Annotated in this window: 56 protein-coding genes and 1 riboswitch (2 of these 57 only partly in view); of the genes, 15 read left to right on the top strand and 41 right to left on the bottom strand. The window is 65.6% G+C overall.

Annotated features, from left to right (window positions below; all coding sequences use genetic code 11):
- Positions 1–957: the start of a DNA polymerase I gene (gene polA, locus AC07WS_RS26085; protein WP_494731864.1), read on the bottom strand. 1818 nt of this gene lie to the left of the window's left edge; only the first 957 of its 2775 coding nucleotides appear in the window; its start codon is at positions 955–957; the stop codon falls past the left edge of the window.
- Positions 958–1200: 243 nt separating this feature from the next.
- On the opposite strand from polA, the gene AC07WS_RS26080 reads away from it, so the two are divergent.
- The 3 genes from AC07WS_RS26080 to AC07WS_RS26070 all read left to right on the top strand — a co-directional run bounded on the left by AC07WS_RS26080 (position 1201) and on the right by AC07WS_RS26070 (position 3416).
- The gene (locus AC07WS_RS26080) at positions 1201–1605 is read left to right on the top strand and encodes a hypothetical protein (protein ID WP_494731863.1); all 405 of its coding nucleotides are present in this window, start codon (positions 1201–1203) and stop codon (positions 1603–1605) included.
- Between the two features lie 81 nt (positions 1606–1686).
- Positions 1687–2646 (top strand): homoserine kinase, encoded by a 960-nt coding sequence (locus tag AC07WS_RS26075; protein ID WP_494731862.1) that lies wholly within the window; start codon positions 1687–1689, stop codon positions 2644–2646.
- Positions 2643–3416 (top strand): BPSS1780 family membrane protein, encoded by a 774-nt coding sequence (locus AC07WS_RS26070; protein WP_494731861.1) that lies wholly within the window; start codon positions 2643–2645, stop codon positions 3414–3416. The genes AC07WS_RS26075 and AC07WS_RS26070 overlap by 4 nt, the downstream gene beginning before the upstream one ends.
- A 37-nt stretch (positions 3417–3453) precedes the next feature.
- Here AC07WS_RS26070 and AC07WS_RS26065 read toward each other — a convergent pair whose 3' ends face one another.
- The 11 genes from AC07WS_RS26065 to thiC all read right to left on the bottom strand — a co-directional run bounded on the left by AC07WS_RS26065 (position 3454) and on the right by thiC (position 15785).
- On the bottom strand, positions 3454–5757 hold the full coding sequence (locus AC07WS_RS26065) for a UvrD-helicase domain-containing protein (protein ID WP_494731860.1): 2304 nt from the start codon (positions 5755–5757) through the stop codon (positions 3454–3456).
- A gap of 137 nt (positions 5758–5894) precedes the next feature.
- Complete coding sequence (locus AC07WS_RS26060) at positions 5895–8159, bottom strand: M56 family metallopeptidase (RefSeq protein ID WP_494731859.1); 2265 nt, start codon at positions 8157–8159, stop codon at positions 5895–5897.
- 132 nt (positions 8160–8291) lie between these two features.
- Entirely contained in the window at positions 8292–8474 is a 183-nt protein-coding gene (locus AC07WS_RS26055) for a hypothetical protein (RefSeq protein ID WP_494731858.1), read from the bottom strand.
- A 128-nt stretch (positions 8475–8602) separates the two neighbouring features.
- Positions 8603–9709: an S-(hydroxymethyl)glutathione dehydrogenase/class III alcohol dehydrogenase gene (locus tag AC07WS_RS26050; protein WP_494731857.1), complete on the bottom strand. Its 1107-nt coding sequence runs from the start codon at positions 9707–9709 to the stop codon at positions 8603–8605.
- Positions 9710–9808: 99 nt separating this feature from the next.
- Complete coding sequence (locus AC07WS_RS26045) at positions 9809–10264, bottom strand: response regulator (RefSeq protein ID WP_494731856.1); 456 nt, start codon at positions 10262–10264, stop codon at positions 9809–9811.
- A 256-nt stretch (positions 10265–10520) separates the two neighbouring features.
- A complete protein-coding gene (locus AC07WS_RS26040; RefSeq protein ID WP_494731855.1) occupies positions 10521–11150 on the bottom strand; it encodes an ANTAR domain-containing response regulator in 630 nt (209 codons plus the stop codon).
- A 70-nt stretch (positions 11151–11220) separates the two neighbouring features.
- The gene (thiE, locus tag AC07WS_RS26035) at positions 11221–11865 is read right to left on the bottom strand and encodes a thiamine phosphate synthase (RefSeq protein ID WP_494731854.1); all 645 of its coding nucleotides are present in this window, start codon (positions 11863–11865) and stop codon (positions 11221–11223) included.
- 23 nt (positions 11866–11888) lie between these two features.
- Entirely contained in the window at positions 11889–12761 is an 873-nt protein-coding gene (thiD, locus tag AC07WS_RS26030) for a bifunctional hydroxymethylpyrimidine kinase/phosphomethylpyrimidine kinase (RefSeq protein WP_494731853.1), read from the bottom strand.
- Positions 12758–13549 (bottom strand): thiazole synthase, encoded by a 792-nt coding sequence (locus tag AC07WS_RS26025; RefSeq protein WP_494731852.1) that lies wholly within the window; start codon positions 13547–13549, stop codon positions 12758–12760. Before AC07WS_RS26025 ends, thiD begins: the two co-directional genes overlap by 4 nt.
- 108 nt (positions 13550–13657) lie before the next feature.
- Positions 13658–13861 (bottom strand): sulfur carrier protein ThiS, encoded by a 204-nt coding sequence (thiS, locus tag AC07WS_RS26020; protein WP_494731851.1) that lies wholly within the window; start codon positions 13859–13861, stop codon positions 13658–13660.
- Between the two features lie 7 nt (positions 13862–13868).
- Positions 13869–15785 carry a phosphomethylpyrimidine synthase ThiC gene (gene thiC, locus AC07WS_RS26015; protein ID WP_494731850.1) on the bottom strand — a complete coding sequence of 639 codons (1917 nt, stop codon included), beginning with the start codon at positions 15783–15785 and terminating at the stop codon, positions 13869–13871.
- Between the two features lie 65 nt (positions 15786–15850).
- Positions 15851–15951: riboswitch (TPP riboswitch) on the bottom strand.
- Positions 15952–16190: 239 nt separating this feature from the next.
- Here thiC and AC07WS_RS26010 point away from each other — a divergent pair.
- A complete protein-coding gene (locus AC07WS_RS26010) occupies positions 16191–17417 on the top strand; it encodes a DUF4382 domain-containing protein (protein WP_494731849.1) in 1227 nt (408 codons plus the stop codon).
- A 22-nt stretch (positions 17418–17439) separates the two neighbouring features.
- Here AC07WS_RS26010 and AC07WS_RS26005 read toward each other — a convergent pair whose 3' ends face one another.
- Positions 17440–18312 carry a sterol desaturase family protein gene (locus AC07WS_RS26005; RefSeq protein ID WP_494731848.1) on the bottom strand — a complete coding sequence of 291 codons (873 nt, stop codon included), beginning with the start codon at positions 18310–18312 and terminating at the stop codon, positions 17440–17442.
- A gap of 120 nt (positions 18313–18432) precedes the next feature.
- Between AC07WS_RS26005 and AC07WS_RS26000 the strand changes: the two genes are divergently transcribed.
- Complete coding sequence (locus AC07WS_RS26000; RefSeq protein ID WP_494731847.1) at positions 18433–18987, top strand: TetR/AcrR family transcriptional regulator; 555 nt, start codon at positions 18433–18435, stop codon at positions 18985–18987.
- Here AC07WS_RS26000 and AC07WS_RS25995 read toward each other — a convergent pair.
- Both AC07WS_RS25995 and AC07WS_RS25990 read right to left on the bottom strand, forming a co-directional pair.
- A complete protein-coding gene (locus AC07WS_RS25995; protein ID WP_494731846.1) occupies positions 18984–19799 on the bottom strand; it encodes a crotonase/enoyl-CoA hydratase family protein in 816 nt (271 codons plus the stop codon). The genes AC07WS_RS26000 and AC07WS_RS25995 overlap by 4 nt on opposite strands.
- A gap of 75 nt (positions 19800–19874) precedes the next feature.
- Positions 19875–21422 carry a M20/M25/M40 family metallo-hydrolase gene (locus tag AC07WS_RS25990; RefSeq protein WP_494731845.1) on the bottom strand — a complete coding sequence of 516 codons (1548 nt, stop codon included), beginning with the start codon at positions 21420–21422 and terminating at the stop codon, positions 19875–19877.
- A 187-nt stretch (positions 21423–21609) separates the two neighbouring features.
- Here AC07WS_RS25990 and AC07WS_RS25985 point away from each other — a divergent pair, with 187 nt between their 5' ends.
- Positions 21610–24405: a valine--tRNA ligase gene (locus AC07WS_RS25985; protein ID WP_494731844.1), complete on the top strand. Its 2796-nt coding sequence runs from the start codon at positions 21610–21612 to the stop codon at positions 24403–24405.
- Positions 24406–24635: 230 nt separating this feature from the next.
- Here the strand turns inward: AC07WS_RS25985 and AC07WS_RS25980 are convergent, their stop codons facing one another.
- Entirely contained in the window at positions 24636–25061 is a 426-nt protein-coding gene (locus AC07WS_RS25980; RefSeq protein WP_494731843.1) for an Lrp/AsnC family transcriptional regulator, read from the bottom strand.
- Between the two features lie 123 nt (positions 25062–25184).
- Between AC07WS_RS25980 and AC07WS_RS25975 the strand changes: the two genes are divergently transcribed.
- On the top strand, positions 25185–26789 hold the full coding sequence (locus AC07WS_RS25975; protein WP_494731842.1) for a phytoene desaturase family protein: 1605 nt from the start codon (positions 25185–25187) through the stop codon (positions 26787–26789).
- Here the strand turns inward: AC07WS_RS25975 and AC07WS_RS25970 are convergent, their stop codons facing one another.
- Genes AC07WS_RS25970 through AC07WS_RS25960 form a run of 3 tightly spaced genes read right to left on the bottom strand, consistent with a single transcriptional unit; the run spans position 26790 to position 29375 of the window.
- A complete protein-coding gene (locus AC07WS_RS25970; RefSeq protein ID WP_494731875.1) occupies positions 26790–27758 on the bottom strand; it encodes a threo-3-hydroxy-L-aspartate ammonia-lyase in 969 nt (322 codons plus the stop codon).
- 11 nt (positions 27759–27769) lie between these two features.
- Positions 27770–28759, bottom strand: a complete 990-nt coding sequence (locus AC07WS_RS25965; RefSeq protein WP_494731841.1) for an ornithine cyclodeaminase family protein — start codon at positions 28757–28759, stop codon at positions 27770–27772.
- Positions 28740–29375, bottom strand: a complete 636-nt coding sequence (locus tag AC07WS_RS25960; protein ID WP_494731840.1) for a helix-turn-helix transcriptional regulator — start codon at positions 29373–29375, stop codon at positions 28740–28742. The genes AC07WS_RS25965 and AC07WS_RS25960 overlap by 20 nt, the downstream gene beginning before the upstream one ends.
- Positions 29376–29483: 108 nt before the next feature.
- Between AC07WS_RS25960 and AC07WS_RS25955 the strand changes: the two genes are divergently transcribed.
- On the top strand, positions 29484–29924 hold the full coding sequence (locus AC07WS_RS25955) for a DUF2147 domain-containing protein (protein ID WP_494731839.1): 441 nt from the start codon (positions 29484–29486) through the stop codon (positions 29922–29924).
- A gap of 147 nt (positions 29925–30071) precedes the next feature.
- Here the strand turns inward: AC07WS_RS25955 and AC07WS_RS25950 are convergent, their stop codons facing one another.
- Complete coding sequence (locus tag AC07WS_RS25950) at positions 30072–30923, bottom strand: spondin domain-containing protein (RefSeq protein ID WP_494731838.1); 852 nt, start codon at positions 30921–30923, stop codon at positions 30072–30074.
- Positions 30924–31082: 159 nt separating this feature from the next.
- Between AC07WS_RS25950 and AC07WS_RS25945 the strand changes: the two genes are divergently transcribed.
- Positions 31083–31454 carry a YbaN family protein gene (locus AC07WS_RS25945; RefSeq protein ID WP_494731837.1) on the top strand — a complete coding sequence of 124 codons (372 nt, stop codon included), beginning with the start codon at positions 31083–31085 and terminating at the stop codon, positions 31452–31454.
- On the opposite strand, the gene AC07WS_RS25940 is transcribed toward AC07WS_RS25945, so the two are convergent.
- From AC07WS_RS25940 to tyrS, 12 genes are all read right to left on the bottom strand, one after another.
- Positions 31455–31910, bottom strand: a complete 456-nt coding sequence (locus AC07WS_RS25940) for a YaiI/YqxD family protein (RefSeq protein ID WP_494731836.1) — start codon at positions 31908–31910, stop codon at positions 31455–31457.
- On the bottom strand, positions 31910–32965 hold the full coding sequence (ruvB, locus tag AC07WS_RS25935; protein ID WP_494731835.1) for a Holliday junction branch migration DNA helicase RuvB: 1056 nt from the start codon (positions 32963–32965) through the stop codon (positions 31910–31912). The genes AC07WS_RS25940 and ruvB overlap by 1 nt, the downstream gene beginning before the upstream one ends.
- Before the next feature lie 176 nt (positions 32966–33141).
- The gene (locus AC07WS_RS25930; protein ID WP_494731834.1) at positions 33142–33855 is read right to left on the bottom strand and encodes a phosphoribosyltransferase; all 714 of its coding nucleotides are present in this window, start codon (positions 33853–33855) and stop codon (positions 33142–33144) included.
- Between the two features lie 68 nt (positions 33856–33923).
- Positions 33924–34502: a Holliday junction branch migration protein RuvA gene (gene ruvA, locus AC07WS_RS25925; RefSeq protein WP_070271126.1), complete on the bottom strand. Its 579-nt coding sequence runs from the start codon at positions 34500–34502 to the stop codon at positions 33924–33926.
- Positions 34503–34529: 27 nt separating this feature from the next.
- A complete protein-coding gene (gene ruvC, locus AC07WS_RS25920) occupies positions 34530–35096 on the bottom strand; it encodes a crossover junction endodeoxyribonuclease RuvC (RefSeq protein ID WP_494731833.1) in 567 nt (188 codons plus the stop codon).
- 205 nt (positions 35097–35301) lie between these two features.
- Positions 35302–36888 carry a bifunctional phosphoribosylaminoimidazolecarboxamide formyltransferase/IMP cyclohydrolase gene (gene purH, locus AC07WS_RS25915; protein ID WP_494731832.1) on the bottom strand — a complete coding sequence of 529 codons (1587 nt, stop codon included), beginning with the start codon at positions 36886–36888 and terminating at the stop codon, positions 35302–35304.
- 104 nt (positions 36889–36992) lie between these two features.
- Complete coding sequence (locus AC07WS_RS25910) at positions 36993–37226, bottom strand: helix-turn-helix domain-containing protein (RefSeq protein ID WP_008445162.1); 234 nt, start codon at positions 37224–37226, stop codon at positions 36993–36995.
- A gap of 107 nt (positions 37227–37333) precedes the next feature.
- The gene (gene dusB, locus AC07WS_RS25905; RefSeq protein WP_494731831.1) at positions 37334–38350 is read right to left on the bottom strand and encodes a tRNA dihydrouridine synthase DusB; all 1017 of its coding nucleotides are present in this window, start codon (positions 38348–38350) and stop codon (positions 37334–37336) included.
- 104 nt (positions 38351–38454) lie between these two features.
- Positions 38455–39105, bottom strand: a complete 651-nt coding sequence (locus AC07WS_RS25900; RefSeq protein ID WP_494731830.1) for a histidine phosphatase family protein — start codon at positions 39103–39105, stop codon at positions 38455–38457.
- Positions 39102–39770 (bottom strand): YbhB/YbcL family Raf kinase inhibitor-like protein, encoded by a 669-nt coding sequence (locus tag AC07WS_RS25895; RefSeq protein ID WP_494731829.1) that lies wholly within the window; start codon positions 39768–39770, stop codon positions 39102–39104. Before AC07WS_RS25895 ends, AC07WS_RS25900 begins: the two co-directional genes overlap by 4 nt.
- 20 nt (positions 39771–39790) lie before the next feature.
- On the bottom strand, positions 39791–40237 hold the full coding sequence (gene dtd, locus AC07WS_RS25890) for a D-aminoacyl-tRNA deacylase (RefSeq protein ID WP_494731828.1): 447 nt from the start codon (positions 40235–40237) through the stop codon (positions 39791–39793).
- A complete protein-coding gene (gene tyrS, locus AC07WS_RS25885; protein WP_494731827.1) occupies positions 40234–41487 on the bottom strand; it encodes a tyrosine--tRNA ligase in 1254 nt (417 codons plus the stop codon). Before tyrS ends, dtd begins: the two co-directional genes overlap by 4 nt.
- Positions 41488–41644: 157 nt before the next feature.
- On the opposite strand from tyrS, the gene AC07WS_RS25880 reads away from it, so the two are divergent.
- Entirely contained in the window at positions 41645–43027 is a 1383-nt protein-coding gene (locus tag AC07WS_RS25880) for a M23 family metallopeptidase (RefSeq protein ID WP_494731826.1), read from the top strand.
- A 103-nt stretch (positions 43028–43130) separates the two neighbouring features.
- The gene (locus tag AC07WS_RS25875; protein WP_494731825.1) at positions 43131–44225 is read left to right on the top strand and encodes an anhydro-N-acetylmuramic acid kinase; all 1095 of its coding nucleotides are present in this window, start codon (positions 43131–43133) and stop codon (positions 44223–44225) included.
- 70 nt (positions 44226–44295) lie between these two features.
- Here the strand turns inward: AC07WS_RS25875 and erpA are convergent, their stop codons facing one another.
- From erpA to AC07WS_RS25845, 6 genes are all read right to left on the bottom strand, one after another.
- Entirely contained in the window at positions 44296–44658 is a 363-nt protein-coding gene (gene erpA / locus AC07WS_RS25870; RefSeq protein ID WP_161098401.1) for an iron-sulfur cluster insertion protein ErpA, read from the bottom strand.
- Between the two features lie 51 nt (positions 44659–44709).
- Positions 44710–45081, bottom strand: coding sequence for a bactofilin family protein (locus AC07WS_RS25865; RefSeq protein ID WP_494731824.1), 372 nt, complete (start codon positions 45079–45081; stop codon positions 44710–44712).
- Positions 45082–45150: 69 nt separating this feature from the next.
- Positions 45151–46188: an N-acetyl-gamma-glutamyl-phosphate reductase gene (gene argC / locus AC07WS_RS25860; protein WP_494731823.1), complete on the bottom strand. Its 1038-nt coding sequence runs from the start codon at positions 46186–46188 to the stop codon at positions 45151–45153.
- A gap of 159 nt (positions 46189–46347) precedes the next feature.
- Positions 46348–46740, bottom strand: a complete 393-nt coding sequence (rpsI, locus tag AC07WS_RS25855; protein WP_008445137.1) for a 30S ribosomal protein S9 — start codon at positions 46738–46740, stop codon at positions 46348–46350.
- Between the two features lie 9 nt (positions 46741–46749).
- A complete protein-coding gene (rplM, locus tag AC07WS_RS25850; RefSeq protein ID WP_008445136.1) occupies positions 46750–47178 on the bottom strand; it encodes a 50S ribosomal protein L13 in 429 nt (142 codons plus the stop codon).
- A gap of 129 nt (positions 47179–47307) precedes the next feature.
- Positions 47308–49506, bottom strand: a complete 2199-nt coding sequence (locus tag AC07WS_RS25845; RefSeq protein WP_494731822.1) for an NHL repeat-containing protein — start codon at positions 49504–49506, stop codon at positions 47308–47310.
- A gap of 130 nt (positions 49507–49636) precedes the next feature.
- Here AC07WS_RS25845 and AC07WS_RS25840 point away from each other — a divergent pair, with 130 nt between their 5' ends.
- Positions 49637–50062: an OsmC family protein gene (locus AC07WS_RS25840; RefSeq protein WP_494731821.1), complete on the top strand. Its 426-nt coding sequence runs from the start codon at positions 49637–49639 to the stop codon at positions 50060–50062.
- Here AC07WS_RS25840 and AC07WS_RS25835 read toward each other — a convergent pair.
- From AC07WS_RS25835 to AC07WS_RS25825, 3 genes are read right to left on the bottom strand one after another with little or no spacing between them, the layout of a single operon-like run.
- Positions 50046–50843, bottom strand: coding sequence for an alpha/beta fold hydrolase (locus AC07WS_RS25835; RefSeq protein WP_494731820.1), 798 nt, complete (start codon positions 50841–50843; stop codon positions 50046–50048). The genes AC07WS_RS25840 and AC07WS_RS25835 overlap by 17 nt on opposite strands.
- A 19-nt stretch (positions 50844–50862) precedes the next feature.
- Positions 50863–51504 (bottom strand): 2-polyprenyl-3-methyl-6-methoxy-1,4-benzoquinone monooxygenase, encoded by a 642-nt coding sequence (coq7, locus tag AC07WS_RS25830; RefSeq protein ID WP_494731819.1) that lies wholly within the window; start codon positions 51502–51504, stop codon positions 50863–50865.
- Positions 51505–51551: 47 nt separating this feature from the next.
- Positions 51552–51986, bottom strand: coding sequence for a hypothetical protein (locus tag AC07WS_RS25825; RefSeq protein WP_494731818.1), 435 nt, complete (start codon positions 51984–51986; stop codon positions 51552–51554).
- Between the two features lie 111 nt (positions 51987–52097).
- Between AC07WS_RS25825 and AC07WS_RS25820 the strand changes: the two genes are divergently transcribed.
- The 3 genes from AC07WS_RS25820 to AC07WS_RS25810 all read left to right on the top strand — a co-directional run.
- Positions 52098–52877 carry an ABC transporter ATP-binding protein gene (locus tag AC07WS_RS25820; RefSeq protein ID WP_494731817.1) on the top strand — a complete coding sequence of 260 codons (780 nt, stop codon included), beginning with the start codon at positions 52098–52100 and terminating at the stop codon, positions 52875–52877.
- Positions 52878–52880: 3 nt separating this feature from the next.
- On the top strand, positions 52881–54077 hold the full coding sequence (locus tag AC07WS_RS25815; protein ID WP_494731816.1) for an ABC transporter permease: 1197 nt from the start codon (positions 52881–52883) through the stop codon (positions 54075–54077).
- A gap of 196 nt (positions 54078–54273) precedes the next feature.
- On the top strand, positions 54274–54649 hold the beginning of the coding sequence (locus AC07WS_RS25810; protein WP_494731815.1) for an ABC transporter ATP-binding protein. 518 nt of this gene lie beyond the right edge of the window; only the first 376 of its 894 coding nucleotides appear in the window; it begins with the start codon at positions 54274–54276; its stop codon lies beyond the right edge, outside the window.

Here is a 54649-nt window from a genome sequence, read left to right as displayed (position 1 = left end):
TTCGCCGAACATGTCCAGGTTGGCGGAGACGGCGCCGCCGGCGGCCGGCGCCGCTGCGGCCGCAGCAGCCTTGCCCGGCGCGCCGACCGGGGCCGACGGCGTGCCCAGCTCGCGCAGCAGCGTCTTGAAGCCGTATTTGCCGAAGAAGGCCAGCAGCGTGTCCTTGTCCTCGCCGCGCGCCACCAGCGATTCGGCGATCGTCGCCATGTGTTCGGACAGGTCGCAATCCAGCTTCACGGTGATCAGCTCGCGGCCCTTCGGCAGCCATTCCAGCGCGCTGCGCAGGTTCTCGCCGACCGCGCCGGTGATCTTGTCCGCGTTGGCGATCACGCCGTCCAGCGAGTCGTAGGCGGTGAGCCACTTGAGCGCGGTCTTCGGCCCGCACTTGGACACGCCCGGCACGTTGTCGACGGTGTCGCCGATCAGGGTCAGGTAGTCGATGATGCGGTTGGGCGGCACGCCGAACTTGGCCAGCACGCCCGCCTCGTCCATTTTCTCGTTGGTCATGGTGTTGATCAGCATGACCTTGTCGTTGACCAGCTGCGCCAGGTCCTTGTCGCCGGTGGACACCACCACGTTCATGCCGGCCTGCGCCGCCTGCACCGACAGCGTGCCGATCACGTCGTCCGCCTCCACGCCCTCGACCATCAGGATGGGCCAGCCCATGGCCTTGACCGCTTCGTGGATGGGTTCGATCTGCAGGCGCAGGTCGTCCGGCATCGAGGCGCGCGTGGCCTTGTACTCGGGATACATATCGTCGCGGAAGGTCTTGCCCTTGGCGTCGAACACGCAGGCGATGTAGGCGGCCGGGTAGTCGGCGCGCAAACGGCGCAGCATGTTAACCATGCCGTGCATGGCGCCGGTCGGATAGCCGTCCGGGCTGCGCAGGTCGGGCAGCGCGTGGAAGGCGCGATAGAGGTAACTGGAACCGTCAACTAACAGCAGGGTATTTTGCATAGACACTAGATATGGGTGAGGGCGGCGCGCAACAATGTCGGCCAGGCCATGAATGGCGCATTATCGCAGGTTTTGGCCGGATTTCGCCCACCGGCACAGCCTTTTCAAAATAACAATACCCCACCGCGAGTGTTGGGAAATCGGCTTTTAAAAACAGTGAAGCGTGTCTGTTTGTTACAATGGATCATACATAAAAATTTGACGGTTTTTCACAGCCGTATTTCACCTCTAAGGCGATTCATCATGACGCGCACCTCTACCCTCTGGCCTGCCCTCCTCCTGACGCTCAGCGCCCACACGGCGTTCGCCCAGTCGACCCCGAGCCAGGCGCCGCCAAAACTGGAAAAGATAGAGGAAGTGGCGGACGATCCGATCACGGTGACGGCCAAGCCGGCGCCGGAACACAAGATCACCGAAAAACGCGACAACAGCGGCCAAGTGGTGGAAGCGACCGTCAAAAGCGGCCCGAGCACCTACACGCTGAAGCCGAACCGCCCGGCCGGCACCGCCCTACCCGGCGATGCGATGGGGGGCGCCAACCGCGGCCCGCAATGGACGGTGATGGAATTCGACCTCGGCAAGAAGAAGAAAAAGACCACGGAAGAAGACGGCTCGACGGACACCACCGCGCCACCTGCCGTGAAATAACACGCGCGCCCGCCCTGCGCGGGCGTCCCCCGGCCCCGCCCCGACGGCGGCGCCGCTCACCGAACCTCATCAAGTTTTCTCATGGCAGTGTTTACTCCGGTCAGCCTGAATGACCTTACCCCGTGGATCGATCAGTTTCCCCTGGGCCAGCCATTGGCGCTCAAAGGCATCGCCAGCGGCATTGAAAACAGCAACTTCTTCCTGACGACGGAGCGCGGCGAGTTCGTGCTGACGATCTTCGAGAACCTGTCGTTCGAGCAGTTGCCGTTCTACCTCAAGCTGATGCACCACCTGGCCGACCGCGGCGTGCTGGTGCCGGCGCCGATCGCCAACGACCAGGGCGAGCTGATCGTCGCCCTGCACGGCAAGCCGGCGTCCATCGTCACCAAGCTGGACGGCAAGTCGCAGATGGACCCGCAGCCGGTGCACTGCGCCGCCGTCGGCGCCATGCTGGCGCGCATGCACCTGGCGGCGGTCGACTATCCGCTGGTGCAGCCCAATCTGCGCGGCCTGGACTGGTGGAACCAGACCACGCCGCAAGTGCTGCCCTTCCTCGACGACAGCTGCGCCCACCTGCTGCGCGCCGAGATGCACTTCCAGGAAGCGTTTGCCGGCTGCGACACCTACCACCTGCTGCAGCGCGGCCCGGTGCACGCCGACCTGTTCCGCAACAACGTCATGTTCGACGGCGAGCGCCTGACCGGCTTCTTCGACTTCTACTTCGCCGGCTGCGACACCTGGCTGTTCGACGTGGCCGTCACCGTCAACGACTGGTGCATCAATCTCGACACCGGCGTGCTGGACCGGGCCCGCGTGCGCGCCATGCTGGACGCCTACCATGCCGTGCGTCCGTTCACCGACGCCGAGCAGACCGCCTGGCAGCCGATGCTGCGGGCGGCGGCGCTGCGCTTCTGGCTGTCGCGCCTGTACGACTTCCACCAGCCGCGCGAAGCGGAGATGCTGACGCCGCACGATCCAACCCACTTCGAGCGCATCCTGCGCGAGCGCATCGCCACACCGGCGCCGGGACTGCGCGGATGAGCCAACTTCCCGCACGCACCGGCTGGCACTGGGTCAAGCAAGCCATGCAGCTGTTCCGCAAGCAGCCGGGCGCGCTGATGGCGCTGTTCTTCTGCTGCATGTTCCTGTCGCTGTTCTCGCTGGTGGTGCCCTTCCTGGGCTCGGTGGCGCCGACCCTGCTGGCGCCGATGTTCACCATCGCCCTGCTGCAGGCCTGCGCCGACATCGACCACGACAAGCGCGCCCTGCCGAACCTGGTGTTCAGCGGCTTCCGCAAGCCGGTGCGCAAGCCGCTGCTGGGGCTGGGCGTGCTGTACCTGCTGGTGATGCTGCTCGCGCTGGCGGTGCTGAGCTGGCTGGACGACGGCGTCATGATCAAGATGGCCACGCGCCAGATCCCGATGGACAAGGACTTGCTGGAGAATTCGCGCGGCGCGCTGTTCGTCTCGTCGGGCATCTACATGGTGGGCTGGATGCTGAGCAGCCTGGCCGCGCCGCTGATCTACTGGCAGAAGATGACCTTGGCCAAGGCGCTGTTCTTCAGCGTGCTGACGGTCTGCCGCGAGATCAGGGCCTTCCTGACGGCGGCCGTGGTGCTGTTCCTGATGTTCCAGCTCGGCAGCGCGATTCCGGTGCTGCTGCTCGATTCGGCGCAGCTGGAGGTGATGGTGATCTTCACCATCTTCCTGATGATGGTGGTGCTGATGCACTGCACCCTGTACGCCTGCTACCGCCAGGTCTTCGGCACGCCCGAGGCCAGCGCGCCGCCGGCGCCGCCGCCGGCGGCATAAGCCTGTCGTTCCCGCTTCCGCGGGAACGACGTTCGAGCTAGCGGCCCAGCCGCTCCAGCTTGGCGATGCTCAGGTCCAGCACCTTCATGCCGTGGCTGCCGAAGTTGATCTGGGCGCGGGCGTTGTTGCCGCTGCCCTCGATGTTGACGATCACCCCCTCGCCGAACTTGCCGTGCGCGACGGACTCGCCGATGCGCCAGCCGCTGCCCGGCGACTTCTGCGCGATCTTCTGCGCGATCGCGTTGTCCGAGCCGACCAGCGGCGTCTCGTCCCAGGCCGACTTCTTGTTGGCGAACCAGTGCGACTGCACCTTGGGCGAGAGCCACTTCAGCGCCTCCTCCGGCAGCTCGTCGAAGAAGCGCGACTTCATGTTGTAGCGGGTCTGGCCGTGCAGCATGCGCGTCTGCGCGAAGCACATGTACAGGCGCTGGCGCGCGCGCGTGATCGCCACGTACATCAGGCGGCGCTCCTCCTCCACGCCGTCGTGCTCGCGCGAGCTGCTCTCGTGCGGGAACAGGCCCTCCTCCAGCCCGGTGATGAAGACGTTGTTGAACTCCAGCCCCTTGGCCGAGTGCACCGTCATCATCTGCACGGCTTCCTGGCCGGCGGTGGCCTGGTTGTCGCCGGCCTCGAGCGAGGCGTGCGACAGGAAGGCCGACAGCGGCGACATCACGGTCGGCAGCGCGGCATCGGCGTCGAGGATCTCGAAGCCGTCCTCGTTGACGATGGGCGCGCCGGCCTGGGCCTGCGCCTGCGGGCCCAGGTGCGCGGGCGCGCCCTGGCCGTAGCCTTCCTCGGAGACGAACTGCGTGGCCGCGCTGACCATCTGCTCCAAGTTCTCGATGCGGTCGGCGCCTTCCTTCTCGGTCTGGTAGTGGGTCAGCAGGCCGGACGCCTCCAGCACCACGCGCACCAGTTCGGGCAGGGCCATCTGCTGCGTTTCAAAGCGCGCGCCCTCGATCAGCTTGACGAAGCCGCCCAGCGACGAGCCGGCCTTGCCCGCCACGTAGGGCACGGCCGCGTACAGCGAAATATGGTGCTGGTCGGCCGCCGCCTGCAGGGCTTCGATCGAGCGCAGGCCGATGCCGCGCGTTGGGAAGTTCACCACGCGCAGGAAGGCCGAATCGTTGTGCGGATTGTCCATCAGCTGCAGGTAGGCGATCGCGTGCTTGACCTCGGCGCGCTGGAAGTAGCGCAGGCCACCGTACACGTGGTAGGGAATGCCGGCCGAGAACAGCGCGTGCTCGATCACGCGCGACTGCGCGTTGGAGCGGTACAGCACGGCGATCTCGCTGCGGGCGGCGCCGTCGGCGATCAGGTTCTTGGTTTCCTCGATGATCCACTGCGCCTCGGCCAGGTCGGAGCTGGCCTCGTACACGCGCACCTGTTCGCCGTGGCCGGCGTCGGTGCGCAGGTTCTTGCCCAGGCGCTTGCTGTTGTTGGCGATCAGCACGTTGGCGGCGTCCAGGATGTGGCCGTGGGAGCGGTAGTTCTGCTCCAGCTTGATCAGGTTCTGCACCTTGAACTCGCGCTCGAAGGCGCTCATGTTGCCGACGTTGGCGCCGCGGAAGGCGTAAATGCTCTGGTCGTCGTCGCCGACGGCGAACAGCGCGCTGCCGCCGTCGCGCTCGCCGTGGCCGGCCAGCAGCTTGAGCCACTTGTATTGCAGGTCGTTGGTGTCCTGGAACTCGTCGACCAGGATGTGCTTGAAGCGCTGCTGGTAGTGCTCGCGCAGCGGCTGGTTACGGCTGAGCAGCTCGTAGGTGCGCAGCAGCAGCTCGGCGAAGTCGACCACGCCCTCGCGCTGGCACTGGTCGTCGTACAGCTGGTAGAGCTCGCACTTCTTGCGCTCGTCGGCGTTGTAGGGTTCGATCTTGTCGGCGCGCAGGCCCTGGTCCTTGGCGCCGTTGATGAAGTACATCACCTCTTTGGGCGGGAACTTCTCGTCGTCGATATTGTTGGCCTTGATCAGGCGCTTGATGGCCGACAGCTGGTCCTGGCTGTCGAGGATCTGGAAGGTCTGCGGCAGCGCGGCGTCGCGGTGATGGGTGCGCAGCAGGCGGTTGCACAGGCCGTGGAAGGTACCGATCCACATGCCGCGCGTATTGATCGGCAACATCGCCGACAAACGCGTCATCATTTCCTTGGCGGCCTTGTTGGTGAAGGTCACGGCCAGGATGCCGGACGGCGACACCTGTCCCGTCTGGATCAGCCAAGCGATGCGGGTGGTCAGGACGCGGGTTTTGCCGGAGCCGGCGCCCGCCAGGATCAGGGCGCTTTGAGCCGGCAGGGTCACGGCGGCGAGTTGTTCGTCGTTGAGGTTATGAAGAAGATTGTGCATCCCGTGATTATACCGGTACTGGCTGCATACACAGTACTTCCACCTTGGGGGTCAAGTCTGACATTCAGACACGAGCTCTGCCGTAGCAAAGTCGCTACGGCAGAGCTCGTGTCCGAATGTCAGACTTGACCCCAATTTTATGCGGACGGGGCCGGCACCGCTTTGCCGGCTTTGACGGCTTCCTTGATCAGCTCTTTCATGGTGCGCTCGGCTTCGCGGCTGGCCTTGGCTTGTTCGCGGCCCAGCTCGCCCATGGCCTGGCCCAACTCGGCCATCGGCTTGCCCGCTTCCGACATCCGCTTGCTCAGCGCTTGCATCGGCTCTTGCAGGGATTGGATCTTCGCCAGCTTCGGCGACAATTCACGCTGGTATTGCGCGATCTGACTCTGCAAGGGCGCCATTTCCGCTTGCAGCGCGGCTTGACGTTCGTGGAAGCGGCGCAGTTTTTCCGGCGTCGGATCGTCGCCCAGTTCGCGCGCGGCCCGCTCGATGCGGCGGCCGATCGCTTCCTGTTGACGGGCCACTCGTTCAACCAGACGCTGCTGGCCGTCCATGGCCTTCATCGCTTTGCTGTCGGCGTCCAGGCCCAGCTTGTCCATTTCCCGGCCCAGCGCATCCATGACTTTGCCTTGCGCATCCATCTTCTTGCTCTGCGCATCCATCTTCTCGCCGATGCGGTTGACGGCGGCCCAGGCCTCGTCGGCCTTGGCGATGGCGACCGGGTCCTGGATCAGATAGGCCTTGTCGCCGTCGCGGAACCAGATGAAATCGCCCTTGACGTTGCGGCGTGCCGCCTCGATCTTCGACAGGTCCTGGTGCGCTGCCGAGACGGTGATGTTCTCCTTGTTGGCGTGGACCAGCGCGTAGCCGCTACGCTGGCCGTCGCGGCCTGGCGTAGTGTAGCGGTCGAAGTGGTAGCTTTGCATGCCCGCCGCCGGAGGCGCTGGTGGTGCAGGTGGCGCAGCCGGTGCAGCGGGAGCGGCCGGTGCAGCAGGGGCGGCCGCTGCAGGCGGTGCGGCGGGGGCCGCAGGGGCGGCCGGCGCAGCGGGGGCCGGCGGCGCGGGCGGCGCGGCGGGAGCTGCCGGCATCGCGGCAGCCGCCACCAACAGGCGGAGCGGCTTGGCCGGCGCGGCTGGCACCGTCAACTCGGCGACGGCGGCCGGCTCGGCGGGCGCTGCGGGTGCGGCCGACTCCGTCAGCTCGGCGGCGGCGGCCGGCTCGGCAGGCGCTGCAGGTTCGGCCGGCTCCGCCGGTGCGGGCGCTTGCGCCGGCTCGGCCTGGGCGGCTTCGTCCATCTGGCTGACTTGTCCGGCCGGTGCGACGGCGGCGCTGGCCGGCGCGGGCGGCGCGGCGTGGGCATAGAACACCGCGCTGGCCGCAAACAAACCCATCAGGGGCAAGGCCATTTTCCAGCTGACCGGTTCTACATCGGGACGCAGCAGGCGTTTGATACGAGACATGAGATTTCCTCCGTGAGCCGCGTGGGCTAGTTGTGTGGTGTCGAACTGAAACCGATCCAGTTCCGACAGGGCCTGCGCCAGCCTCTGGGGCTGGCCGAGCATGTCCACCGCGAGGTCGTCGGCGATTTGTTCCCGCTCGATCCGTATCCTGCGTGACAGGGCCCAAACACTAGGGTGATAGAACAGCACGATCTCGATCGCGCTTTGAATCAGGTTGACCAGGTAGTCGTGCCGTTTGATGTGCGCCAGCTCGTGCGCCAGCAAGGCTTCCAGCAGCTCGGGCGGCATGCCGCTGATGAGCGCGGTCGGCACCAGCACGATGGGACGCCAGCAGCCGGCCGTAATCGGGCTGTCCAGCAGGTCGGCCACGCCCAGGCGCACATGACGTTCGATGTCGAAGCGGCGCGCCAGTTCGGACAGGCGCCGCTGCCAGTAGTGATTGACGGTGTATTCGCCGGCGCGGGTGCGCTCGGCCACCCAGCGCAGGCCCAGCGCGAGACGCAGCGACATCAGCGCGGCGCCGGCCAGCCACAGGCCAACCACCCACGGCAGTTGGCGGCGCAAGACGGTTTCAAAGGTGGAGAGCGTGCCCTCGCCGAACAAGGCCGGCACGACGGCGGCAGCGGCGCCCTGGTCCGCAGCAGCGCCACCGTGACCGGCCGCATCAGCAGCGCCGGCGCTCTGCCCCGCCAGCATGCGCAGGATAGGCCGCGTATCCGCGCCGCCGCCGACGTCCGACAGCTGGATCAGGATGCTGGCCAGCGGCAGCGCCGCGCACAGCAGCATGCCGGCGCAGGCCACGGCGTAGCGGGTCTGCGGGCGGGCGCCGCGCAGCGCGAACATCGCCAGCGCCACGGCCCAGCCGATCAGCAGGCCTTGCCAGATGAAGTGCAACAGCGCCCAGCCGACGGCGGGCACCAGGGCGGCCAGGACGCCGTTCATGCGCGCCCCGCCTGCCGTGTATTCGTATGACTGCGTATCGCTTCCATGCCGCACTCCCCAGTTGATGGATGTAGAATAAATTATCTAGATCGCGATGTCTAGAACTTTTTTTCTACATGCATCGCACCGGGATCAGTGGGCGCGCTTGGCGCTGATGGTGACCACTGGCATCTTGACGCCGTCCACCACCGCCATCTTGACCGAGCCGGCGTCGATGGCCGGGGTGGCGCGCCCTTCGGCGCTGGCGTAGCCGGTGGCGCACAGGATGACGGCGCTGGCGACGAAGATCAGTTCCATGTTTTTCAGTACGTTCATGATGTTGCTCCTTCAGTGGTGGGCCTTGCTTCCATGACTCCACTGTAGTCAAACACCTCGCCGAACGCCTGCGGATTGCGACGGAATGCAGCTTTGGCGGAGCCAGCCGCAATCCGCCGCGACGGACGTCAGTAGATCACCACCGAGCGGATCGATTCGCCGCTCTTCATCAGGTCGAAGCCCTCGTTGATGCGCTCGAGCGGCAGGCGGTGGGTGATCAGGTCGTCGATATTGAGCTTGCCCTCCATGTACCAGTCGACGATCTTCGGCACGTCGGTGCGCCCGCGCGCGCCGCCGAACGCGGAACCCTTCCACACCCGGCCCGTGACCAGCTGGAATGGACGGGTGGAGATCTCCTGCCCCGCCGCCGCCACGCCGATGATGATGGACTGGCCCCAGCCCTTGTGGCAGCACTCGAGCGCCTGGCGCATGGTGGTGGTGTTGCCGATGCACTCGAAGCTGTAGTCGGCGCCGCCGTCGGTCAGCTGGACGATGGCGTCGACCACGTTCTCCACCTGCTTGGGATTGATGAAGTGGGTCATGCCGAACTTGCGCGCCATCTCCTGGCGGGCCGGGTTGATGTCGACCCCGATGATCTTGTCGGCGCCCACCATCCTGGCCGCCTGGATCACGTTCAGGCCGATGCCGCCCAGGCCGAACACCACCACGTTGGCGCCCGCCTCGACCTTGGCCGTGAACAGCACCGCGCCCACGCCGGTGGTGACGCCGCAACCGATGTAGCACACCTTGTCGAACGGCGCGTCCTCGCGGATCTTGGCCAGCGCGATCTCCGGCACCACGATGTAGTTGGAGAAGGTCGACGTGCCCATGTAGTGGTAGATCGGCTTGCCGTCGATGGAGAAGCGGCTGGTGGCGTCCGGCATCAGGCCGCGGCCCTGGGTAGCCCGGATCGACTGGCACAGGTTGGTCTTCTGCGACAGGCAGAATTTGCACTGGCGGCATTCGGGCGTGTACAGCGGGATGACGTGGTCGTCCTTCCTGAGCGACTTGACGCCGGGGCCGACGTCGACCACCACGCCGGCGCCCTCATGGCCGAGGATGGCCGGGAAGATGCCTTCCGGATCGGCGCCGGACAGGGTGTAGTAGTCGGTGTGGCAGATGCCGGTGGCCTTGATCTCGACCAGCACCTCGCCTTCGCGCGGGCCGCCCAGTTCCACTTCCTCGATCGTCAGCGGTTTGCCCGCCTGCCATGCGATAGCTGCTTTGGTTTTCATTGTTCGTCCTGTGGCTGCGTTGTTCGGGAGACCGGAACGGAGGGCCGTTCCGGTGGTTCGCCATGATAGCAAGCCGGGGACGTTCTGTGGCGCGGGCGATTACTGCGGTTCGGCCGGCATCGCCGCGCCTATGCCCAGCAGCTCGGACACGGTGCGCCACAGCTGGCGCGGCGAGGTCCACGGCTTGGGCAGGAAGGCGCCGCCGGCCGTGTGCCGCTCGGGATGGCGCGCCGAGTACACCAGCACGCGCACGTGGGGATGGCGCTGTTGCAGCTGGGTCAGCAGGCTGGCGCCGTCGCCGTCGGGCAGGTCGGGATCGAGCACCACCAGCGCGAAGCGGCGCTCCAGCAGCATCAGCTCGGCCGCGGCCAGCGAGGCCACGTGGGTGACCTGGGTTTCCGGCACCAGCAGCATCGACAGCACCAGCGCGGTATCGGGATCGGCGTCCACATGCAGCACGCGCGGCGCCTCCGCAAACACCGAGAAACCGATCGCGGCGCCGACGTCCTGCTCGCTGAAGGGACGGTAGGTATCCTGGGAATATTCGTTCGTCATAAGTGTCTCCGCACACAAAACTGATAGGGATGCGGTGCCGGCAGCATGGGCTGTTGGAGCAACGCGGGGGTCGGCGGAGTTGGGCCGAAGAATGTATGACGGTCGCAGGGGACAGGCGGCCGAAGAGGCGGCAGGCGCAGGTTGGAGGCCCCGCCGCACTACTACGAAGCGGGCAGGACTGGCCTGCCGCTATAGACACAGTCTACATGAAGGGTGCCACAAAGCAAGAAGATGCCGATAAAAAAACCAGCGGCGTTTACTTTTTCAGACGCTGGTTGAAGGCGGCGTGCAAGCCGTTCAACATTTCCTCGGCGGCCAGCAGCTGGTCGGCCACCTCGTTGACCTTGCGGCGGTTGGAGCGGGCGTGGTCGCGCAGCACCTCGAAGGCGGTGTTGCGGTCGGTCTGGAATTTGCACATCAGCAGGCCGACCGCCAGGCTGGTCTCGCGGCCGGCGGCCAGCGCGGCGTTCAGGTTGAGCTCGGTGCGCCGCAGCTGGCGGATTTCGTCCGCGCGCGCCAGGCCGGCGGCGAAGGCCGGCATCAGGTGCTTCTCGTCGACCGGCTTGACCAGGAAGCCGACCGCGCCGTAGGACGCGGCCTGCTTGCCGGCGTCGGCGTCGCCGCGGCCGGACAGGAACATGAACGGCACCGAGCTGGTCGCGTGCAGCTGCTTGGCCAGCTCCAGTCCGTTCATGCCGGGCATGTGGATGTCGAGCAGGGCCAGGTCCGGTTCGCGCTGGGCGATCTGCTGCAGGGCCTGTTCGGCCGACGAGGCCTTGAGGATGTCGTAGCCGGCGTGGCCCAGCACCTCGCCCAGGAAATCGAGCAGCAATGGGTCGTCGTCGACGATCAGGATCAGACGCTTCTGGCTGGAAGGGACATTCATGTGGCGGCCACCTTAGGCTTAAGCTAACGCTCCAATTATAAGGCGGAAATCCACCCATCCCCCAAGCGTTTTATGTGCCCGTTTTTTCACCAGCGTACAGCCGCAGGAACGCGGCCACGGCGGCGCCGACGTCGTCGGCCAGATAGACGCTGCTGATGGCCGCCACCATGGACGCCCCGCGCGCGGCCAGTGGCGCGGCGTTGTCCGGCGTCATGCCGCCGATCACCACGGTCGGCACCTGGATCGCCGCGCGCGCCTCGTCGAGGATCTCCATCTTGGTAGTGACTGCGTATTTCTTCACGCGCGACGGGTAGAAGCCGCCGAAGGCCACATAGCTGGCGCCGGCCGCCTGCGCCTGCAGCGCGCGCGGCAGGTCGCCGTAGCAGGAGGCGCCGATGATCTTGTCCGGACCCAGCCGGGCGCGCACCTGCGCCACCTCGGCGTCGGTGCCGCCCAGGTGGACGCCGTCGGCGCCGGTCTGCTCGCACAGGTCGACGTGATCGTTGACGATGAAGGGCACGCCGTAGCGCCGGCACAACGCCAGCAGCGCGCCGGCTTGATCCAGACGCTGGCCGGGGCCGGCCTCCTTGTGGCGGTACTGCAGCAGCGCCACGCCGGGCTGCGCGCCCTGCGCGGCGGCGAGCGCCCGTTCGCTCAGTTCCAGCAGCCGGCCGGTGTCGTCCCAGTTGGGCGTAACCAAATAAAGTCCTTGCATGATGTGCTCTCGATGATGGGCGGTTAAATCAGGGGTAGGCGGTGCGGGATGCGCTGGCCTGCGGCCACCGTGTAGGCGCCGCGCAGCGCGCGATAGCAGTACTGTTGCGCCAGCTCCAGCGCGCGTTCCATCGACATGCCCAGCGCCAGCTGGCCGGCGGCGGCCGAGGCCAGCGTGCAGCCGCTGCCGTGGAATTCGCCGCCCAGGCGCGGCCAGGTCCAGTCGCGCGAGTCGCCCTGCGGGCCGGGATCGGACAGGCGCTGCAGCGGCGCCGCGCCGGGGCCGAACCAGCGGTTGACCACCTCGTCGCCGCCATCGTGGCCGCCGGTGATCAGCACATGGCGGCAGCCGCGCGCGCGCAGCGCCTGCGCCTGCGCGGAAGGTTCGCCGGCGCCGGTCAGCGCCAGCGCCTCCGGGCCGTTGGGCGTGAGCAGCGTGACCAGCGGCAGCAGCGGCGCCAGCGCCTGCACCGCGTCGCCGCGCGAGAGCAGGTCGCCGTGGCCGCTGGCCAGCACCGGGTCCAGCACCACCGGCAGCTCAGGCTGGCGGCGGCGCAGGCGGCTGATGATCTCGGCGATGGCCAGCGCGTTGGCGGCGCTGCCGGGGATGCCGATCTTCACCGCGCGCACCGTCATCTTGTCGACCAGCGCCTGGGCCTGGCGCAGCACCATGGCGCCGTCGACCGGCTGCACGCCGTAGACGCGGTCGTTGTCCTGCACCGTCAGCGCGGTGGCCACGGTGAGCGCGTGCGCGCCCTGCCCGGCCACCGCCTGCAGGTCGGCGGCGATACCGGCGCCGCCGGACGGATCGAGGCCGGCGAACACCAGCACGCAGGGGCGCGCCACCAGTTGCGCCATCAGCTGCGCCGCCACTTGCGAGGACAGGCGCTCGCTCATGCCAGCCGGCCCGCCATCGGCGAGGACGGCGAGGCGGCAAACTTGCGGGCGATGCGGCCGGCCAGGTAGGCCTCACGGCCGGCCTGCACGCCCAGCTTCATGGCGCGCGCCATGCGCACCGGATCGCGGGCGCCGGCGATGGCCGTGTTCATCAGCACGCCGTCGCAGCCCAGTTCCATGGCGATGGCCGCGTCCGAGGCCGTGCCGACGCCGGCGTCGACCAGCACCGGCACCCTGGCCTGCTCGATGATCAGCGACAGGTTCCACGGATTGAGGATGCCCATGCCGGAGCCGATCAGCGAGGCCAGCGGCATCACCGCCACGCAGCCGATGTCCTCCAGCAGCTTGGCCTGGATCGGATCGTCGCTGCAGTAGACCATGACGTCAAAGCCGTCCTTGACCAGCGCCTCGGCGGCGAGCAGGGTTTCCGGCATGTGGGGGAACAGGGTCTTCTCGTCGCCCAGCACCTCCAGCTTGACCAGCTTGTGGCCGTTGAGCAGCTCGCGCGCCATCTGCAGCGTGTAGACCGCGTCCTTGGCGGTGTAGCAGCCGGCCGTGTTGGGCAGGATGGTGTACTGCGACGGCGGCAGCACGTCCAGCAGGCTCGGCGCCTTGGGGTCCTGGCCGATGTTGACGCGGCGGATGGCCACGGTGATGATCTCCGCCTCGGCGGCGTCGGTCGCCTCGCGGGTTTGTTGAAGGTCCTTGTACTTGCCGCTGCCCACCAGCAGCCGCGACTTGTAGCTCTTGCCCGCGATGGTCAGCAGGTCTTGGGATGATGCGTTCATGTTGCTCTCCTTGTGGGGTCAAGTCTGACATTCGGACACGAGCTCTGCCGTAAGCGGGCGCTTACGGCAGAGCTCGTGTCCGAATGTCAGACTTGACCCCAATTTAATTTAGCCGCCGCCGATGGCGCGCACGATGTCGACCCGGTCCTGCGGCTGCAGTTCGCGCTGCGGCCACTGCTGGCGCGGCACCACCGCGCGGTTGACCGCCAGCGCCAGCGCCTGCCCGCTCAGCGACAGGGCGTCGATCAGCTGGTCCAGCGTCTGCCGCGGCGGCACCCGGTACGGGGCGCCGTTCAATTCGATGTCGATCATGCCGGCCTCACAGCTTGCGGTACAGCTCGGCGCCGTTCTTGATGAACTCCACCGCCTTGACCTGCATGCCCTGCTCCAGCGCCGCGCCGTCCGACACGCCGTTGGCCGCGGCGAATTCGCGCACTTCCTGCGTGATCTTCATCGAGCAGAAATGCGGGCCGCACATCGAGCAGAAGTGCGCCACCTTGGCCGAGTCCTTGGGCAGCGTCTCGTCGTGGAATTCGCGCGCCTTGTCCGGGTCGAGGCCGATGTTGAACTGGTCGTCCCAGCGGAATTCGAAGCGCGCCTTCGACAGCGCGTTGTCGCGGATCTGCGCGCCCGGATGGCCCTTGGCCAGGTCGGCCGCGTGGGCGGCGATCTTGTAGGTGATGATGCCGTCCTTGACGTCGTTCTTGTCCGGCAGCCCCAGGTGTTCTTTCGGCGTGACGTAGCACAGCATGGCCGTGCCGTACCAGCCGATCTGCGCGGCGCCGATGCCCGAGGTGATGTGGTCGTAGCCGGGCGCGATGTCGGTGGTCAACGGCCCCAGCGTGTAGAACGGCGCCTCGTGGCACTGCTCCAGCTGCAGGTCCATGTTCTCCTTGATCAGCTGCATCGGCACGTGGCCCGGACCCTCGATCATCACCTGCACGTCGTGCTTCCAGGCGATCTGGGTCAGCTCGCCCAGGGTCTTCAGCTCGCCCAGCTGGGCCTCGTCGTTGGCGTCGTAGATCGAGCCGGGCCGCAGGCCGTCGCCCAGCGAGAACGAGACGTCGTAGGCCTTCATGATCTGGCAGATCTCTTCGAAGTGCGTGTACAGGAACGATTCCTTGTGGTGCGCCAGGCACCACTTGGCCATGATGGAGCCGCCGCGCGAGACGATGCCGGTCAGGCGCTTGGCCGTCATCGGCACGTAGCGCAGCAGCACGCCGGCGTGGATGGTGAAGTAGTCGACGCCCTGCTCGGCCTGCTCGATCAGGGTGTCGCGGAAGATTTCCCAGGTCAGGTCCTCGGCCTTGCCGTTGACCTTTTCCAGCGCCTGGTAGATCGGCACCGTGCCGATCGGCACCGGGCTGTTGCGGATGATCCATTCGCGCGTTTCGTGGATGTGCTTGCCGGTGGACAGGTCCATGACGTTGTCGCCGCCCCAGCGGATGGCCCAGGTCATCTTCTCGACTTCCTCGCCGATCGACGAGGTGACGGCGGAGTTGCCGATGTTGGCGTTGATCTTGACCAGGAAGTTGCGGCCGATGATCATCGGCTCGATTTCCGGGTGGTTGATGTTGGCCGGGATGATGGCGCGGCCGCGGGCGATTTCCTCGCGCACGAACTCCGGCGTGATCTCGGCCGGGATGCTGGCGCCGAACGATTGCCCCGGATGCTGGCGGCCCATCAGGTCGGCCAGGCGCTGGCCCATGGGGCCGGATTTCTTCAGGTTTTCCAGGTACTCCTGGCGGCGCAGGTTCTCGCGGATGGCGACGAATTCCATCTCGGGCGTGACGATGCCCTGGCGCGCGTAGTGCATCTGCGTGACGTTCCTGCCTTCGCGCGCGCGGCGCGGCTTGCGGTGCAGGTTGAAGCGCAGTTCGGCCAGCGCCGGGTCCGCCAGGCGCGCCTGGCCGTATTCGGAGGTCGGGCCGTCCAGTTCCTCGGTGTCGTCGCGCTCCAGGATCCACGGCAGGCGCGGGGTCGCGGCCAGGCCGGAGCGGATGTCGATCACCGCGTCCGGATCGGTGTACGGGCCGGAGGTGTCGTAGACGTAGATCGGCGGATTGGCTTCGAAGCCGAACGAGGCCGGCGTGTCGGCCTGGGTGATCTCGCGCATCGGCACGCGGATGTCGGGACGGCCGCCCTCGACGTAGACCTTGCGCGAGTTCGGTAATGGCTTGACGGCTGCCTCGTCCACCGTGGCGGTGGCGGACAGGAATTTGGGATTGGCGTTCATTTGGCTCCTTCGTTAGCTACAGGAGCCAGCAAAGGAGGTTGGACCGCGCCTCCCATCAGATTTGGCGGCGATGTCCTAAGCTTCCCTTCGCTGGCATTATCCAGATCAGGTTCGGAGGGTATTTCTCACCCGCGCATCGCAATGCGCAGGACCCCTAGCGTGTGCCACCTTGCGGCAGCGGGGCCGATTATACGCTCGGCCGCGCCGCCCGGACAATGTCCGCGTGAAAAAAACCACAATACCTGGTATGGCGTGTATAACGAGCCGATGTGTAACAATTGTAAGAGCTGCGCGCTATGTGAGGCATCACACATAATAGTTTCTGAAAGGAACTCACAATATCCCCACAGCGACACCACCGTCGCCACAACAAGCGCCCCACGCGCGATTTTCGGGAGAATCATCATGAAGCCAGCACACCCATCCATCTACCTGGCCGCCGTCGCGGCCCTCGCGGCAGCCGGGCTGAGCGCCTGCGGCGGCGGCGGGGGCGGGGGCGGGGGCGACAGCACGCCGCCCAGCACTCTGGGCACGCTGTCGGTGTCGATGACGGACGCGCCGTCGTGCGGTTTCGACGCCGTCAACGTCACCGTCAACAAGGTGCGCGTCAACCAGAGCAGCACCGCCAGCGACACCGACGCCGGCTGGACCGACATCACGCTCAGTCCGGCCCGCAAGATCAACCTGCTGAACCTGACCAACGGCGCGCTGGAGGCGCTGGGCCAGACCTCGCTGAGCGCGGGCCATTACAACCAGCTGCGGCTGGTGCTCGACCCCAACACCGGCAGCGGCCTGGCCAACTCGGTGGTGGTCACCGGCGGCACCGCCGAGGTGTCGCTCGACACCCCGAGCGCGGTGCAGAGCGGCATCAAGCTGGTCAACGCCTTCGACGTGGCGGCCGGCCAGCGGGTCGACCTGGTGCTGGACTTCGACGCCTGCAAATCGGTGCTCACCAAGGGCAACGGCAAGTACGCGCTGAAACCGGTGGTGAAGGTGATCCCGACCACGCTCAACGGCATCGGCGGCTTTGTCTCGACCGCGCTGCTGGCCAGCCACGTGACGGTGTCGGCGCAGCAGAACGGCGCCATCGTCAGCGCCACCACGCCCAACGCCACCACCGGCGAGTTCGCGCTGAGCCGCCTGCCGCTGGGGAACTATGACGTGGTGGTCACGGCCGACAACAGCGCCGCCGCCGTGGTGGGCGCGGTGCCGGTGACCAGCACCTCGGCCACGGTGGCCATCAGCACGGCCGCCGCGCCGATCACGCTGCCGGCCAGCGCCGGCGGCAGCATAGCCGGCACCGTCACGCTGACGCCGGCCAGCAGCACCGCCAGCGCCTATGTCGCGGCCAAGCAGAGCCTGGCGGCCGGGCCGACCGTGACCGTCAAGTACCGCGGCGCCGACCTGGCCAGCGGCGCCTACACGCTGGGCGGACTGCCGGTCGCCGCGCCGCGCTACGCGGTGTACAGCGCCACGCTGCCGCTGCAGTTCGCCAGCGCCGCCACGGTGCTGCCGGGTCCGGGCAAATACATGGTCGAGGCGTCGGCCGAGGGCTACACCACGGCCAGCCTGCCGCTGGTCGATATTTCGCTGGTCGATCAGGCCAACGTCAACTTCAACCTGAAGCCGTAAGGCGCCCTGCCGGCTTGCCCTGTCAGTGGAAGGGCAAGCCCAACAGCCGCAACCACTGGCGGTCGCCGGGATAGCGCGCACGGTCGTCGACGCCGAGCCGGCGCGGCGCGGCGGCCGGCAGGCGGAAGGTGCCGAACAACTGGTCCCAGATCGAGACGGTGGCGCCATAGTTTCCAAGCTCCTCCCGGCTGGCGCTGTGGTGGAAGCGGTGCAGCTCGGTGCCGGTCAGCAGGCGGTTGAACCATCCCGCCCTGGCGTCGACATTGAAGTGCGACACCAGCCCCTGGAAGCCATTGAATACCGATGCCGCGAACACGGCCTCCGGCGAGAAGCCGAACAGGATGGCCGGCAGCATCAGCAGCACGCGCACGTAGGCGCTGTTGATCGGATGGCCCACCACGTGCATGAACACATAGACCTCGCCGGGCAGGTGGTGGATCGCGTGGGTCTTCCACAGCCAGCGCGCCAGCGGGCCACGTCCCTCGTGGCTGTAGCGGTGCAGCCAGTACCACAGGAAGTCCGACAGCAGCACCGCGCAGACCGCTTCGGCCTGCCAGTGCAGGCTGCTGCGCAACACCGGCAGTCCGCCGTGATGGGCGGCCAGCCAGGTCACGGCCCAGGTGGTCGCGGCGATGGTCGCGCCATTGACGACCAGCATGGGCAGGTCGCGCGTGAGCAACGAGGTCCTGGTCATGTTCCACTCGCGGCGCGCCGGCATCAGGCGTTCGAGGGTCACCATCGTCGCGATCATGGCCGCCAGGTAAGCCGGATACGCCTTGCCGAGCGGGCCGAGCCAGCCGCCGACCGAGGCCAGAATGAAGGCCAGCGTGGCAGCCAGCGCAAGCGGATAAAACAGATAGCGCGGCCAGCGCGCGGCAACACGGGAATCGGACATGGTTTACACTCCTGAAGTAGACAGGTGTCCATGATCGCCCCCGCCCGCCGTCCGCGACAGCGCGCAGGCCGGGCCGGTGTCCGATAGCAGACAATCCGCCGCTTAATGTCCAGGAACCCCATGACCGACCGCCCCCCCGAACCGGATCGCCGCGTCCTCAAGACCAAGGCCGCGCTGCGCGACGCGATGCTGGACCTGATGGCGCTGCGCGGCTGGGACCAGCTGACCATCCAGGAGATCTGCGACCGGGCGAACGTGGGCCGCTCAACCTTCTATGTGCACTACCAGAGCAAGGACGAGCTGCTGTCGGCGGGGTTGAACGACCTGCGCGACATGATCGCGGCGCAGACGGCGGAGGCCGGGCAGGCGGACTGCCACTTCCTGGCCGGCCTGCTGGAGCACATGGCGCAGCAGCGCGACGTCTTCCGCGCGGCCATCGGCAGGCGCGGCGGACAGGGCGTGGCGCGCCGGTTCAGGCACATGGTGTGCCAGCTGGTGCAGATCGAACTGAAACGGCGGGCCCACCCGGCGGCGGCGCATCCATGGGTGGCCCGCTTCGTGGCCGGCGGCGTGGTCGAGGCGATGGCCTGGTGGGTGGACGCGCCCGAGCCGCCGCCGATCGCCGCCATGCAGCGCGAGCTCGACGCGCTGGCCCGGGCCGCGCTGGGCGGCTAGTCCCTGAACGCCGGCGGCCGCTTGCCCATGCCGGACATCATCGCCTCCTGCAGGTCGGCCGACATCAGCATGGCGGCGTTCCAGGTGGCGTTGTAGTTGAGGCCGTCGGCCACCGAGTGGTCGCGCGCGTAGCCGATCATTTCCTTCACGCCGCGGATCGCCAGCGGCGCCTTGGCCGCGATGTCGGCGGCGAGCGCGCGCACGCCGGCGCGCAGCGCCTCGGGCGAGTCGAACACGCGGTTGACCAGGCGGATCTCCTTCGCCTCGGCGGCGTCGACCCGGCGCGCGGTGTAGGCCAGCTCACGCGCCATGCCCTCGCCGATCAGGCGCGGCAGCCGCTGCAGCGTGCCGACGTCGGCGGTCATGCCGATGTCGATCTCCTTGATGCTGAACCAGGCGTCGTCCGCGCAGTAGCGCATATCGGCGCAGCAGATCAGGTCGATGCCGCCGCCCACGCAGGCGCCGTGCACGGCGGCCAGCACCGGCTTGCGGCAGCGCTCCAGGCTGGTCAGGGTGTCTTGCAGGTCGAGGATGATGCGGCGCAGGTTCTCGCGCGTGCGGCCGTCGCACTCGTCGCGGATCTGCGCGCCCAGGCCCATCATCATCTGCAGGTCGATGCCGGCGGTGAAGGCCTTGCCCTCGCCCTCCAGGATCGCCACGCGGATCTCCGGCGTGGCGTCGATGTGCTGGAAGACGCTGCGGATGTCGTGCCACATCGCCAGGTTCATGGCGTTGAGTTTTTCCGGGCGGTTCAGGCGCACGGTGGCGATGTGGTCGGCGACGTCGAGGGTGAGGGTTTCAAAGCTGGGCATGGCGGTCTCCTGTTGGGTATCGCGCAAGAATACCGCAGATGGGGCGGCCGCAACAAGCCGGCCGCCCGGTCGCCTCTACTGCGGCGGATAGCTCACGGTCAGCGTGTAGCTGGACGCGGCGTAGCCGTTCAGCAGCACGTAGGCGTTGCCGTTGGCGGCGTAGGACACGCTGCAGCTCTCGGTGCTGGTGGGGCCGTCGGACTTGCAGTCGTAGCTGCTCGTGCTGGCCGGGCCGGCCTTGCGCACGTACAGGTCGGTGTCGCCGCTGCCGCCGAGCGTGGCCTTGAAGCTGCCGTTGGCGGCCACCGCGAACGGGCCGTAGGCGCGCGTCTGGCCCCGGCTCAAGGTGCCGGTGTAGGTCTCGCTATGATCGGCCGGCGGCGTCACACCCGGGCCGTCGCTGCCCAGCTCGACCGCGTAGGCCAGCGCCATGCGCGCGAACTTGAGCGCGTGGTCGGCCTGGTTGCCGGTGTTGGCGTAGGTGTCGTTGGCGGTGTGGATGTAGGGATCGTCCTCGCCCATGGCCGTCTCGAACGGCATCGACGTCCAGTAGCCGGCCGCGTTCCACGAGGCGTGGTCGGAGCAGGCGTAGCCGCACTGGTCGTGGCCGACCTTCAGGGTCGGCAGGTAGGTCGCGATCAGGTTGGCGACAAAGGTGTTCTGCGCGTTGTCGGTGTAGTCGGTGAACAGGTAGATGTCGTCGGCCGAGCCCTGGTAGTTGGTCATGTCGAGCTGCATCACGCCGACCACGTTGACGTTGTTGGCCTGGTGGTTCTGGGCGATGTCCTGCGAGCCGCGCAGGCCCACCTCCTCGGCGGCGTAGCCGATCAGCTTGATGGTGCGGCGCGGCTTGTAGCCGCTGGCGATCATCACCCGCAGCACCTCGGTCAGGCTGGCGATGCCGGAGGCGTCGTCGTCGGCGCCGGGCGCCCTGGTGGTCTCGCCGGTGCCGGCCTGATTGATCGAGTCGAGGTGGCCGCCCAGCACCACCACCTCGTTCGGGTTGTCGGTGCCGGTGATGGTCAGGATCACCGACTTCTGCGGCCACGAGGCGTGCGTGTACTGGGTCACGGCGATGTCGCTGCGGCCGGCCGCCATCGTGGCCCAGCGCTGCTTGAGCCAGTTCGAGGCGTTGACGCCGTTGTTGGTGGTGTAGTAGCGGTTGGCGTAGGCCGACATGTCGACGATGGTCTGGCCGATGTTACTGGCCTGCATTTGCGTCAGCATGGGGTTGACCACGCTTTGCTGGTCAATCGCGTACGACGGCCGCGCCACGGCCAGTTGCGCGGCGCCGGCCTTGGGCGGCGTGAGCGCGGCGATGCCGGCCGCCTCGCTGGCGTGGAACATGAAGCCGCCGCAGCGGCGCAGCTTGCGGTGCACGGCGGCCGACAGCGCCAGCATCTGCTGCTCGTCGACCTCGACCAGGTGGACCCGCTCGTGGCCCGGCCGGGCGGCGAAGCTGGCGCGGCTCTCGCGCGCCAGCGCCTGCGGCGCCACCTTCTGCAATTGCGCATAGGCGGCGTCGCCGACGCTGATCCAGACCTTGTCGGACTGGGCCAGTGCGGAAGCCGAGGCGCCGGCCAGCAGGCCGGCGGTCAGCACAGCAATGAGTCGAGTTGTCATTTCCGTCTCCATGTCAAAAAAACATTGTAGGGACGGGCAACGGTATGCTCTTCGGCGGGGCGAGTCAAAAATCTTGCGGAATTCGACACCGGAGCGGGAAATGTCCAGAGTTTAACAAGCGGCGATCTGCTCATGGCTTGCCGCGTCATCTATAATGGTTGTTTCTCCAAATTTAAGCTGCCAAATCATGGAATTAGCCAAGTCTTTCGAGCCTGCCGACATTGAACAATTCTGGCGCACCGAGTGGGAACAGCGCGGTTACTACACCGCCACCCTCGACGCCGGCAAACCGTCCTTCAGCATCCAGCTGCCGCCGCCGAACGTGACCGGCACCCTGCACATGGGCCATGCCTTCAACCAGACCATCATGGACGGCCTGACCCGCTACCATCGCATGCTGGGCCACAACACCGCCTGGATCCCCGGCACCGACCACGCCGGCATCGCCACGCAGATCGTGGTGGAGCGCCAGCTGGACGCGCAGAAAATCTCGCGCCACGACCTGGGCCGCGAAGAGTTCGTCAAGAAGGTGTGGGAGTGGAAAGAGAAATCCGGCTCCACCATCACCGGCCAGATGCGCCGCCTGGGCGCCTCGCCCGACTGGAAGCGCGAATACTTCACGATGGACGAGCCGCGCTCGAAGGTCGTCACCGACGTCTTCGTGCGTTTGCACGAACAGGGCCTGATCTACCGCGGCAAGCGCCTGGTCAACTGGGATCCGGTGCTGGGCACCGCCGTCTCGGATCTGGAAGTGGTGTCGGAAGAGGAAGACGGCTCGATGTGGTACATCAAGTACCCGCTGGCCGACGGCAGCGGCACGCTGACCGTGGCCACCACCCGTCCCGAAACCATGTTGGGCGACGTCGCCGTGGCGGTGGACCCGACCGACGAGCGCTACCAGTCGCTGGTGGGCCAGATGCTCAAGCTGCCGCTGTCGGAACGCGAGATCCCGATCATCGCCGACGAATACGTCGACAAGGAATTCGGCACCGGCTGCGTGAAGATCACGCCCGCGCACGACTTCAACGACTACGCCGTCGGCCAACGCCACAACCTGGACATGCCATCCATCCTGACGCTGGACGCCAAGATCAGCGACGAAGCGCCGGCCGCCTACCGCGGCCTGGACCGCTTCGCCGCGCGCAAGCAGATCGTCGCCGACCTGGAAGCGCAAGGCTTGCTGGAACAGATCAAGCCGCACAAGCTGATGGTGCCGCGCGGCGACCGCACCGGCGTCGTCATCGAACCGATGCTGACCGACCAGTGGTTCGTCGCCATGAGCAAGCCGGCGCCGGAAGGCACTTTCTTCCCAGGCAAATCGATCGCCGAGACCGCGCTGGACAAGGTCGCCAGCGGCGAGATCAAGTTCGTGCCGGAAAACTGGAGCACCACCTACAACCAGTGGCTCAACAACATTCAGGACTGGTGCATCTCGCGCCAACTGTGGTGGGGCCACCAGATCCCGGCCTGGTACGACGAAAAGGGCAACGTCTTCGTCGCCAAAACCGAGGAAGCAGCGCGCGCCAAGCAGCACGCCGCCGGCAGCACCGGCATGCTGACCCGCGACAACGACGTGCTCGACACGTGGTTCTCGTCCGCGCTGGTGCCGTTCTCGACTCTCGGCTGGCCGGAGGAAACGCCCGACATCAAGGCCTTCCTGCCGTCGTCGGTGCTGGTGACCGGCTTCGACATCATCTTCTTCTGGGTGGCGCGCATGGTCATGATGACCGCGCACTTCACGGGCAAGGTGCCGTTCGAGACCGTGTACGTGCACGGCCTGGTGCGCGACTCGACCGGCCAGAAAATGTCCAAGTCCAAGGGCAACACGCTGGACCCGATCGACCTGATCGACGGCATCGGCGTCGAGGCGCTGGTGGAGAAGCGCACCACCGGCCTGATGAACCCGAAGGCGGCCGAGAAGATCGCCAAGGCCACCCGCAAGGAGTTCCCGGAGGGGATCGCCGCCTACGGCACCGACGCGGTGCGCTTCACGATGGCGTCGTACGCCTCGCTGGGCCGCAACATCAACTTCGACCTGGGCCGCGCCGAAGGCTACCGCAACTTCTGCAACAAGCTGTGGAACGCCACCCGCTTCGTGCTGATGAACACCGAGGGCAAGGATTGCTCGGCCAGCGTGGCCGACCTGTCGAACGCCGACAAGTGGATCATCTCGCTGCTGCAGAAGGCCGAGCTGGACGTGGCCAAGGGCTTCGAGGACTACCGCTTCGACAACATCGCCTCGACCATCTACAAGTTCGTGTGGGACGAGTATTGCGACTGGTATCTGGAAGTGGCCAAGGTGCAGGTGCAGAGCGGCACCGAAGGCCAGCAGCGCGCCACCCGCCACACGCTGCTGCGCGTGCTGGAAGTGGTGCTGCGCCTGGCGCATCCGATCATTCCGTTCGTCACCGAGGCGCTGTGGCAGGCCGTCGCGCCGCTGGCAGGCAAGACTGGCGACTCGATCATGATGCAGCCCTACCCGATCGCCAACACCGCCGCCATCGACGAATCGGCCGAGGCGTGGATGCAGCAACTGAAGGCGCTGACCGACGCCACCCGCAACCTGCGCGGCGAGATGCAACTGGCGCCGTCGCTGCGCGTGCCGCTGATCGTCGAGCCGACCAATGCGGCGGACAAGGCGGCGATGGAGGTGTTCGCGCCGTACATCCAGTCGCTGGGCAAGCTGGCCGAGGTGCAGATCGTCGACGCGCTGCCGGAATCGCCGGCCGCCGTATCGATCGTCGGCACAACCAAGCTGATGCTGAAGGTGGAGATCGATGTGAAGGCCGAGCGCGAGCGTTTGTCGAAAGAGATCGCCCGCGTTGAAGGCGAGATCAACAAGGCCAACGGCAAGCTGTCGAACGAGAGCTTCGTCGCCCGCGCGCCGGCCGAGGTGGTGGCGCAGGAGAAGGAACGCGTCGCCAACTTCTCGGCCACGCTGGACAAGATGCGCGAGCAGTTCGCCAAGCTGCCGGCCGCCTGATCCCGTCAGGCTCCAGCCGAAAGCCGCCCGGTGCAAGCCGCGCGGCTTTTTTAACGCCGAACAACTGGGGTCAAGTCTGGCATTCGGACACGAACTCAGCGTAACCCGGGGGGTCAAGTCTGACATTCGGACACGAGCTCAGCCGTAACCGACCGCTTACGGCTGAGCTCGTGTCCGAATGCCAGACTTGACCCCAATTTTATTTGCCCTCAATTTTATTGACCCAAATTTTAGCGATCGATGCGGGTCGTCATCAGGATTGAGGTGGCGGTACGTTCTACGCCGTCGAGCGCGCCTATGCGGTCCACTACGGCATCGAGCTCCTCCACCGATCCGGCTTCAACGCCGGCGATGAAGTCGTAGATTCCATTCACCGAGTGCAGCGTGCGCACGGCGGCGAACTTGCGCAGGGCCCGTTCGATGCCGGGCGTGAGCTTGGGCGTGGCCGTGATCATCACCAGCGCCCGCACCAGTCCGGCACGATGGTCGGCGCTGGTGCGCACCGTGTAGCCGATCACCACGCCGGTTCGCTCCAGGCGCTCAATCCTGCTTTGCACCGTGGTGCGCGACAGCCCGAGCTTGCGCGCCAGATCGCTCGTGGTGGCGCGCGCGTTCTCGCGCAACAGGGCAAGCAATTGCTGATCGATGTCGTCCATTATTTCCTTTTGCCGAAGTGTTCGTCATTTTGCTCAGTATATTCCCGCAATTCGTCGGCCTGCGCAATGCAATTTGCCGACGACGTCCGCACAATGATGCTTCTGAATCCGAGGAGAGTATCGATGCGCGACGTGATCATTATCGGCGGCGGCCACAACGGCCTGGTGTGCGCCCACTATCTGGCCAAGGCCGGCCTGAAGGTCACCGTGCTGGAGCAGCGCGGCGTGGTCGGCGGCGCGGCGGTGACCGAGGAATTCCATCCCGGCTTCCGCAATTCGGTGGCGGCGTACACCGTGTCGCTGCTCAACCCCAAGGTGATCGACGATCTGGAACTAAAAAAACACGGCCTCCACATCGTCGAGCGGCCGCTGTCGAATTTCCTGCCGCTGGACGACGGCCGCTACCTGAAAATCGGCGCCGGCCAGACCGAGGCCGAGGTGGCGAAGTTCTCGCCGCGCGACGCCGGCCGCCTGCAAGCCTACGCCCGGCATCTGGAAACGGCAGCCGGGCTGCTGCGCGACACCGTGCTGCAAACGCCGCCCAACCTGGTCCAGGGCGGCTGGCTCAGCGCCCTGCCCGAGCTGATCAAGGCCGGCGGCCTGGGCAACCGCATGCGCAAGCTGCCCATCGCCACCCAGCGCGAGCTGCTGGACCTGTTCACCAAGTCGGCCGGCGACTACCTGGACGGCTGGTTCGAGAGCGCGCCGATCAAGGCCGCCTACGGCTTCGACAGCATCGTCGGCAACTACGCCAGCCCATACACGCCCGGTTCCGCCTACGTGCTGCTGCACCACGTCTTCGGCGAGGTCAACGGCAAGAAGGGCGCGTGGGGCCACGCCATCGGCGGCATGGGCGCGATCACGCAGGCGATGGCGCGCTCGGCCGAGGCGCGCGGGGTCGAGATCCGCACCGGCTGCGGCGTGCGCGAGGTGCTGCTGGAGAAGGGCCGCGCGGTGGGCGTGGTCACCGCCAAGGGCGAGCGGCTCGACGCGCGGGTGGTGGTGTCCAATCTCAATCCGCGCCTGCTGTACACCTCGCTGGTGGACGCAGCCGCCCTGCCCGCCGACTTTTTGCGCCGCATGGAAGGCTGGCGCTGCGGCTCCGGCACCTTCCGCATGAACGTGGCGCTGTCGGAACTGCCGGACTTCAGCTGCCTGCCCGGCAAGGCGATGGCCGAGCATCACGGCAGCGGCATCATCATCGCGCCCAGCCTGGACTACATGGAGCGCGCCTATCACGACGCCCGCGCGCTGGGCTGGGCGCGCCAGCCCATCGTGGAGGTGCTGATCCCCTCGACGCTGGACCCCAGCCTGGCGCCGCCCGGCCAACACGTCGCCAGCCTGTTCTGCCAGCACGTCGCACCGCAGCTGCCCGACGGCACCAGCTGGGACCAGCACCGCGACACCGTGGCCGACTTGATGATAGACACCGTGAACACCTACGCGCCCAACTTCAGGCAGTCCGTGCTGGGCCGGCAGATCATGAGCCCGCTCGACCTGGAGCGCACCTTCGGCCTGGTCGGCGGCGACATCTTCCACGGCGCGCTGGGGCTGGACCAGCTGTTCTCGGCGCGGCCGATGCTGGGCCACGCCGACTATCGCGGCCCGATCGCCGGCCTGTACACCTGCGGCGCGGGCACCCACCCCGGCGGCGGCGTGACCGGCGCGCCGGGCCACAACGCGGCGCACGAGGTGCTGCGCGATTTCAGGCAGAAGAAATACGCCTGATCAGTGACGCAGCAGCTCGGCGTAGCGGTCGATGTCGACGTTGCCGCCGCTGATGATCACGCCGACGCGCTTGCCCTGCAGCTGGTCCTTCATCGCCCGCGCGGCGGCGAAGCCCAGGCAGCCGGTCGGCTCCACCACCATCTTCATGCGGCCGGCGAAGAAGCGCATCTCGTGGCGCAGCTGCTCGTCGCTGACGGTCAGGATGTCGTCGACGTCGCGCGCGATGATGGGGAAAGTCAGCTTGCCCAGGTGCTGCGTCTGGGCGCCGTCGGCGATTGTCTGCGGCGTCTCGATGTGCACGATGGCGCCGCTGCGGAACGATTGCTGACCGTCGTTGCCCGCCTCCGGCTCCACGCCATAAATCTTGGTCGACGGCGAGATCGCGCGCGCCGCCAGCGCCGAGCCGCTCAGCAGCCCGCCGCCGCCCAGGCAGACGAACAGCGCGTCCAGATGGCCCACCGTCTCCAGCAATTCCTTGGCCGCCGTGCCCTGGCCCGCGATCACGTCGGCGTGGTCGTACGGCGGGATCAGGGTCAGGCCGTGCTTCTGCGCCAGGTCGCGGCCGATCTGCTCGCGGTCTTCGGTGTAGCGGTCGTAAGTGACCACCTGCGCGCCATAGCCGCGCGTGGCGGCCACCTTCGAGGCCGGCGCGTCGAGCGGCATGACGATGGTGGCCGGTATGCCCAGCAGCCTGGCCGCCAGCGCGATCGCCTGCGCGTGGTTCCCCGACGAAAACGCCACCACGCCGGCGCGCCGCTGCTCCGGACTGAAGCGCGCCAGCGCGTTGTAGCCGCCGCGGAACTTGAAGGCGCCCATGCGCTGCAGGTTCTCGCACTTGAAGAACAGCTCGGCGCCCAGTTCGTCGTTGGCGGTGCGCGAGGTGGCCACCGGCGTGTGGTGCGCGTGGCCGGCGATGCGTTCCGACGCATCGACCACGTCGGCGTAAGTTGGGAGGGTCAAATCGTTCATCATGGTCCTTGTCATTGCCATGGCCAGGCCACGCTGCTGCCTGTGCCGGTTGCCAAAGCGCGCCGTTGCAGCATGCGCGCCACCGAAAGATCCTGCAGGGCGAGGCCCGTCATGTCGAAGATGGTGATGGCGTCCGCCGCGATGCCGTGGCGCGCGGGCGCCCCTTGCGCCAGCAGCGTGCCGAACTCCTTCACCGGCGTGCGCGGCGCCCATTGCAGCTCGCCGATGGCCAGCGCCTGCGCCAGGTCGTCGACCCAGACGCTGGCCAGCGCCAGCACGCCTTCGGCCAGCTCGCGCTTGCCGCGCGTGTCGCTGCCGACGCAGTTCAGATGCGTACCGGGCCGCACCGCCTGCGGCGCGAACAGCGGGCCGCGTCCGGTGGTGGCGGTGATGACGATGTCGCTGTCGGCCACCGCCGCGTCGGCGCCGGCGCCGGGCGCGACGTCGCAGCGTTGCGCGAAACGCGCTTCGAAGGCCGCATCGCGGCGGCCGTCGGAGGTCAGGTAGCGCACGCGCCGCAGGCCGGGCAGCACGCGCAGCGCGTAGTCCACGTGCGCGCTGCCCTGCACGCCGGTGCCGAACACGCACAGCGCCGCGCTGTCCGGGCGCGCCAGCGCCAGCAGGCCCAGCGCGCCGGCCGCCGCCGTGCGCTCGGTGGTGACGGCGTTGCCGTCGATCAGGCACCGCGGCCGGCCGCTGGCCGGATCGAACAACATGATCGTGGCCTGATGGCCGTCCGCGCCGTGGCGGCGGTTGCCGGGCCAGAAGCCGGCCGCCTTCATGCCCAGCAAGTCCAGCGGCGCCGCGCCGCCGGACTTGATGCCGAACACGCCGGCCGGCAGCGCCTCGCGCACCAGCGGGAAGTTGCGGCCGTCGCCGCCGGCGTGCAGCAGGAAGGACTCGCGCACGGCGGCCAGCACGTCGTCCGGCTGCAGCAGCGCGGCGGCCTGGTCGCGGTCCAGCAACAGCAGATGGGCGGGGTTATTGGCCATCGCGGACATCGTTGTACACCGTGGCGCGCGAGACGTTCAGGTAGTTGGCGACGATGTCCATGCCACGGCGCACGTCGCTCAGGCCCGATTCCCTGAGCTCGCGCATCAGCGCCTTGCGCTCCTCGGCCTTGAGCGCGCGCGGCGTGGTGGCCAGGCGCGCGGCGAACTGGTCGATGCGGGCGCGCAGCGCGTCGGCGCCGGCCGGCTCCAGCGTCTCGCGCACGGCCGCGTCGTTGTCCACCGCGCCGAACTGGGTCAGCAGCGTGTTCAGGCTGCGGAACACCGTCAGGTCGACGTTCATGCACAACGCGGCCACGTAGCGCCCCTCGCTGTCCTTGATGCCGATCGAGGTGCTCTTGGCGCGGCGGCCGTCGGCAAAGGTGTTCGGATAGTTGGCGATGACCTGGGCCACATCGGGATCGGCGGCGCGCGCCAGGCCCAGTTCGGTGGCCGGGGCGCCGACTTCGCGCCCGGACAGGTTGTTGTGGATCGCCAGGATGGCGTGCTCGGGATTGGTCAGGTCGTGCAGCACCACTTCGCAGAACGGCGCCAGGGTCTTGCCCAGGCCGTCTGCGACCTGCTTCATCTGTTCGAGCAAATTACGCTGTTCGGGTGTTTTCTTCATTTGCACATATTATCTTATTTTAGATAATTTGTGTAAATCCGCATAAAATAGTACGACCGGTCATTTTTTTGCTACACTCGATGGATAAAACCACCTTGGAGACTACACATGAAATTCCTCGCTTTGATCATCACCGCCGCGCTGTCCATCGCCCCGGCCTTCGCCGACGACAGCTCCCCGGTCGGCCTGTGGAAAAACATCGACGACGTCAGCGGCAAGCCGAAAGCGCTGATACGCATCACCGACACCAACGGCGTCTTGCAAGGCAAGATCGAGCAGCTGTTCCGCGCGCCGACCGAAGACCAGAATCCCAAATGCGAGAAGTGCGAAGACGCCCGCAAGAACCAGCCGGTCATCGGCCTGGTGATCATGACCGGCCTGAAAAAGGACGGCGACGAATACAACGGCGGCGAGATCCTCGATCCGGACAACGGCAAGGTCTACCGCAGCAAGATGCATCTGACCGACGGCGGCAAGAAGCTGAGCGTGCGCGGCTACATCGGCGTGCCGATGCTGGGCCGCTCGCAGGTGTGGGTGCGCCAGGAATAAGCACCGCCGCGCGAACCCAACCGAACCCCGCAAGTCGCATGCCGACCTGCGGGGTTTTTTCATGGGCGCGGCGGCCGGGCGGCGTCCAAGCAAGGCGTACTGGGCGCCCGGCAAGGCCGGCATGGATAGACGCCGCCCGGCCCGGACTCAGGCGATATCGCCCGCCGCGGCCCTGCCCTGCCGCTGGCGGCGGCGCGCGACCACGCCCAGCAGGCCGAGGCCGGCGAACAGCATCGCGTAGGTGTCCGGCTCCGGCACCGCCGACACCGAAATATCCAGGCGGCCGATGGATTGCTGGCTGTTGAAATTCAGCGCGGTCCAGTCGAAGTTGGCCGGCACGTAGTGGCCGTCGTCGACAAAGCCCGGGTAGGGATTGCCGGTAACGACATGCACCACGCCGTGCTCGTCGATGCCCTGGTTGGGGCCGCTCTGGCCGCCGCCGATGCCGTAGGCGCCGTTGGCCAGCGAGTAGGCGAAGTTGTTCTGCTCGGTGCCGGCGTCGTACACATGGCCGGCGCCGCCCAGCGCCAGCGACAGCTTGCCGCCGCCCGCCAGCGACGACAGGTCGATCGCCTTGGCGTCGTCGTTGCCGATGAAGAAATCGTTGCTGAGCACGACCATCGCGGCGTAGCTCAGGTAGCGGTTGGCGCCGTTCAGGTCGACGTTGTGCAGCGTGAAGCTGCTGCTGGCGCCGGGGAAGCGCGGGCCGCCCGGCAGCGTGGTCTGCAGGCCGCCGGCGGCCTGGCTGGCGAAGTTCGACGTGAGCACGCTGGCATTGCCGTCCTCGGCGGCGCGCTCGATCGCCACCGAGGCGGCGCTGCCGGCGTCGAAGCTGTCGAAGCCGCCGCTGTGCAGGCCCAGCCACAACGGCGCGACGCCGACCCCGCCGGCCGGCGCGGTGTTGGTGAAGGTGAAGGTGACGTCGGCCGCCTGGGCGGCGCAGGCCGACAGGCCAACGCATGCGGCCAGCACGGCCTTGGCGAGAGTGTAAGGTTTCATCTGATGTCTTCCTTTATTATGGGATTGGGATGCCGCACCGATGCGCGGCACGTGTTAGTCACATGACATCACGTCACCATTACAATGATTTCATTTTTATATTTTTTGTATCCGGTGTAAGGACGGCGCCCACTTCGCCGACTAAGCGCCCCTGAGACGATGAAGATATTCCTGAACCTGGTCGGCTGTCTGGCCGTTGTGCTGGGCGTCCTCGGCATCTTCCTGCCGCTGCTGCCGACCACGCCCTTCCTGCTGCTGGCGTCGGCCTGCTTCGCGCGCGGCTCGTCGCGCCTGCACCATTGGCTGCAGACCAACCGCGTGTTCGGCAAATACCTGCGCGACTATGAAAACGGCAAGGGCATCCCCCTGCGCGGCAAGGTGTGGGTGCTGGTCTTCATGTGGGCGTCGCTGGGCTATTCGATGTGGCGCGTGAACAAGCCCTGGCTGCAGATCATGCTGCCGCTGATCGGCACCTGCGTGACGGTCTACCTGACCCGCTTTGTGCCGACCCTGCGCCTGCCCGCGAAGTGATCAGGCCTGGCGCCGCATCTTGCTGATGTGACGGTCCAGGCTGTTGGCGAAGTTCTGGCGGTCGCCCTGGCTGAAGGCGGCCGGGCCGCCGGTGTCGACGCCGCTGCCGCGCAGCTCGTCCATGAAGGCGCGCATCGTCAGCATCTGCGCGATGTTGTCGTTGGTGTAGAACTCGCCGCGCGGATTGAGCGCGTAGCCGCCCTTCTTGAGCACGTCCGAGGCCAGCGGGATGTCGCCGGTGACCACCAGGTCGCCGGGCGCCAGCAGGCGCACGATCTCCTGGTCCGCCACGTCGGCGCCGGACGGCACCTGCACCGAGCGGATGTGACGCGACGGCGGCACCCGCAGCAGCTGGTTGGCCACCAGCGTGACCTGCAGCGGCACGCGGTCGGCCACGCGGTACAGGATGTCCTTGATGACCGCCGGACAGGCGTCTGCATCGACCCAGATCTGCATCACAGGTCCCACAGTTCGCCGTTGGGGCTGGTGCGCGGCGGCGTGACGCCGAAGTGCTGGTAGGCGGCCGGCGTGGCCACGCGGCCGCGCGGCGTGCGCTGCAAAAAGCCTTGCTGGATCAGGTAAGGTTCCAGCACGTCCTCGATGGTGTCGGCCGCCTCGCCGATGGCCGCCGCCAGGTTGCCGATGCCGACCGGGCCGCCGCCGAACTTGTACAGCACCGCCTCCAGCAGCTTGCGGTCCATGACGTCGAAGCCGACGGTGTCGACGTCGAGCATGACCAGCGCGGCGTCGGCGGTGGCCTTGGTGATGTCGCCGTTGCTTTTGACCTCGGCGTAGTCGCGCACGCGGCGCAGCAGGCGGTTGGCGATGCGCGGCGTGCCGCGCGCGCGGCGGGCGATCTCGACCGCGCCGTCCGGCGCGATGTTGGCCTTCAACAGCGCGGCGCTGCGGGTGACGATCTTGGTCAGCTCCTCGGTGTTGTAGAACTCCAGCCGGGCGACGATGCCGAAGCGGTCGCGCAGCGGATTGGTCAGCATGCCGGCGCGGGTGGTGGCGCCGACCAGCGTGAACGGCTGCAGGTCCAGCTTGACCGAGCGCGCGGCCGGGCCCTCGCCGATCATGATGTCGATCTGGTAGTCCTCCAGCGCCGGGTACAGGATCTCCTCGACCACCGGCGACAGGCGGTGGATCTCGTCGATGAACAGCACATCGTTCGCTTCCAGGTTGGTGAGGATGGCGGCCAGATCGCCGGGGCGTTCCAGCACCGGGCCGGAGGTCTGGCGCAGGTTCACGCCCATCTCGCGCGCGATGATGTTGGCCAGCGTGGTCTTGCCCAGGCCGGGCGGGCCGAACAGCAGCGTGTGGTCCAGCGCCTCCTTGCGCTTGCGCGCGGCGGCGATGAAGATCTCCAGCTGGTCGCGGATCTTGGACTGGCCGACATATTCATCGAGATGCTTGGGCCGCAGGGCACGCTCGATCGCCTCCTCGTTCGGCGACGACGGCGCCGCGTCGATGATGCGTTGTTCGGTGAAGCTGTCGGTCTGGATGCTCATTGATGCTCGATTAAGTGTTCTTGTCCTGAGACTGTGCAGCGTTTAATATCCGGCGCACATAATCCCCTATCATTTCGTTACCAGCGAGTAGCTGCTCCTGCTCGGCCTGGCTCAGCATACGGACACGTCCCGTTAACTCAGGCAGACTGTCCAACCGTACAACCAAAGCCTCAACTTTACCTTCCTCGACCAGCTTCCTCCAAGCGTTCAATGACTCTTTCGCTTGTTGCAGTCTGAATGAGATATCGGACTTCTGAAGCGGTGAGGCAGTCGAAGCCGAAGCCAAAATGCTGTCTCCACCAGAATTCGATTGTTCCATGTTTCCTCCTTAATTCAGCGAGCTGCTTCCCGGCTGGGACCAGCGTCGCTGAATAGGCCTTTCCGGTCAGAACGCTCGCGCCCAGGACTTGGCTACCTTGGGCCAGAATGTGGCCTCGCAAATTGGCCAGAGTCCCACCTTGACCAATAAAATCATCGATCAACACGTAGTGTAGGCCAGATTCTACGCGCCCCTTGAAAACAGGCTGGCGCGCCAGGCGAACAAACCCGCTTGCGCCAGTGTGCCCTACAACGTTACTCTGAAAAACACGGCCCTCGACATTCCATTGCAACAAGTGCCCGAGTACTTCGGCCATCGCCCTGGGAATCGCGTTCATACCTCCTGATTCTTCGGCCAGCACAGGAAGTAAAACCGGTGCACAAGGACCGAAATCCCTATTCATGCAATTTACGGTCTCATACGAAAGCGACCCCAATACGAGGTTGACCGACGCGAGAACATCGCCCGTCTTGGCTCGGTGATAGCTGAAATGTTGTTTGACGTGTTGTTCTGACGCCTGGATCAAGACGTCAGGGAAATCGTCCCACGGAAAACGTGTCGGCAAGTCCATGATCGGCGGCTCCGCTTGGCTCGATGGTCGAGCATAGGCGGGGCCGCCTGCGATTCGATTGAGGCGTATCAGCCTTTGGACAGCGCCTTCAATGCCTGCTTGATGCCGTCCGAGACGCCGCTGCCGGCCGGCACGGTCTTCAGCGCCAGCAAGGCTTCCTTGTCGGAGTAGCCCAGCGCCAGCAGCGCGTTGAGGATGTCCGACTGCGAGTCCGGCACGGCGTGCGCGCCGCCGGCGCCGATGTCCGCGCCCAGCTTGCCCTTCAGTTCCAGCAGCAAGCGCTCGGCGGTCTTCTTGCCGATGCCCGGCACCTTGACCAGGCGGCCCGACTCCTGCAACGTCACCGCCTGCGCCAGGTCGGCGATCGACATGCCCGACAAAATCGACAGCGCGGTGCGGGCGCCCACGCCGGTGATCTTGATCAACTGGCGGAACACCGCGCGCTCCTCGGCGTTGCCGAAGCCGAACAGCAGATGCGCGTCCTCGCGGATCGCCTGGTGCGTGAACAGCACCACTTTCTCGCCCACGCCGGGCAGGTTGTAGAAGGTGCTCATCGGCACATCGACCTCGTAGCCGACGCCGCCGCAGTCGACCAGCAGTTGCGGCGGATTTTTTTCAAGCAGAATACCGGAGAGACGACCGATCATCGTGTTGTAGCCTTTAAAGAGGAAGGTTTAGCCGACCAGGCGGCCGTTTTTCATGCGCAGGCCGGCCAGCGGGCCGCGCGCGGCCGTGGTCGTGGTCGTGCCCTGGCCGGCACCGGCGATCAGGGTCAGCGTCTCGCGGCTGTGCGCATGGCAGATGGCGATGCCGAGCGCGTCGGCGGCGTCGGTGCCGGGCAGGCCGGGCAGCGACAGCAACCGCGCCACCATGTCCTGCACCTGCGCCTTGACCGCGCGTCCGGTGCCCACCACCGCCTGCTTGACCTGCGTGGGCGAATACTCGGCCACGCTCAGCTCGGCCGACACCAGCGCGCAGATGGCCGCGCCGCGCGCCTGGCCCAGCAGCAGTGTCGATTGCGGATTGACGTTGACGAAGACTTGTTCGATGGCCGCGCATTCGGGCCGGTACAGGCGCGCCACCTCGGCCACGCCGTCCAGGATCACCTTCAGCCGCGCCGGCAGGCTGCCCTCGCCGCTCTTGATGGTGCCGGAAGCGATGTAGCGCAACTTGGCGCCCTGCTTGTGGATGACGCCAAAGCCGGTCGTGCGCAAGCCGGGGTCGATGCCGAGAATAATCATTCCCGGATTGTAACCGGGAACATTGAATGCTGTATATAAAAACAGTGCGGCGGACCCGCAGATCCGCCGCACTGTGCAAACTTGCGGGCCTTCTAATGCTAAATGAGGTTGCTGAAACGTGGTCGCAGCGAGGCGCGGCGCCGAAGACAGTGCGCTAGCACGGCAAGGGGCCGCAACGAAGCTGCGGCCGCGTTTCAGCGACCGATTAGTGGCGGAAGTGGCGGGTGCCGGTGTACAGCATGACGACGCCGCGCTCGTCGGCGGCATCGATCACTTCCTGGTCGCGCATCGAGCCGCCCGGATGGATCACGCAGGTCGCGCCCGCGTCAACCACCACGTCCAGGCCGTCGCGGAACGGGAAGAAGGCGTCCGACGCCACCACCGAACCGGCCAGCGACAGGCCGGCGTTCTGCGCCTTGATCGAGGCGATGCGGGCCGAGTCGATGCGGCTCATCTGGCCGGCGCCCACGCCCAGCGTCATGTTGTTACCGCAGAAGACGATGGCGTTGGACTTGACGTACTTGGCCACGCGCCAGGCGAACATCATGTCCTGCAGCTGCTGCGGCGTAGGCTGCAGCTTGCTGACCACCTTGAGGTCGCCGATCAGCACGTTCTTCGAGTCGGCCGACTGCACCAGCAGGCCGCCGCCGACGCGCTTGAAGTCCATGGCGTTGACGCCGTTACCCAGCGGGATCTCCAGCAGGCGCACGTTCTGCTTAGCCGACAGGATCTGCTTGGCTTCGGCCGTGAACACCGGCGCGATCAGCACCTCGACGAACAGCTTGGCCAGCTCGGTCGCGGCAGCCGCGTCCACTTCGACGTTGAAGGCGATGATGCCGCCGAAAGCCGAGGTCGGATCGGTCTGCAGCGCGCGCTTGTAGGCGTCGGCCGCGTTGGCGCCCAGCGCCACGCCGCACGGATTGGCGTGCTTGACGATCACGCAGGCCGCGCTCTGGTCGAAGCTGCCCATGCTCTTCACGCATTCCCACGCGGCGTCGGCGTCGGCGATGTTGTTGAACGACAGTTCCTTGCCCTGCAGCTGGCGGTAGTTGGCCAGCGCGCCCTCGGTCTTGACGATGTCGCGGTAGAACGCCGCCGACTGGTGCGGGTTCTCGCCGTAGCGCATGTCCTGCACTTTTTCAAACGCCACGTTCAGCGTCTTCGGATAGGCGTTGCGGCTGGCGTGGGCGCGGGTGGCGTCCAGGCTGGTCAGGTAGTTGGCGATGGCGCCGTCGTACTGCGCGGTGTGCGCGTAGACCTTGGTGGCCAGCGTGAAGCGGGTGTCGTAGCTGACGTAGCCGGGCGCGTTGTCGGTGGCCTTCATCTCGGCCAGCACCACGCCATAGTCCGACGGATCGCAGATCACCACCACGTCCTTGTGGTTCTTGGCCGCCGAGCGCAGCATGGCCGGGCCGCCGATGTCGATGTTCTCGATCGCGTCTTCCAGCGTGCAGCTGTCCTTGGCGACCGTGGCCTGGAACGGGTACAGGTTGACCACCACCATGTCGATGGTCGGGATGTTGTGTTCTTCCAGCTTGGCCACGTGCTCCGGGAAATCGCGGCGCGCCAGGATGCCGCCGTGGACTTTCGGGTGCAGCGTCTTGACGCGGCCATCGAGCATCTCCGGGAAGCCGGTGTAGTCGGCCACCTCGGTCACGGCCACGCCGTTGTCGGCCAGCAGTTTGGCGGTGCCGCCGGTCGACAGGATGTTGACGCCCATGGCGGACAGCGCGCGGGCGAAGTCCAGCACACCGGTTTTGTCGGAGACGGAGATGAGAGCTTGTTTAATCATGGCTTGAGAGGGCTAGTGGTTGAATAGAGGTACGACGTATTCGGTATTGCGGGTGCGGCAACGGCGGCCGTCCCCAGCCACTCATGCCGGAAAAACGCGCGCTGTTACAGCAGGCCGTGTTCTTGCAGTTTCTTGCGCAAGGTGTTGCGGTTGATGCCCAGCATCTGCGCGGCGTGCGACTGGTTGCCGTCGGCGCGCGTCATGACCACTTCCAGGATCGGTTTTTCCACGGTCAGCACGACCATGTCGTAGATGTTCGAAGCCTGCTGCTCGCCCAGGTCGTTGAAGTAATCTTCGAGGCTCTTCTGGACTACTTCCTGGATACTTTCTTTGCTCATTTTATATCGTTCGCTTTTAATCTGTTGACGCTGGTAAATCGCCGCGCGGGCTTGTGGCCCCGGCGCCTACCCTTCTGATCCGACTTTTTTAGGCTCTCTACGCCGTCTTATGCTGCTTCCAATTCTTGCGGGAGGCGGTATTGTAACCGCTCGCCGTGACTCCACTGGGATTCGAAAAATTGATCGACGGCAATCAGTTGTTCTTCGGTGGACTCCAGCAGGTTCATTTTCTGGCGGAATTGCTCACCGCCCTGCAGGTCGCGCACATACCAGCCGATGTGCTTGCGCGCCGTGCGCACGCCCAGGTAGTCGCCATAAAAAGCATAGTGCGCGCGCAGGTGCTCATCCATCAGGGCGCGCACTTCGTCCACATACGGCGCCGGCAGATGGGTGCCGGTGCGCAGGTAATGGTCGATCTCGCGGAAGATCCACGGACGGCCCTGGGCGGCGCGCCCGACCATGACGGCGTCGGCGCCGGTGTAGTCGAGCACGAACCGGGCCTTTTCCGGCGAGGTGATGTCGCCGTTGGCCACCACCGGTATGCCGACCGAGCGCTTGACCGCCGCGATGGTGTCGTACTCGGCGTCGCCGGTGTAGCCGTCGGCGCGGGTGCGGCCATGCAGGGTCAGCATGGCGATGCCGGCGTCCTCGGCGATGCGCGCGATGTTCAGCGCGTTTTTATGGGCGCGGTCCCAGCCGGTGCGGAACTTCAGCGTGACGGGCACGTCCACCGCGCCCACCACGGCCTCGACGATCTGCCGGACCAGCGCCTCGTCCTGCAACAGGGCCGAACCGCACCAGGCGTTGCAGACCTTCTTGACCGGACAGCCCATGTTGATGTCGATGATCTGGGCGCCGCGCTCGACGTTGAAGCGGGCGCAGTCGGCCAGGTCCTGCGGATCGGCGCCGGCGATCTGCACCGCCTTCGGCTCCATCTCGCCCGTGTGATCGGTGCGGCGCGAGCTTTTTTCGGTCGCCCACAAGCGCGGATTCGAGGCCGCCATTTCGGACACCGCATAGCCGGCTCCGAGCTGCTTGCACAGCTGACGGAAGGGGCGGTCGGTGACGCCGGCCATGGGGGCGACGAAAACATTGTTGCGCAGTAAATGAGGGCCGATTTGCACTGGCGATACCTGAACGGGAAGAAGGAACCCTCTATTTTAACCGAAGGGGTGCTCAATTAATAAGCACTATTTTTTATGTGGACGACTGCTGTGCAGTCTTGACATTAGATGATGTCGTCCATCGCGGCCAGGCTCAGGTGGTCCACTTCGCCCCAGCTGGTGAGCGCCAACTTACCGTCCGACCACGTGAAACGGTTGATGCTGGCGTTCTTGACCTGGAAGTCGCGCGGGCTGTCGAGCGACATGCCCACCGCCTCGCGGTAGGCGCACTCCAGCACGCCGCCGTGGGCGACGATGGCGATGGTGCGGCCCGGATGGCGCCGCGCCCAATCGGCGATGCCGTCGGTGGCGCGCTGGTAGAACTGGCGGAAGCTTTCCGCCTCCCGCTCGCCGGACGGCATCACGGCGTCGATATCGCGCGCCTGCCACAGCGCGTACTCGGCCGGGTATTGGCGCTCGATCTCGGCGTACAGCATGCCTTCGAACACGCCGTAGCAGCGCTCGCGCAGCTGCTCGTCGGTTTGCACCGGCAGGCCGTCGTACTGGTCGGCCACGGCCTGCGCGGTCTGCATCGCGCGTTGCAGGTCGCTGGAGACCAGCACGTCCACCCGCTCGGCGGCCAGCGCCTGCGCCAGCGCGGCGGCCTGGCGGGCGCCCTCGTCGTTGAGCGGGATATCGGTGTGGCCCTGCAGGCGGCGCACGGCGTTCCAGGCAGTCTCGCCGTGGCGTATCAACAAAATGGTGCTGTTTTTCATGCAATCTTTTTTCTGGACCGGCGCGCCTGGGCGGCCTGGGCCGGGTTCAGCGTATAGGTGCCGATCAATTGGGCTTCGTCGATGATGTGGCCGTGAATGGCGTTGAGCACGTCGGCGCAGGTGAAGCGCCCTGCTAGCTCCAGGCGCGGCGTGTCCAGCGCGTAGATGCGGAACATGTAATGGTGGACACGCTCGTCGTTAAACGGCGGACAGGGGCCATCATACCCGTAATAGTCGCCCGCCATGGCGGGGTCGGCCGCGAACCAGCCGCTGTAGTCGTTCACGCCCTGGCGCAGCGCCAGGCCGTCCAGCGCGGCGGCCGGACCCGGCTTGCCGCGCGCGCTCACGCCGTCGGACAGCGCGCCCTCGGCGATCGCCTGCAGGCCGACCGGGATGTCGATCAGGCTCCAGTGGAAGAAATCGCCGCGCGGCAGGCTGGCCGGCAAGGTGCAGCCGGCGCGGTTGACGTCGCTGGCATCCTGCGGGGCGTCGCCGTCCAGGCACAGCAGCACCAGCGATTCGGTGCCGGCCGGCACGTCGCGCCACGCCAGGTGCGGATTGCGGTTGGCGGCCAGGCTCACCTGCCCGTCCGCCCCCAGTGCGGCAAAGGCGTTTTCCGCCGGAATCATGCCGCCGTTGCGAAAGCTGTCGCTAGAAAGTTTCATGCTCGTCTCCAACCGCCAATTTATTTTGCGTTTGTCTGTAGCCAGAACGTCACCGGACCATCGTTGGTCAGCGACACTTTCATGTCCGCGCCGAATTGGCCGGTTTGCACCACTTTATGCTTCTGGCGCGCCTGTTCGACAAAATAATTGAACAGGCGCAGACCGTCGGCCGGCGCGGCGGCCGGCGTGAACGAGGGCCGCGTGCCGGAGTTGGTGTCGGCCGCCAGCGTGAACTGCGGCACCAACAGCAGGCCGCCCGCCACGTCGGTGACGCTGCGGTTCATCTTGCCGGCGTCGTCCGCGAACACGCGGTAGCCCAGCAATTTGGCCAGCAGCGCGTCGGCCTCCTTCTCGGTGTCGCCGCGCTCGGCGCACACCAGCACCATCAGGCCGGCGTCGATGGCGCCGACGGTGGCGCCGTCGACCACCACGCTGGCGCCGCTGACGCGTTGCAGCAGGCCGATCATGCCGTCAGCGTGACGCGCGCGAACTTGCGCTTGCCCACTTGCAGCACGAAGGTGCCGGCCTCGATCTTCACGGCCTTGTCGCTGACGACGGCGCCGTCGATGCGCACGCCGCCTTGGTCGATCATGCGGCCAGCCTCCGACACCGATGCGCACAGGCCCGCCGATTTGAGCAGCTGCTGGATGCCGGCCGGCGCGCCCGGCAGCGTGATTTCCGCCACGTCGTCGGGTATGCCGCCCTTGGAGCGGTTGACGAAGTCGTTCAGCGCCTCTTCGGCCGCGGCCTGCGAGTGGAAGCGGGCCACGATTTCCTGCGCCAGCGCCACCTTGGCGTCGCGCGGGTTGGCGCCGCCGTCGACGGTGGCCTTGAGCGCGGCCAGGTCGGCGATCGAGCGGAACGACAGCAGCTCGAAGTATTTCCACATCATCACGTCGGAAATGCTCATGATCTTGGCGAACATGGTGTTGGCCGGCTCGGTAATGCCGATGTAGTTGTTCTTGGACTTGGACATCTTGTCGACGCCGTCCAGGCCTTCCAGCAGCGGCATGGTCAGGATGCACTGCGGTTCCTGGTCGTAGTCCTTCTGCAGCTCGCGGCCAACAAGCAAGTTAAATTTCTGGTCTGTTCCACCTAGCTCAAGGTCTGCCTTCAAAGCGACCGAATCGTAGCCCTGCATCAAGGGATACAGGAACTCATGGACCGCAATCGGAGTCCCACTCTTGAAGCGCTTGCTGAAATCGTCGCGCTCCATCATGCGGGCGACCGTGTAGTGCGAGGCCAGCTTGATCAGGCCGCGCGCGCCCAGCGGGTCGCACCATTCGGAGTTGTAGCGGATTTCCGTGCGCGACGGATCGAGCACCAGCGAGGCCTGCTTGAAATAGGTCATGGCGTTCTGCTCGACCTGCTCGCGCGTGAGCGGCGGACGGGTGGCGTTGCGGCCGGACGGATCGCCGATCATGGAGGTGAAATCGCCGATCAGGAAGATCACCTGGTGGCCCAGGTCCTGCAGCTGGCGCATCTTGTTAAGCACAACAGTGTGGCCAAGGTGCAGGTCAGGTGCGGTAGGATCGAGGCCGAGCTTGATACGCAGCGGTACGCCGCTCTGTTCCGAGCGCGCCAGCTTTTGCGCGAATTCGCTTTCGATCAGCAGCTCGTCGACACCGCGTTTGGTGATGGCGAGCGCCTCCAGAACGCTGTCGGTCAACGGCAGTACTTTAGAGGGGGCCGGCGATGTCGAAGAAGAGGTAGTCATAATTTTTTGCGGTATTTTTCAGAAAAAGGTAGGCGGCTTCAGGAGTTTGTTATAATCCTCGATCCATCAATCTTGCCGTACGAAAACGAACTTTAATAACAATTAGAAGAAATAAAACGTTCCTGAATAGTTCAAGCGGCAAATTTTAACTGATTGCATGAACCAAATACATAAATTCACGAGCTCACGCTTGTTCAGTCTGCTAGGTTCCACGCGCAAGGCGCGCATCATCAGCGCGTCTGCATTGTTTCTTGCAGTGTGTGCTTTTGGTGCCGCCGGCGTAGCGCCGCTCGCTCCGGACGCGTCCGACCTGCCGGTCAAATCGGTGCAGGAATCGGTGGCACTGCCGGATCTCAGCTCGCAGATCTCCGCGCTGGAACAGCAATCCTCCAACGAACACTTCGTCCACGAAGAAAAAATCCGCGCCGGCGACACGCTGGCCGCGCTGTTGACCCGCCTCGGCGTGGACGACGAGGCGGCCGAGAACTTTATCAAAAAAGATAAAGTGGCGAAAGGCGTGATGCAGCTCAAGACCGGCAAGCGGGTCCAGGCGCAGACCGACGACGAGGGCAACCTGCAATGGCTGCGCGCCGTGGTGGTGGACGGCAAGGACAATCCGGTCAAGAACATCAAGATCACCCGCAAGGGCGAAGGCTTTGTCGCGGAAGAAGAAGCGGCCAAGCTGGAGCGCCGCGTGGAAATGCACGCGCGCACCATCACCTCGACGCTGTACGCGGCCACCGATTCGAGCGAAGACGGCGCCAAGCTGCCCGACACCATCGTCAAGCAGATCGTCGAGATGTTTTCGACCAGCATCGACTTCCGCGGCGACCTGAAGCGCGGCGACCATTTCAACGTGGTCTACGAAACGTTCTGGCAGGATGGAGAGTTTGTGCGCGCGGGCCGCATCCTGGCCGGCGAGTTCACCAACAAGGGCACGACGTATCAGTCGGTCTGGTTCGAAGATCCACAAAGCAAACAGGGCGGCGGCTACTACAGCTTCGACGGCAAAGCCCTCAAGAAAGCCTTCCTCAAATCCCCGGTTGAATTCTCCCGTATCTCCTCCGGCTTCGCGATGCGCGTGCATCCGATTTCCGGCCAGTGGAAAGCCCACAAGGGCATCGACTTCCCGGCGCCGACCGGCACGCCGATCCGCGCCTCGGGCGACGGCGTGATCGATTTCGCCGGCACCCAGAACGGCTACGGCAACTTCGTCATGATCAAGCACTGGGCCAACTACACCACGGCCTACGCCCACATGAGCCGTTTTGCGCCCGGCATCAAGAAGGGCAGCAAGGTCAGCCAGGGCGACGTGATCGGCTACGTCGGCACCACCGGCTGGTCGACCGGCGCCCACCTGCACTACGAATTCCGCGTCGGCGGCGAAGCCAAGGACCCGAGCACGATGAACGTGCAAGCCCAGGCGCCGCTGACGGCCGCCGAAATGTCGCGCTTCAAGGCCTACGCTTCCGACATGTCGCACCGCTTCGCGCTGCTGCAGCCGGGCGGCTCCGGCGGTACCCGCGTCGCGGCGAAGTAAGCCACATCAAGACAGGCCGCAACAGCGGCCTGTTTTTTTATTGGCGTGCGACAGCGTACGCCCGCTCAGGCAAAATACGTTTTTCAGTTTCGGGGGTGCCACTATGTCTCTGTATATCGGTTTGATGTCCGGCACCAGCCTGGACGGCGTGGACGGCGCGCTGGCGCGCTTCAGCGGCGACGCCATCGACACGCTGGCGGCCGCCTACGTGCCCTTCCCGCCCGCGCTGCGCGCCGAACTGATGGCGCTGCAGGCCGCCGGCCACAACGAGATCGAACGCGAGGCCCTGGCCGCCAACCAGCTGGCGCGGCACTACGCCGACTGCGTGCAGGCGCTGCTGGACGACGCCTCGCTGCAGGCGCAGGACGTCCGCGCGGTGGCCGTGCATGGCCAGACCATCCGCCACCGCCCCGAGCTGGGCTTCACGCGCCAGACCAATAACCCGGCCCTGCTGGCCGAACTGTGCGGCATCGACGTGATCGCCGACTTCCGCAGCCGCGACATCGCCGCTGGCGGCCAGGGCGCGCCGCTGGTGCCGGCCTTCCACCAGGCGCTGTTCGGCAAGGCCGGGCAGACGCGGGTGGTGGCCAATATCGGCGGCATCTCCAACATCAGCGTGCTGGCCGGCGGCAAGGTGACCGGCTTCGATACCGGGCCGGGCAATGTGCTGATGGATGCGTGGATCGCCCGCCACCAGGGCAAGGAATTCGACCAGGACGGCGCCTGGGCGGCCAGCGGCAAGGAAATCCCCGGCCTGCTGGCCGACATGCTGGCCGAGCCCTACTTCGCGCTGCCGGCGCCAAAAAGCACGGGCCGCGACCTGTTCCATGTCGAATGGCTGGACCGGCACCTGGCGGCCCACCCCGGCGCCGCGCCGGAAGACGTGCAACGCACGCTGACGCGGCTGACGGCGCTCACGCTGGCGCAGGCGATACAGGCCCACGGCGCGGGCACGGACGCGGTCTACGTATGCGGGGGCGGCGCCTACAACGGCGTGCTGATGGACGAGCTGGGCGCAACCCTGGGCATGCGGGTGGCGGTGGCGTCTACCCAGGCGCTGGGCGTGGCGCCGAACCGGGTCGAGGCGATGGCCTTCGCCTGGCTGGGCTACCGCTACACCGAGCGGCTGGCGGGCAACCTGCCGGGCGTGACGGGCGCCTCGGGCGACCGCGTGCTGGGCGCGCTCTACCCGCGATAAAACAAAAACGGCGGCACAACCGGAGTTGTCCGCCGTTGATCGCAGCCGGCCGTGGCCGGACCACAGCAACTTACACCGAGAACGACGAGCCGCAGCCGCAGGTCGAGGTGGCAGTCGGATTCTTGATGACGAACTGCGCGCCTTCCAGGTCGTCCTTGTAGTCGATTTCCGCGCCGACCAGATACTGGTAGCTCATCGAATCGATCAACAGCTGAACGCCGTTCTTGACCATGGTGGTGTCGTCTTCGTTGACGATTTCGTCAAACGTGAAGCCGTACTGGAAGCCGGAGCAGCCGCCACCCTGCACGAATACGCGCAGCTTCAGATCTGGATTGCCTTCCTCCTCGATCAGTTGGGCGACTTTTTGCGCCGCGCTGTCGGTGAAGATAATAGGCGACGGGATTACATCTAGCGATTCGGCGACAGCATTCATTTCAGACTCCTACGTGAAAACATTTGATCCATTATAGACCGTTGGCGTAATTTATGCTCCAGAGACCGCCAAAAGCGGCTCCACGCCGGAGCTGTCGCGATGGGTCAAGGTGCCCAACACCTGCGCGCCGCCGTGCATTTCCAGCACTTTATAGCTGACATCCCCAATGATACGGGCGCTGGGCTGGATTTCAAGCAAATCCCCACTGAAAACACAACCTTTCACCTCGCCATTGACGACCAGATGGTCGCAACGTATCTCGCCTTCCACACGGGCATGCTCGGCGATGACGAGATAGCTCGGTTGTCCTGCCTCCGCGACAACATTACCGATGACCTCGCCATCGATGCGCAGCCCGCCGCGGAACAGCAAATTGCCGTGCACGCGGGTGGTGGCGCCGATCAGGCTGTCCATGGCGATCATGTGCGGCTTTCTGCTGGCGGGGTGGGCGGGTAATCCTAATCTACTATCCCCGCCCTGCCGCACTTTGATTTACGGCAGCAGCGCGATCTGCGTCAGGCCGGTGGTTTCCTCCAGGCCGAACATCAGGTTCATGCACTGCACCGCCTGGCCGGACGCGCCCTTGACCAGGTTGTCCTGCACCACCAGCACGATCACGGTGTTGCCGTTGTCAGGGCGATGCAGCGCCAGGCGCAGCATGTTGGAGCCGCGCGTGGAGCGGGTCTCCGGATGCGAACCGAACGGCATCACGTCGACGAACGGCGAGTCCTGGTACTGCTCTTCGAACAGCGCCTGCAGCTGTTCGTTGCTGACGTCCTTGGTCAGGCGGCCGTACAGGGTCGAGTGCATGCCGCGGATCATCGGCACCAGATGCGGCGTGAACACCAGGCCGACCTGGTCGGCGGTGAACTTCTGCAGCTGCGCCGAGGTTTCCGGCGTGTGGCGGTGGCCGGCCACGCCGTAGGCCTTGAAGTTGTCGCTCGACTCGGAGAACAGCGTGCCGATCTCGGCCTTGCGGCCGGCGCCGGAGACGCCGGACTTGCAGTCGGCGATCAGCGCGCCGGCGTCGATCAGGCCGGCCTTGAGCAGCGGGTAGTAGCCCAGCTGCATGGTGGTCGGGTAGCAGCCCGGATTGGCGACCAGGCGCGCGCCCTTGATGGCGTCGCGGTTCAGTTCAGCCAGGCCGTAGGCGGCTTCTTCCAGCAGCTCCGGGCAGGTGTGGTCGATCTTGTACCATTTTTCAAAGACCGCCTTGTCCTTGATGCGGAAGTCCGCCGCCAGGTCGATCACCTTGACGCCGGCCGCCAGCAGCGCGGGCGCCTGCGCCATGGCCACGCCGTGCGGGGTGGCGAAGAACACCACGTCGCACTGGCTCAGGTCGGCCTTGTCGGGCGACGAGAAGGCGAGGTTCACGCGGCCGCGCAGCGAAGGGAACATATCGGCAACCGGCAAGCCATCTTCCTTGCGCGACGTGATCGCCGTCAGCTGCACATCAGGGTGGACTGCCAACAGTCGCAGCAATTCCACTCCGGTGTATCCGGTGCCGCCGACGATGCCAACTTTGATCATGTTCTTTCCTTGAATGAGGTGATGCGTGGAGGGGACTGCCATTTTATCAGGCATATGCGACAGACGTATTACGTGTGCCAGATAGCAAAAAAGCCGCCCGGCACAAGGCCGGCGGCTTTTTTCTTGGCGCGCCGCAAGCAGCGCACCACAGCGTAAAAATTAACGCTTCGAGAATTGTTTTGCGCGACGTGCTTTGCGCAGACCAACTTTTTTACGTTCAACTTCACGTGCATCGCGGGTAACGAAGCCGGCGCGTGCCAGATCGCCCTTCAGCGCTGCATCGTAGTCGATCAGGGCGCGGGTGATGCCGTGACGCACAGCACCTGCCTGGCCGGACTCGCCGCCGCCGTGAACGTTGACTTTGATGTCAAAACGCTCAACGTTGCCGGTCAGTTCCAGTGGTTGACGAATAACCATCAGGCCGGTTTCGCGGGAGAAGTACTCAGCCGCTGGCTTGCCGTTAACGATGATTTGGCCAGTGCCAACTTTGATAAACACACGAGCTACTGCACTCTTGCGACGGCCGGTGCCGTAATTGTAGTTACCGATCATGTCAGTTCCTTAGATTTCGAGTGCTTTAGGTTGCTGAGCAGCGTGCGGGTGCGAACCTTCAGCGTACACTTTCAGCTTCTTGATCATTGCGTAGCCCAGTGGGCCCTTCGGCAGCATACCTTTGACGGCTTTTTCCAGAGCACGGCCTGGGAAACGCTGTTGCATTTTCAGGAAGTTGGTCTCATAGATGCCACCTGGGTAGCCCGAGTGACGGTAGTAGGTCTTCTCGGTTGCTTTGGTGCCGGTCACGCGCAGTTTGCCTGCGTTGACGATGACGATGAAATCGCCGGTGTCGACGTGAGGAGTAAATTCTGGCTTGTGTTTGCCGCGCAGTCGGAGTGCCACTTCGCTGGCAACACGTCCGAGGACTTTGTCCGTCGCGTCAATCACGAACCAATCGCGCTGGACTTCATGGCCCTTAGCGGAAAAAGTTTTCATGTTGACTTCCTAAATAATAAAACACGCTCAAATGGTGGTTCCGCCATGGCTTCAGCGGACTCGGCCTTCTTATTTACTTTCCTGAGCGAACGGAAAGCCGACAAGTATAAGCCAGAACCGCCCGCCGAGTCAAGCCGCCATCCCGATGGAATCGGGCTCGGCGGCCTGGTAGCTGAAAACATTGACCACATTGAAAGTCGTGTCGGGCACGTACAGGCGGCCGCGGTCGGCGTAGATGAAGTACGGCATCCAGACGCCGCCGGCGTCCGGGTACTTCTTGAACACGGAAATGCCGGCCTCGTAATACAGCGTGTCGTCGCCGATGCGGAACATCTTCAGCGCGCGGTTGACCAGGTCGTTGACGATCAGGCGCCCGCCGTCGATGCAGACGCTGGCCGGCAGCATGAAGTTTTCGTGGTCCGCATCGACATCGTCGCAATAGCCGAGGTGGCCGTAGCTCCACAGGCTGTTGCCCTCGCGGTCGAACACGCGCAGGCAGTTGTTGAATTGGTCGCAGACGAACAAGCGGTCGCGGGCGTCGATCGCGACGTCGCAGGGCGTGAAGCCCTCGTCGTCCCGCCAGCGGAAATTTTTGCGGAATACCACGTAGCCGGTCGGCTGGATCTGCCACATCGAGATGCGGTTGTTGAGCGAATCGGCGATGTAGATCTCGCCATGGCTGTTGATCGCGATGCCCTGCGGCGCCTTCAACGTGCCGTCGCCGCCCACGCCCTCGCGCCCGAACGGCATGCCGTAGTTGATCAGGTAGCCGGCCGGATTGAACTGGTACATGGTCACCGTGTTCAGGTTGAAGTTGGTGACGAACACGATGGGCGTGCCCGGACAGATCTGCCCCAGCGGCGGCGTGTGCGGGTAGTAGACGTCCATCGCCAGGTCGCCCGGCACGAAGAAGCCGCGCATCATGTCCTGCAGCTGGCGGTAGGGGTCGCTCTCGGTGCTGAAGGTCTTCATGCACCAGTTGCCCGAATCGATGTTCAGCGAGGCGTTCGCCAGGCGCGCCAGCGGATCGAAGCCGATCTGCGTGCGGAACTGGTCGTACCAGAATTGGTAAATGCCGGTGGTGGTTCTGGCCCAGTAGTCGATCCAGTTGCCGCCGGCGGCCGGGTCGCGCGGCACGATGCGGCGCTCGCGCTTGAAGCCGATCACCGAGGTCATGCAGTTGAACTGCGAGGTCGAGCGCAGCCGGTTCTGGTCGTCGCGCCGGTGGCCGACCGACTCGATCAGCAGCGCGTCCTCCTCGCCCTGGATGCCCGTGCGCGGGATGCGCACCTTGATCACGCTGGAGGCGAACGGCTCGCTGATGAAATACACGTCCGGCTCGCCTTCCGCCGCGCAGATCTGGTAGGGGCCGACAAACACCACGTCCTCCAGCGCGCCGTAGACGAAATCGGACAGCGAATGCACCGGCTCCAGCGTATGGTTCCACATCGGCAGCAGCCCCTTGACCACGCTGAGCTGCTGGCCGGCCAGGTCGTAGACCGTGATGGCGTTCTCGATATGCCCCGGCACGAACACGCGGTCGCCGATCACGCACACCGAGCGCATCACGTTGAACTTGCCGATGCCGCCGGGCTTGGTGTGCTGGTGCAGCATCACCATGTCGTGCGGCGCCTGCACGCATTCGTCGACGATGGGCCAGTCGGTGCTGATCTTCAGCACTTCGTAGTGGCCGGTGTTGGCGAGGTAGAGATTGCCGTTTGCATCGCTGGCCAGCCCCTGCGGCCACAGCAGTTCATGGCGGACGCCCGGCCCGGCCACGTGGCGGAACTGCGCGACGAACTCGCCCTCCAGCGTGAACTTCACGCAGCGGCTGGCCAAGTCATCGGCGGTGTGGAAGAACTCGTCGCAGACATACAGGTAGTCCACGCCGTCGCGCTCGCGCACCACCGTGATGCCGTTCGGATCGGACAGCGGCAGGTAGCGGCTGTCGCCCTGGCCGAAGGCATAGCTGAACCACACCTCGTCCTCGTCGTAGGCGAAGGCCACCACGCGGCCGTGGCCCATGTCGGTGCAGTACATCAGCTGGTGGGTGGGATGCGGGCAGACATGGAAGGGCATCAGCAGGCGCGGCGCCTCGGGCGTGTCGGCGCCGGGGCCTTCGACCACGTGCAGCAGCTCGGCCAGGTCGGCGGAGAACACCAGCACGCGGCTGTTGCCGGTGTCGCACACCCACAGCCGGCCGTAACTATCGGCATGCACGCCGACCGGCGAATTGAGCGTGAAATCGTCGGGCAGCGGCCCCAGCGGCGTGGTGCCCGGCGCCGTCAACTCTCCGTAGGAACAAAGGTATTCGATAGCATGGCTCATCGCGGGCTCCTTGATCTGGGTCATAAATTATGCGATCCAAGTGCGTCCACGGCAAGATATAAAACCTCATGCAAGCCAGTCCGGCCGGACTCCTTTACAATATGCGCAACGATTTGTAACGGAGAGAACGATGGAATGCAAAGTCAGCTGGAATGGCCCGTCGGGCATGAGTTTCTTGGCCCAGACCGGTTCCGGTCACATGGTCAACATGGACGGCGCGCCCGAGGGCGGCGGCCACAACCTGGCGCCGCGTCCGATGGAAATGGTGTTGCTGGGCACCGGCGGCTGCACGGCGTATGACGTGGTGCTGATCCTGAAGAAGGGCCGCGCCGACATCCGCGGCTGCGAGTGCACGCTGACGGCCGAGCGCGCGGAGACGGAGCCGAAGGTGTTTACCAAGATTAACTTCCACTTCACCGTGACCGGCAAGGACTTGAAGCCCGAGGCGGTGGAACGCGCGATCACGCTGTCGCACGACAAGTACTGCTCGGCTTCCATCATGCTCGGCAAGACCGCCGAGATCACGCATTCGTTCGAGATCATCGAGGCCGCGTAACGCTCGCCGGCCCGGCAAGGAACGCCAGGGCCGTCGTCGCGAATGGCACCGCGGCGTCAAAAACCGGAACGTGGTCGCCGCCGGGAACTATCCACAGCGCAGCGTCCGGTATCGAGCGGTAGAGGTTGACGGCGATTTCAACGGGGAAAAAATTGTCGCGGTCGCCATGCACCACCAGCGTGCGGGCGGCAACGCCGGACAGTTCTTTCGCAGTGAAATTCATGTCGTCGTGGCTTGCGTGGAAGGCATTGAACTGCGCGATGAGCTGGCGCACCTGTTCGTCGCCCCGCTTTGCGCACTCGCGATACATGTCCCGCACCGGCTGGGGCATGGTGGCAAACGACGCCCGCCGCATGATCGCCCTGGCCTGCTCGGGGAAATGGGTGGTCGCGCTGACCAGCACCATCGCGTCGATGCGCGCGGGCTGGCTGGTTGCCATGTGCAGCAGCGTCATTCCGCCCGAGCTCATCCCCATCGCCGAGAAACGGCCTATCCCCAATTGCTCAAGCAGCCGGAACACGTCATCGGCCGCTTCCCGGTGGGTGAATTTGTTCGCCGGATTGGTGGAGTGGCCGTGGCCGCGCAGGTCCACGACGATCAGCCGATAACGCCCGGACAGCTCGGCGGTAAAGGGATGCCAGTTCTGCGCGCTGCCGCCGAACCCGTGCAGCAGCACCAGCGGCGCCCCGGCGCCGTACTCCTCGTAGTACAGCTCGATATCGTTGATACGAACGACCTGTCCGCGCGCGCTGGTCTGGCTGGGAGCGTACTTGCTTGCCATGGCTGTGAATGCGGCCCGGCTAGATGTAGTACGCGGTGCTGGTCATGATCTTGCCCATCACCGCCATCACGGCCTGCACCGGGGCCGGCGTCTGCGAGGCGCCCAGCGCCTGCGCGGCGGCGCCGTGTTCGATCTCATCCAATCGCATCTGCTCGACGATGGCGCGCGACTTGGCGTCCTGCGGCGGCAGCTTGTCCAGATGGCTGGCCAGGTGCGCCTCCACCTGCCGTTCCGTCTCCACCACAAAGCCCAGGCTGCGCGCATCGCCCAGCACCGCCGCCACCGTGCCCAGCGCATACGCGCCGGCGTAGAACAGCGGATTGAGCACGCTGATGTGCGAATTCAATTCGCCCAGCCGCTGCGCGGTCCAGGCCAGATGGTCTTCCTCTTCCCTGCCCGCCTGCTCGAACTGCGCGCGCATCTGCTCGGTCTTGGCGAAGCGGCTCTGCGAGTTGTACAGCGCCTGCGCGCACACCTCGCCCACATGGTTCACGCGCATCAGCCCGGCGCTGTGGCGGATTTCCGCCTCGCTCATCTGGGCGTCGGCCGCGTGCAGCGCCGGCGTCGGGCGCGAGGCCGAGGCGACACCGGTGATCACGCGCAGCGCCTTGTCGGCGCCGGCGATCAATCGGTCCAGCGGGGTGTGGTGATAGGCAGCCATGGGCAAACTCGCATTCGGACGAAAGCCATATTATAAAGGCCGCCGCCTCAATTTGCCTCGGCCGCCTCGCGCAACTGGCGCTGGCGTTCGATGTAATCGGCCACCGGGCCGCGCACGTCGATCCTGGAAATATCCTTGGCCACGCTCAGGTTCAGGCCCAGCAGGAAGGGGATGTTTTCGATCGGCACTTCCGGGCAATGCTCGGCAAACGCCCGCAGGAAGCGCTTGGACTCCACCACCGGCACCACCTTCTCCCCGCTCATGTATTGCAGGATGCTAGTGATGCTGTGGCCCTTGCCGATGCTGTGGTAGATGAAGCGGTTGAATTCGCGGTCCAGCTTGACGAAGTCCAGCGTTTCCTTGGTCATCAGGCCCGACAGGTAGTACAGTCCCAGAGCCACGCGGAAGAAACCGGTGGACTCGCGCCGGTCCACGCCGCAATGGGTGACCGCCAGGATTTTTTCCTGCAATTGAGGATTCATTTTTTGTTCTTCTCCCATATCTGACTATAGCAAGACATTTGTTCAGCCAGTAGCTTGCGCGTGAGAATTTTTACATGCTACTCTTGAAATTTTCTTAACAAGGACAGCACAATGATCGAGGTCAGGGGTCTCGCCAAGCGCTTTCGAATGCCGTCGCGCGGCGGCAGGCCCGCCCAGGCGCGCGACCCGCGCGAGCACGACGGCTGGTTCCACGCGGTGCGCGATGTCAGCTTCCGCTGTGCGCCAGGCGAGGTGCTCGGGCTGCTCGGCCCCAACGGCGCCGGCAAGACCACCACCCTGCGCCTGCTGTCGACCGCCCTCAAGCCGGACGCGGGCAGCATACATGCCAACGGCGTCGACCTGCTGCACGATCCGCTGACCGCGCGCCAGCACATCGGCTTCCTGTCCGGCACGACCGGCCTGTACGGCCGCCTGACCGCGCGCGAAAACGTCGAATACTTCGGCCGCCTGCACGGCATGAGCCCGCCCTACCTGAAGCGCCGCTGCGACGAGCTGTTCGAGCTGCTGCAGATGACCGAGTACGGCAACAAGCGCGCCGACCAGCTGTCGACCGGCATGAGGCAGAAATGCTCGATCGCCCGCACCGTGGTGCACGAGCCGCAGATCGTCATCCTCGACGAGCCGACCACCGGCCTGGATGTGATGTCGGCCAAGATCCTGCTGGACTTCATCGCCAGCTACAAGGCGCTGCACGTGCCGCTGATCTTCTCCACCCACCACCTGCACGAGGTGGAAAAGCTGTGCGACCGGGTCTGCATCATCAACCACGGCAAGACCGCCTTCCACGGCACGGTCGACGAGCTGCGCCACCTGGGCGGCAGCGCCGACCTGTACGACGCCTTCGTCGGCGTCATCAACCGGGAGGCCTGAGCCATGTGGATCATCTACATCAAGGAATTGCTGGAGCTGGCGCGCGACCGCCGCACTTTTTTCTTCACCGTGTTCATCCCCGTGTTCGCCATGCCGCTGATCTTCACCGGCTTCGGCTACGTCTCCTCGACCATGTTCAAGCAGGCCAGCCAGGCCGAGATGGCCTACTCGATCTTCGGCAAGGACCAGGCGCCGCACCTGGCCGAGCGCTTCGCCAAAGAAAAGGGCTTCCGCGAGGTGGTGCTGGCCAGCCCGGCCGACATCAAGGCCGCCATCGGCGACGACCGCATCAAGTTCGCGCTGGTGATCCCGGCCGGCTTCGAGGCCAAGCTGGCCCAGCAGCAGCAGGGCGTGATCGCGCTGCACTACAACAGCGCCGTCACCGTGGACCTGACGCGCAAGCGCGTGATGTCGGTGATCGGCGGCCAGAACCGCCTGCTGCGCGAGCAGGCGCTGTCCGCGCTCAACCTCAACCAGGAGCAGCTGCGTTTCGCGCTGGACCCGATCACGCTGGAGGACCACTCCACCGCCGACAAGCGCGAGCAGATGGGCGCGATGATAGGCGGCATGCTGCCCTACATCCTGCTGATGGTGTGCCTGGTGGCGGCGATGTACCCGGCGATCGACACCGGCGCCGGCGAAAAGGAGCGCGGCACGCTGGAAACCCTGCTGCTGGCGCCGGTCTCGCGCACGGCGCTGGTGATGGCCAAGTTCCTGATGCTGTTCACCGTGGGCCTGACCTCGGCGCTGCTGATGATCGCCAGCATGGGCCTGCTGCTGACCTTCTTCGGCCCCGTGATCGGCGGCGACCTGGTGCTGATGGTGCGCGCCATCGGCCTGCTCGACCTGACCATGGTGGCGCTGATGCTGGTGCCGACCGCCGCCATCTTCGCCGCCATCCTGCTGTCGATCTCGGTCTACGCCAAGAGCTACAAGGAGGCGGCCGGCCTGATCTCGCCGCTGATCCTGGTCACCGTGCTGCCGACCCTGGTGGCGCTGCTGCCCGGCGTGGAGCTGAACTGGAAGTGGGCGATGGTGCCGCTGACCAATGTTTCCCTGGCCATGAAGGAGCTGGTCAAGGGCACCATGGACTACAGCATGTTCTGGGTGATCCTGCTGTCGACCACGCTGACCGCCGGCGCCCTGCTGGCCGTGTGCCGCTGGTGGTTCAACCGCGAGCAGGTTTTGTTTAGAAATTGAATAAGTTGTCTATTCAACCAGCTCCAATTGCGCCGCAGTCTGGTCGGCCTTTTCTGCACTCTGGCGCGCGGTTTGCGCCGCCCATCGCAATGGCGCCCCATGTATAGAACAAATTCAATACAATGCCATCATGTGAAAAGTGTATGGCCGTGCAGAAACGCGGGCCATGCACCGGCAGAATCATTCAGGAGTTAGCATGGAATTACGCATCAGCAACTTGTCCAAGACCTACGGCAATGGCGTCGTGGCGCTGGACAACATCTCGCTCACCATCCCGACCGGGATGTTCGGCTTGCTCGGGCCCAACGGCGCCGGCAAGTCGACGCTGATGCGCACGCTGGCCACCTTGCAGGAATGCGATTCCGGTTCCGTGTTCCTGGACGACATCGATGTGCTGGACGAAAAGGACGAGGTGCGTCGCCTGCTGGGCTACCTGCCGCAGGACTTCGGCGTGTATCCGAAGGTGACCGCCTACGAGCTGCTCGACCATTTTGCCGTGCTCAAGGGCCTGTCCAACCGCGCCCGCCGGCGCGAGGTGGTCGACGGCCTGCTGCAGCAGACCAATCTGTTCG

Source organism: Duganella sp. GW821-FHT01E12 (genome assembly GCF_059422325.1).
The sequence above is the reverse complement of the archived record's forward strand: the minus strand, read 5'-3'. Positions and strand labels throughout refer to the sequence as shown.

Bases quoted from the DNA above. Each gene is read 5' to 3' on its own strand.
- AC07WS_RS25945 (WP_494731837.1), top strand. From the start codon at position 31,083: ATGAAGATATTCCTGAACCTGGTCGGCTGTCTGGCCGTTGTGCTGGGC.
- AC07WS_RS26050 (WP_494731857.1), bottom strand. From the start codon at position 9,709: ATGAAAACCAAAGCAGCTATCGCATGGCAGGCGGGCAAACCGCTGACG.
- coq7 (WP_494731819.1), bottom strand. From the start codon at position 51,504: ATGGCTGCCTATCACCACACCCCGCTGGACCGATTGATCGCCGGCGCC.
- erpA (WP_161098401.1), bottom strand. From the start codon at position 44,658: ATGAATGCTGTCGCCGAATCGCTAGATGTAATCCCGTCGCCTATTATC.
- AC07WS_RS25995 (WP_494731846.1), bottom strand. From the start codon at position 19,799: ATGCCCAGCTTTGAAACCCTCACCCTCGACGTCGCCGACCACATCGCC.
- AC07WS_RS25985 (WP_494731844.1), top strand. From the start codon at position 21,610: ATGGAATTAGCCAAGTCTTTCGAGCCTGCCGACATTGAACAATTCTGG.
- AC07WS_RS25940 (WP_494731836.1), bottom strand. From the start codon at position 31,910: ATGCAGATCTGGGTCGATGCAGACGCCTGTCCGGCGGTCATCAAGGAC.
- AC07WS_RS25975 (WP_494731842.1), top strand. From the start codon at position 25,185: ATGCGCGACGTGATCATTATCGGCGGCGGCCACAACGGCCTGGTGTGC.
- AC07WS_RS25895 (WP_494731829.1), bottom strand. From the start codon at position 39,770: ATGAAACTTTCTAGCGACAGCTTTCGCAACGGCGGCATGATTCCGGCG.
- AC07WS_RS26080 (WP_494731863.1), top strand. From the start codon at position 1,201: ATGACGCGCACCTCTACCCTCTGGCCTGCCCTCCTCCTGACGCTCAGC.
- thiE (WP_494731854.1), bottom strand. From the start codon at position 11,865: ATGCAAGGACTTTATTTGGTTACGCCCAACTGGGACGACACCGGCCGG.
- AC07WS_RS26070 (WP_494731861.1), top strand. From the start codon at position 2,643: ATGAGCCAACTTCCCGCACGCACCGGCTGGCACTGGGTCAAGCAAGCC.
- AC07WS_RS25840 (WP_494731821.1), top strand. From the start codon at position 49,637: ATGGAATGCAAAGTCAGCTGGAATGGCCCGTCGGGCATGAGTTTCTTG.
- ruvB (WP_494731835.1), bottom strand. From the start codon at position 32,965: ATGAGCATCCAGACCGACAGCTTCACCGAACAACGCATCATCGACGCG.
- AC07WS_RS25835 (WP_494731820.1), bottom strand. From the start codon at position 50,843: ATGGCAAGCAAGTACGCTCCCAGCCAGACCAGCGCGCGCGGACAGGTC.
- AC07WS_RS25900 (WP_494731830.1), bottom strand. From the start codon at position 39,105: ATGAAAAACAGCACCATTTTGTTGATACGCCACGGCGAGACTGCCTGG.
- AC07WS_RS26005 (WP_494731848.1), bottom strand. From the start codon at position 18,312: ATGTCCGATTCCCGTGTTGCCGCGCGCTGGCCGCGCTATCTGTTTTAT.
- AC07WS_RS25845 (WP_494731822.1), bottom strand. From the start codon at position 49,506: ATGAGCCATGCTATCGAATACCTTTGTTCCTACGGAGAGTTGACGGCG.
- tyrS (WP_494731827.1), bottom strand. From the start codon at position 41,487: ATGACTACCTCTTCTTCGACATCGCCGGCCCCCTCTAAAGTACTGCCG.
- AC07WS_RS26010 (WP_494731849.1), top strand. From the start codon at position 16,191: ATGAAGCCAGCACACCCATCCATCTACCTGGCCGCCGTCGCGGCCCTC.
- AC07WS_RS25930 (WP_494731834.1), bottom strand. From the start codon at position 33,855: ATGGACTTGCCGACACGTTTTCCGTGGGACGATTTCCCTGACGTCTTG.
- AC07WS_RS25990 (WP_494731845.1), bottom strand. From the start codon at position 21,422: ATGACAACTCGACTCATTGCTGTGCTGACCGCCGGCCTGCTGGCCGGC.
- purH (WP_494731832.1), bottom strand. From the start codon at position 36,888: ATGATTAAACAAGCTCTCATCTCCGTCTCCGACAAAACCGGTGTGCTG.
- AC07WS_RS25865 (WP_494731824.1), bottom strand. From the start codon at position 45,081: ATGATCGCCATGGACAGCCTGATCGGCGCCACCACCCGCGTGCACGGC.
- AC07WS_RS25950 (WP_494731838.1), bottom strand. From the start codon at position 30,923: ATGAAACCTTACACTCTCGCCAAGGCCGTGCTGGCCGCATGCGTTGGC.
- AC07WS_RS25820 (WP_494731817.1), top strand. From the start codon at position 52,098: ATGATCGAGGTCAGGGGTCTCGCCAAGCGCTTTCGAATGCCGTCGCGC.
- AC07WS_RS25875 (WP_494731825.1), top strand. From the start codon at position 43,131: ATGTCTCTGTATATCGGTTTGATGTCCGGCACCAGCCTGGACGGCGTG.
- AC07WS_RS25960 (WP_494731840.1), bottom strand. From the start codon at position 29,375: ATGAAGAAAACACCCGAACAGCGTAATTTGCTCGAACAGATGAAGCAG.
- AC07WS_RS26075 (WP_494731862.1), top strand. From the start codon at position 1,687: ATGGCAGTGTTTACTCCGGTCAGCCTGAATGACCTTACCCCGTGGATC.
- AC07WS_RS25880 (WP_494731826.1), top strand. From the start codon at position 41,645: ATGAACCAAATACATAAATTCACGAGCTCACGCTTGTTCAGTCTGCTA.
- AC07WS_RS25970 (WP_494731875.1), bottom strand. From the start codon at position 27,758: ATGAACGATTTGACCCTCCCAACTTACGCCGACGTGGTCGATGCGTCG.
- AC07WS_RS25825 (WP_494731818.1), bottom strand. From the start codon at position 51,986: ATGAATCCTCAATTGCAGGAAAAAATCCTGGCGGTCACCCATTGCGGC.
- AC07WS_RS25815 (WP_494731816.1), top strand. From the start codon at position 52,881: ATGTGGATCATCTACATCAAGGAATTGCTGGAGCTGGCGCGCGACCGC.
- AC07WS_RS25910 (WP_008445162.1), bottom strand. From the start codon at position 37,226: ATGAGCAAAGAAAGTATCCAGGAAGTAGTCCAGAAGAGCCTCGAAGAT.
- rplM (WP_008445136.1), bottom strand. From the start codon at position 47,178: ATGAAAACTTTTTCCGCTAAGGGCCATGAAGTCCAGCGCGATTGGTTC.
- rpsI (WP_008445137.1), bottom strand. From the start codon at position 46,740: ATGATCGGTAACTACAATTACGGCACCGGCCGTCGCAAGAGTGCAGTA.
- AC07WS_RS25980 (WP_494731843.1), bottom strand. From the start codon at position 25,061: ATGGACGACATCGATCAGCAATTGCTTGCCCTGTTGCGCGAGAACGCG.
- AC07WS_RS26000 (WP_494731847.1), top strand. From the start codon at position 18,433: ATGACCGACCGCCCCCCCGAACCGGATCGCCGCGTCCTCAAGACCAAG.
- AC07WS_RS26045 (WP_494731856.1), bottom strand. From the start codon at position 10,264: ATGACGAACGAATATTCCCAGGATACCTACCGTCCCTTCAGCGAGCAG.
- AC07WS_RS26025 (WP_494731852.1), bottom strand. From the start codon at position 13,549: ATGAACGCATCATCCCAAGACCTGCTGACCATCGCGGGCAAGAGCTAC.
- AC07WS_RS25965 (WP_494731841.1), bottom strand. From the start codon at position 28,759: ATGTCCGCGATGGCCAATAACCCCGCCCATCTGCTGTTGCTGGACCGC.
- ruvA (WP_070271126.1), bottom strand. From the start codon at position 34,502: ATGATCGGTCGTCTCTCCGGTATTCTGCTTGAAAAAAATCCGCCGCAA.
- thiS (WP_494731851.1), bottom strand. From the start codon at position 13,861: ATGATCGACATCGAATTGAACGGCGCCCCGTACCGGGTGCCGCCGCGG.
- AC07WS_RS26065 (WP_494731860.1), bottom strand. From the start codon at position 5,757: ATGCACAATCTTCTTCATAACCTCAACGACGAACAACTCGCCGCCGTG.
- dtd (WP_494731828.1), bottom strand. From the start codon at position 40,237: ATGATCGGCCTGCTGCAACGCGTCAGCGGCGCCAGCGTGGTGGTCGAC.
- AC07WS_RS26055 (WP_494731858.1), bottom strand. From the start codon at position 8,474: ATGAACGTACTGAAAAACATGGAACTGATCTTCGTCGCCAGCGCCGTC.
- ruvC (WP_494731833.1), bottom strand. From the start codon at position 35,096: ATGATTATTCTCGGCATCGACCCCGGCTTGCGCACGACCGGCTTTGGC.
- AC07WS_RS26040 (WP_494731855.1), bottom strand. From the start codon at position 11,150: ATGAATGTCCCTTCCAGCCAGAAGCGTCTGATCCTGATCGTCGACGAC.
- thiC (WP_494731850.1), bottom strand. From the start codon at position 15,785: ATGAACGCCAATCCCAAATTCCTGTCCGCCACCGCCACGGTGGACGAG.
- AC07WS_RS26060 (WP_494731859.1), bottom strand. From the start codon at position 8,159: ATGAACGGCGTCCTGGCCGCCCTGGTGCCCGCCGTCGGCTGGGCGCTG.
- AC07WS_RS25955 (WP_494731839.1), top strand. From the start codon at position 29,484: ATGAAATTCCTCGCTTTGATCATCACCGCCGCGCTGTCCATCGCCCCG.
- thiD (WP_494731853.1), bottom strand. From the start codon at position 12,761: ATGAGCGAGCGCCTGTCCTCGCAAGTGGCGGCGCAGCTGATGGCGCAA.
- argC (WP_494731823.1), bottom strand. From the start codon at position 46,188: ATGATCAAAGTTGGCATCGTCGGCGGCACCGGATACACCGGAGTGGAA.